This window comes from Caulobacter sp. FWC2 (genome assembly GCF_002742625.1).
Lineage (GTDB): Bacteria > Pseudomonadota > Alphaproteobacteria > Caulobacterales > Caulobacteraceae > Caulobacter.
Window position 1 is genome coordinate 224,237 of sequence record NZ_PEBF01000001.1, and the last position, 55,167, is coordinate 279,403.

General features: G+C 67.9%; 57 protein-coding genes (2 of these 57 only partly in view). 32 read left to right on the plus strand and 25 right to left on the minus strand.

The genetic code is table 11. The features are described 5' to 3' along the window. Window positions 1-230: the final stretch of a TMEM175 family protein gene (locus CSW62_RS01120; RefSeq protein WP_099575389.1), read on the plus strand. 397 nt of this gene lie to the left of the window's left edge; the window shows 230 of its 627 coding nt (coding positions 398-627); the start codon falls outside the window, past its left edge; its stop codon occupies window positions 228-230. Next, window positions 230-793 (plus strand): 16S rRNA (guanine(966)-N(2))-methyltransferase RsmD, encoded by a 564-nt coding sequence (gene rsmD / locus CSW62_RS01125; RefSeq protein WP_099575390.1) that lies wholly within the window; start codon window positions 230-232, stop codon window positions 791-793. Before CSW62_RS01120 ends, rsmD begins: the two co-directional genes overlap by 1 nt. Before the next feature lies 1 nt (window position 794). On the opposite strand, the gene CSW62_RS01130 is transcribed toward rsmD, so the two are convergent. The 4 genes from CSW62_RS01130 to CSW62_RS01145 form a co-directional block, all read right to left on the minus strand. Next, the gene (locus CSW62_RS01130; RefSeq protein ID WP_099582123.1) at window positions 795-1,070 is read right to left on the minus strand and encodes a YjhX family toxin; all 276 of its coding nucleotides are present in this window, start codon (window positions 1,068-1,070) and stop codon (window positions 795-797) included. A 278-nt stretch (window positions 1,071-1,348) separates the two neighbouring features. Further along, a complete protein-coding gene (locus CSW62_RS01135) occupies window positions 1,349-3,430 on the minus strand; it encodes an AsmA family protein (protein ID WP_233206586.1) in 2,082 nt (693 codons plus the stop codon). A gap of 74 nt (window positions 3,431-3,504) precedes the next feature. Then, complete coding sequence (locus CSW62_RS26725; RefSeq protein WP_099575391.1) at window positions 3,505-3,609, minus strand: hypothetical protein; 105 nt, start codon at window positions 3,607-3,609, stop codon at window positions 3,505-3,507. Between the two features lie 76 nt (window positions 3,610-3,685). Then, window positions 3,686-4,267, minus strand: a complete 582-nt coding sequence (locus CSW62_RS01145; protein ID WP_199170486.1) for a hypothetical protein — start codon at window positions 4,265-4,267, stop codon at window positions 3,686-3,688. Window positions 4,268-4,409: 142 nt separating this feature from the next. Here CSW62_RS01145 and CSW62_RS01150 point away from each other — a divergent pair, with 142 nt between their 5' ends. The 3 genes from CSW62_RS01150 (at window position 4,410) to CSW62_RS01165 (ending at window position 6,345) form a co-directional block, all read left to right on the plus strand. Further along, entirely contained in the window at window positions 4,410-5,051 is a 642-nt protein-coding gene (locus CSW62_RS01150) for an HAD-IA family hydrolase (protein WP_099575392.1), read from the plus strand. A gap of 27 nt (window positions 5,052-5,078) precedes the next feature. Further along, window positions 5,079-5,363 carry a 4a-hydroxytetrahydrobiopterin dehydratase gene (locus CSW62_RS01155; protein ID WP_099575393.1) on the plus strand — a complete coding sequence of 95 codons (285 nt, stop codon included), beginning with the start codon at window positions 5,079-5,081 and terminating at the stop codon, window positions 5,361-5,363. Between the two features lie 196 nt (window positions 5,364-5,559). Further along, on the plus strand, window positions 5,560-6,345 hold the full coding sequence (locus tag CSW62_RS01165) for an SDR family oxidoreductase (RefSeq protein ID WP_099575394.1): 786 nt from the start codon (window positions 5,560-5,562) through the stop codon (window positions 6,343-6,345). 49 nt (window positions 6,346-6,394) lie between these two features. On the opposite strand, the gene spdR is transcribed toward CSW62_RS01165, so the two are convergent. Further along, window positions 6,395-6,952 carry a stationary phase response regulator transcription factor SpdR gene (spdR, locus tag CSW62_RS01170; RefSeq protein ID WP_099575395.1) on the minus strand — a complete coding sequence of 186 codons (558 nt, stop codon included), beginning with the start codon at window positions 6,950-6,952 and terminating at the stop codon, window positions 6,395-6,397. Between the two features lie 76 nt (window positions 6,953-7,028). Then, window positions 7,029-8,429, minus strand: a complete 1,401-nt coding sequence (locus tag CSW62_RS01175; protein WP_099575396.1) for an ActS/PrrB/RegB family redox-sensitive histidine kinase — start codon at window positions 8,427-8,429, stop codon at window positions 7,029-7,031. Between the two features lie 74 nt (window positions 8,430-8,503). Here CSW62_RS01175 and CSW62_RS01180 point away from each other — a divergent pair, with 74 nt between their 5' ends. The 4 genes from CSW62_RS01180 (at window position 8,504) to CSW62_RS01195 (ending at window position 11,633) form a co-directional block, all read left to right on the plus strand. Then, a complete protein-coding gene (locus tag CSW62_RS01180) occupies window positions 8,504-9,094 on the plus strand; it encodes an SCO family protein (protein ID WP_099575397.1) in 591 nt (196 codons plus the stop codon). A 72-nt stretch (window positions 9,095-9,166) separates the two neighbouring features. After that, window positions 9,167-9,469, plus strand: coding sequence for a hypothetical protein (locus CSW62_RS01185; RefSeq protein WP_099575398.1), 303 nt, complete (start codon window positions 9,167-9,169; stop codon window positions 9,467-9,469). Between the two features lie 132 nt (window positions 9,470-9,601). Then, complete coding sequence (locus CSW62_RS01190; RefSeq protein ID WP_099575399.1) at window positions 9,602-10,864, plus strand: polyhydroxyalkanoate depolymerase; 1,263 nt, start codon at window positions 9,602-9,604, stop codon at window positions 10,862-10,864. Window positions 10,865-10,913: 49 nt separating this feature from the next. Then, window positions 10,914-11,633, plus strand: a complete 720-nt coding sequence (locus CSW62_RS01195) for a M48 family metallopeptidase (protein ID WP_099575400.1) — start codon at window positions 10,914-10,916, stop codon at window positions 11,631-11,633. A gap of 10 nt (window positions 11,634-11,643) precedes the next feature. Here CSW62_RS01195 and CSW62_RS01200 read toward each other — a convergent pair whose 3' ends face one another. Beyond that, window positions 11,644-13,605, minus strand: coding sequence for a transglycosylase domain-containing protein (locus CSW62_RS01200; RefSeq protein WP_099575401.1), 1,962 nt, complete (start codon window positions 13,603-13,605; stop codon window positions 11,644-11,646). Window positions 13,606-13,810: 205 nt separating this feature from the next. Here CSW62_RS01200 and recQ point away from each other — a divergent pair, with 205 nt between their 5' ends. Further along, complete coding sequence (recQ, locus tag CSW62_RS01205; protein ID WP_099575402.1) at window positions 13,811-15,652, plus strand: DNA helicase RecQ; 1,842 nt, start codon at window positions 13,811-13,813, stop codon at window positions 15,650-15,652. Between the two features lie 47 nt (window positions 15,653-15,699). Beyond that, window positions 15,700-16,029 carry a hypothetical protein gene (locus CSW62_RS01210; RefSeq protein WP_099575403.1) on the plus strand — a complete coding sequence of 110 codons (330 nt, stop codon included), beginning with the start codon at window positions 15,700-15,702 and terminating at the stop codon, window positions 16,027-16,029. A 12-nt stretch (window positions 16,030-16,041) separates the two neighbouring features. On the opposite strand, the gene mmcB is transcribed toward CSW62_RS01210, so the two are convergent. Continuing rightward, window positions 16,042-16,500, minus strand: coding sequence for a DNA repair putative endonuclease MmcB (gene mmcB / locus CSW62_RS01215; protein WP_099575404.1), 459 nt, complete (start codon window positions 16,498-16,500; stop codon window positions 16,042-16,044). Window positions 16,501-16,663: 163 nt separating this feature from the next. On the opposite strand from mmcB, the gene CSW62_RS01220 reads away from it, so the two are divergent. Continuing rightward, entirely contained in the window at window positions 16,664-18,619 is a 1,956-nt protein-coding gene (locus CSW62_RS01220; protein ID WP_099575405.1) for a serine hydrolase, read from the plus strand. Between the two features lie 6 nt (window positions 18,620-18,625). Here the strand turns inward: CSW62_RS01220 and CSW62_RS01225 are convergent, their stop codons facing one another. The 3 genes from CSW62_RS01225 to CSW62_RS01235 form a co-directional block, all read right to left on the minus strand. Next, window positions 18,626-19,159, minus strand: a complete 534-nt coding sequence (locus tag CSW62_RS01225) for a lipocalin family protein (protein WP_099575406.1) — start codon at window positions 19,157-19,159, stop codon at window positions 18,626-18,628. A gap of 133 nt (window positions 19,160-19,292) precedes the next feature. After that, window positions 19,293-20,435 carry a ferritin-like domain-containing protein gene (locus CSW62_RS01230; RefSeq protein WP_099575407.1) on the minus strand — a complete coding sequence of 381 codons (1,143 nt, stop codon included), beginning with the start codon at window positions 20,433-20,435 and terminating at the stop codon, window positions 19,293-19,295. 142 nt (window positions 20,436-20,577) lie between these two features. After that, window positions 20,578-21,201: a class I SAM-dependent methyltransferase gene (locus tag CSW62_RS01235; RefSeq protein ID WP_099575408.1), complete on the minus strand. Its 624-nt coding sequence runs from the start codon at window positions 21,199-21,201 to the stop codon at window positions 20,578-20,580. A gap of 125 nt (window positions 21,202-21,326) precedes the next feature. Between CSW62_RS01235 and CSW62_RS01240 the strand changes: the two genes are divergently transcribed. Continuing rightward, window positions 21,327-21,812, plus strand: a complete 486-nt coding sequence (locus CSW62_RS01240; RefSeq protein ID WP_099575409.1) for a GFA family protein — start codon at window positions 21,327-21,329, stop codon at window positions 21,810-21,812. An 11-nt stretch (window positions 21,813-21,823) separates the two neighbouring features. Here CSW62_RS01240 and CSW62_RS01245 read toward each other — a convergent pair whose 3' ends face one another. Both CSW62_RS01245 and CSW62_RS01250 read right to left on the minus strand, forming a co-directional pair. Continuing rightward, window positions 21,824-22,246, minus strand: coding sequence for an SWIM zinc finger domain-containing protein (locus CSW62_RS01245; RefSeq protein ID WP_099575410.1), 423 nt, complete (start codon window positions 22,244-22,246; stop codon window positions 21,824-21,826). Beyond that, window positions 22,243-22,644 (minus strand): metallopeptidase family protein, encoded by a 402-nt coding sequence (locus CSW62_RS01250; RefSeq protein ID WP_099575411.1) that lies wholly within the window; start codon window positions 22,642-22,644, stop codon window positions 22,243-22,245. The genes CSW62_RS01245 and CSW62_RS01250 overlap by 4 nt, the downstream gene beginning before the upstream one ends. A gap of 152 nt (window positions 22,645-22,796) precedes the next feature. Here CSW62_RS01250 and CSW62_RS01255 point away from each other — a divergent pair, with 152 nt between their 5' ends. The 5 genes from CSW62_RS01255 (at window position 22,797) to CSW62_RS01275 (ending at window position 29,544) form a co-directional block, all read left to right on the plus strand. Beyond that, window positions 22,797-25,109 carry an ATP-binding protein gene (locus tag CSW62_RS01255; protein WP_099575412.1) on the plus strand — a complete coding sequence of 771 codons (2,313 nt, stop codon included), beginning with the start codon at window positions 22,797-22,799 and terminating at the stop codon, window positions 25,107-25,109. Window positions 25,110-25,217: 108 nt separating this feature from the next. Further along, window positions 25,218-26,609 (plus strand): adenosylhomocysteinase, encoded by a 1,392-nt coding sequence (ahcY, locus tag CSW62_RS01260; protein ID WP_099575413.1) that lies wholly within the window; start codon window positions 25,218-25,220, stop codon window positions 26,607-26,609. 146 nt (window positions 26,610-26,755) lie between these two features. After that, window positions 26,756-27,607 (plus strand): bifunctional hydroxymethylpyrimidine kinase/phosphomethylpyrimidine kinase, encoded by an 852-nt coding sequence (locus CSW62_RS01265; protein WP_099575414.1) that lies wholly within the window; start codon window positions 26,756-26,758, stop codon window positions 27,605-27,607. Window position 27,608: 1 nt separating this feature from the next. Beyond that, complete coding sequence (locus tag CSW62_RS01270; RefSeq protein ID WP_099575415.1) at window positions 27,609-28,736, plus strand: serine hydrolase domain-containing protein; 1,128 nt, start codon at window positions 27,609-27,611, stop codon at window positions 28,734-28,736. Between the two features lie 16 nt (window positions 28,737-28,752). Continuing rightward, window positions 28,753-29,544, plus strand: a complete 792-nt coding sequence (locus CSW62_RS01275) for a transporter (RefSeq protein WP_099575416.1) — start codon at window positions 28,753-28,755, stop codon at window positions 29,542-29,544. Here the strand turns inward: CSW62_RS01275 and CSW62_RS01280 are convergent. From CSW62_RS01280 to CSW62_RS01295, 4 genes are all read right to left on the minus strand, one after another. Further along, the gene (locus CSW62_RS01280) at window positions 29,489-30,898 is read right to left on the minus strand and encodes a DHA2 family efflux MFS transporter permease subunit (RefSeq protein WP_099582125.1); all 1,410 of its coding nucleotides are present in this window, start codon (window positions 30,896-30,898) and stop codon (window positions 29,489-29,491) included. The genes CSW62_RS01275 and CSW62_RS01280 overlap by 56 nt on opposite strands. A 22-nt stretch (window positions 30,899-30,920) precedes the next feature. Next, complete coding sequence (gene rarD, locus CSW62_RS01285; protein ID WP_099575417.1) at window positions 30,921-31,847, minus strand: EamA family transporter RarD; 927 nt, start codon at window positions 31,845-31,847, stop codon at window positions 30,921-30,923. Window positions 31,848-31,939: 92 nt separating this feature from the next. After that, a complete protein-coding gene (locus tag CSW62_RS01290; protein WP_099575418.1) occupies window positions 31,940-32,968 on the minus strand; it encodes an aspartate-semialdehyde dehydrogenase in 1,029 nt (342 codons plus the stop codon). Window positions 32,969-33,080: 112 nt separating this feature from the next. Beyond that, the gene (locus CSW62_RS01295; protein ID WP_099575419.1) at window positions 33,081-34,463 is read right to left on the minus strand and encodes a TonB family protein; all 1,383 of its coding nucleotides are present in this window, start codon (window positions 34,461-34,463) and stop codon (window positions 33,081-33,083) included. Window positions 34,464-34,589: 126 nt separating this feature from the next. Between CSW62_RS01295 and polA the strand changes: the two genes are divergently transcribed. Both polA and CSW62_RS01305 read left to right on the plus strand, forming a co-directional pair. Further along, entirely contained in the window at window positions 34,590-37,496 is a 2,907-nt protein-coding gene (gene polA / locus CSW62_RS01300) for a DNA polymerase I (RefSeq protein WP_199170488.1), read from the plus strand. A gap of 175 nt (window positions 37,497-37,671) precedes the next feature. Beyond that, complete coding sequence (locus CSW62_RS01305; RefSeq protein ID WP_099575421.1) at window positions 37,672-39,648, plus strand: methyl-accepting chemotaxis protein; 1,977 nt, start codon at window positions 37,672-37,674, stop codon at window positions 39,646-39,648. Window positions 39,649-39,732: 84 nt separating this feature from the next. On the opposite strand, the gene CSW62_RS26495 is transcribed toward CSW62_RS01305, so the two are convergent. The 7 genes from CSW62_RS26495 to CSW62_RS01335 all read right to left on the minus strand — a co-directional run bounded on the left by CSW62_RS26495 (window position 39,733) and on the right by CSW62_RS01335 (window position 45,654). Continuing rightward, window positions 39,733-39,870 carry a hypothetical protein gene (locus CSW62_RS26495; protein ID WP_199170489.1) on the minus strand — a complete coding sequence of 46 codons (138 nt, stop codon included), beginning with the start codon at window positions 39,868-39,870 and terminating at the stop codon, window positions 39,733-39,735. Between the two features lie 194 nt (window positions 39,871-40,064). Beyond that, window positions 40,065-41,252, minus strand: coding sequence for an acetyl-CoA C-acyltransferase (locus CSW62_RS01310; RefSeq protein ID WP_099575422.1), 1,188 nt, complete (start codon window positions 41,250-41,252; stop codon window positions 40,065-40,067). A gap of 207 nt (window positions 41,253-41,459) precedes the next feature. After that, window positions 41,460-41,891 (minus strand): DUF1330 domain-containing protein, encoded by a 432-nt coding sequence (locus tag CSW62_RS01315; RefSeq protein ID WP_099575423.1) that lies wholly within the window; start codon window positions 41,889-41,891, stop codon window positions 41,460-41,462. 129 nt (window positions 41,892-42,020) lie between these two features. Continuing rightward, window positions 42,021-42,722 (minus strand): TPM domain-containing protein, encoded by a 702-nt coding sequence (locus CSW62_RS01320; protein WP_199170490.1) that lies wholly within the window; start codon window positions 42,720-42,722, stop codon window positions 42,021-42,023. A 1-nt stretch (window position 42,723) separates the two neighbouring features. Further along, the gene (locus tag CSW62_RS01325; RefSeq protein ID WP_233206587.1) at window positions 42,724-43,500 is read right to left on the minus strand and encodes a YgcG family protein; all 777 of its coding nucleotides are present in this window, start codon (window positions 43,498-43,500) and stop codon (window positions 42,724-42,726) included. 109 nt (window positions 43,501-43,609) lie between these two features. Beyond that, window positions 43,610-44,260, minus strand: a complete 651-nt coding sequence (locus tag CSW62_RS01330; protein WP_099575425.1) for a LemA family protein — start codon at window positions 44,258-44,260, stop codon at window positions 43,610-43,612. An 80-nt stretch (window positions 44,261-44,340) separates the two neighbouring features. Beyond that, complete coding sequence (locus tag CSW62_RS01335; protein ID WP_199170491.1) at window positions 44,341-45,654, minus strand: acyl-CoA dehydrogenase family protein; 1,314 nt, start codon at window positions 45,652-45,654, stop codon at window positions 44,341-44,343. 166 nt (window positions 45,655-45,820) lie between these two features. Here CSW62_RS01335 and CSW62_RS01340 point away from each other — a divergent pair, with 166 nt between their 5' ends. The 12 genes from CSW62_RS01340 (at window position 45,821) to sugE (ending at window position 54,700) form a co-directional block, all read left to right on the plus strand. Then, window positions 45,821-46,237 (plus strand): hypothetical protein, encoded by a 417-nt coding sequence (locus CSW62_RS01340; protein ID WP_099582127.1) that lies wholly within the window; start codon window positions 45,821-45,823, stop codon window positions 46,235-46,237. Window positions 46,238-46,506: 269 nt separating this feature from the next. Further along, window positions 46,507-46,845: a hypothetical protein gene (locus CSW62_RS01345; protein ID WP_099575427.1), complete on the plus strand. Its 339-nt coding sequence runs from the start codon at window positions 46,507-46,509 to the stop codon at window positions 46,843-46,845. Window positions 46,846-46,999: 154 nt separating this feature from the next. Beyond that, window positions 47,000-47,239 carry a hypothetical protein gene (locus tag CSW62_RS01350; RefSeq protein WP_099575428.1) on the plus strand — a complete coding sequence of 80 codons (240 nt, stop codon included), beginning with the start codon at window positions 47,000-47,002 and terminating at the stop codon, window positions 47,237-47,239. Between the two features lie 192 nt (window positions 47,240-47,431). Beyond that, window positions 47,432-47,986 (plus strand): F0F1 ATP synthase subunit delta, encoded by a 555-nt coding sequence (locus CSW62_RS01355; protein ID WP_099575429.1) that lies wholly within the window; start codon window positions 47,432-47,434, stop codon window positions 47,984-47,986. Window positions 47,987-48,036: 50 nt separating this feature from the next. Next, window positions 48,037-49,569 (plus strand): F0F1 ATP synthase subunit alpha, encoded by a 1,533-nt coding sequence (gene atpA / locus CSW62_RS01360; protein WP_099575430.1) that lies wholly within the window; start codon window positions 48,037-48,039, stop codon window positions 49,567-49,569. A 10-nt stretch (window positions 49,570-49,579) separates the two neighbouring features. Further along, entirely contained in the window at window positions 49,580-50,209 is a 630-nt protein-coding gene (locus CSW62_RS01365; protein ID WP_099575431.1) for a pseudaminic acid biosynthesis-associated methylase, read from the plus strand. Window positions 50,210-50,216: 7 nt separating this feature from the next. After that, window positions 50,217-51,095: a F0F1 ATP synthase subunit gamma gene (locus CSW62_RS01370; RefSeq protein WP_099575432.1), complete on the plus strand. Its 879-nt coding sequence runs from the start codon at window positions 50,217-50,219 to the stop codon at window positions 51,093-51,095. Window positions 51,096-51,142: 47 nt separating this feature from the next. Next, on the plus strand, window positions 51,143-52,783 hold the full coding sequence (gene atpD / locus CSW62_RS01375; RefSeq protein WP_099575433.1) for a F0F1 ATP synthase subunit beta: 1,641 nt from the start codon (window positions 51,143-51,145) through the stop codon (window positions 52,781-52,783). After that, window positions 52,783-53,034, plus strand: a complete 252-nt coding sequence (locus CSW62_RS01380; RefSeq protein WP_099575434.1) for a hypothetical protein — start codon at window positions 52,783-52,785, stop codon at window positions 53,032-53,034. The genes atpD and CSW62_RS01380 overlap by 1 nt, the downstream gene beginning before the upstream one ends. Next, complete coding sequence (locus tag CSW62_RS01385) at window positions 53,034-53,294, plus strand: ATP synthase F1 subunit epsilon (protein ID WP_066686484.1); 261 nt, start codon at window positions 53,034-53,036, stop codon at window positions 53,292-53,294. Before CSW62_RS01380 ends, CSW62_RS01385 begins: the two co-directional genes overlap by 1 nt. Window positions 53,295-53,519: 225 nt before the next feature. Next, window positions 53,520-54,263, plus strand: coding sequence for a hypothetical protein (locus CSW62_RS01390; RefSeq protein ID WP_099575435.1), 744 nt, complete (start codon window positions 53,520-53,522; stop codon window positions 54,261-54,263). Window positions 54,264-54,376: 113 nt separating this feature from the next. Continuing rightward, window positions 54,377-54,700, plus strand: coding sequence for a quaternary ammonium compound efflux SMR transporter SugE (sugE, locus tag CSW62_RS01395; protein WP_099575436.1), 324 nt, complete (start codon window positions 54,377-54,379; stop codon window positions 54,698-54,700). Here sugE and CSW62_RS01400 read toward each other — a convergent pair. Further along, window positions 54,697-55,167: the 3' portion of an alpha/beta fold hydrolase gene (locus CSW62_RS01400; protein WP_099575437.1), read on the minus strand. Its footprint extends 279 nt past the window's final position; only the last 471 of its 750 coding nucleotides appear in the window; its start codon lies off the right edge, out of view; its stop codon occupies window positions 54,697-54,699. The genes sugE and CSW62_RS01400 overlap by 4 nt on opposite strands.

Here is a 55,167-nt window from a genome sequence, read left to right on the forward strand (position 1 = left end):
TGGGCGTGGTCTGGGGCTACGCCGCCTTCATCGGCAAGCTGACCGAGCCCATGCCGGCGGCCGAGGCCTGGTTCGTATGGCTGCGCGTGACCACCCTGCCCGGACTGATGTGCGGCCTGACGATGTACAGCATCATCTATCCCTGGGGCTGGGCGCTGATGGCCGTGCTGGTGTTCGGGTTCTCCTGGCTCGGCCGCCGGATCGTTTCGTCGCCGAAGAAGGCCGCCTGATGCGCATCGTCTCTGGCCAATATCGCGGCAAGGCCATCGTCGCCCCGCCGGGCGAGGCCACCCGCCCGACCTCCGACCGCGCCCGCCAGGCGGTGTTCAACATCCTGGAGCACGCCGCCTGGGCGCCCGAACTGAACGGCGCGAGGGTCATCGACGTCTTCGCCGGCTCGGGCGCGCTGGGGCTGGAGGCCCTGTCGCGCGGGGCTGGCTTCTGCCTGTTCGTCGAGACCGACGACGCCGCGCGCGGCGCGATCCGTGAGAACATCGACGCCATGCACCTGTTCGGCGTCACCCGCGTGCACCGCCGCGACGCCACCGATCTGGGCCCCCGCCCGGCCAGCGCCGGGACGCCGTTCGACATCGCCTTCCTCGACCCCCCCTATGCCAAGGGGCTGGGCGAGAAGGCCGTCGCCGAGCTTCGCGCGCACGGCTGGCTGGCCCCCGGCGCGATCTTGATGTTCGAGCGGGGACGGGGCGAGATCGACCCCGTTCTGGAAGGCTTCGAGCAGATCGACGCGCGCGACTACGGCGCCGCGCGCGTGCTGTTCTACAAGTTGCTCTAGCTCACCACGCCTTCGCCCCCACCCGGTTGTCCAGCTGCGCCCGCAGATGGCCCAGCCCCAGCCGGGTGATCCGGTAGGGGCCGCCGTCCTGGCTGGCGATCAGCCGCTTGCGTTTCAGCGATTGGAACACGCCGACCGAACAGTCGGTCAGCGCCCAGCCGTCGCGGGTGATGCAGTCGGCCGCGATGATCTTGCCGTTGTCGTCGCGTTCGAGTTCGATCCGGCCGCCCTGGGCCAGCGCGTGCAGCGTCCTTTGCTGCGGTTTGGAGATGTTCAAGGGATTGTCCGAGAGATCGAGGCATACGATCGCGCTGCCGGCCACCTGGGGTCTCTTCGAGACCCCGCTCTTCCTGAGATTGGGCGTGACTTGTCACGCCCGGGCGGAGCGCGGGCGGAGCGGGCCTAGCGACTTTCGAACCGAGGTTCGGAGCCTGTTAGGCCCGGACCTCGCGCACAATCTCGGACATGAACCACACAAGAGAGGTTGGTGACGGGAGGATGGGGGAAAGTTCGGCGAAGCTCAAGGTCGGTTCTCGGCGGTGGATCGAGCGACCGCTACTTCTTCGCCTTCGCCGCCGTCGTCTGCGCCACCTTCACCGGCGCGCCCTGCTGACGGGCCTCGCTGACCAGGCCGGCGCAGTCAGCGTCCTTGGCCTCGCCGGCGGTGACGAAGGGCAGGAGGGCCGCCAGCGGGTTGATCAGCGAGCCCAGAGCCGTGGCGATGCCGCCCTGGCCCAGGGTCTTGCTGACGTCGAGACCGGGCTTGGGGGCCATGATCGGACCCTTGATGGTGATCGGGATGAACAGGCGCAGCAGGCGCGGCTTCTTGCTGTCGCCCTCGATGCGGAAGTCCATGCGCTCGGTGGCGAGGTTCACCGTGCCCCGGCCCTTGGCCAGCACCACGCCGGTGTCGGCGACCAGGGTGGTCGTGGTCATGACGCCGTTCCGGACGTCGAAGTCGGCGACGGCGCAGCGGACGGGCGTCTCCTTATCGCTCTTGGACAGCAGCAGGAGCAGGCCCTTGGAGGCGTTGACTCCGAGCAGCTCGGCGAAGGCCTGGCGCATCTGGCCGCGCGGGGCGACCAGGGTCACCGAGCCGTCGGCGGTGGAGGCGGCGCGGTGGACGCTGTTGCCCGTGCCGGTCAGCTTGGCGCGGGCCATCACCGCGCCCTCGATGGCCGGCTTGCCCTCGCTCTTGATCGGGATGAAGTCCTCGATGCGGCCGTTCAGCAGGCGCACGTCGATATCGGTCTTCGGCACGGCCGGGCGGGCGTCGAGGCGCACTGTGCCCTTCAGGTCGCCGCGCGAGAAGGTCACGGCCAGCGGGTCGACGGTCAGCACGCCCTTGTCCAGGACCACCTCGGCGCTGACCTTGCGCAGCGGCAGGTTGGGGGCGTTCACGGTGTCGGCGCGATAGCTGACCTTGGCGTCCATGGCCCGGATGCGCTCGACTTGGAGAGTGGCGTCCGGCAGCAGGCGCTGGGTGGCGTCCCGTTGCGCGGCCTCGACCTTCTGGCCGGCCGAGGCGGTCTCGCCGCGACCGGTGGCCGGGGCGGCGCCGAACAGGCTGCCCAGATCGTCGAAATCCAGCCGGCGCGAGCGCAGGTCGGCTTCCAGATAGGGCCGTTCGCGACCGGTCAGCACGAAGAGGTCGCCGGAGAGATCGCTATCGCCGACCCGGCCCGACAGCTTTTCGAAGTCATAGCGGTCGCCCTTGCGGACCAGATGGCCCTCGACCTTGTAGGGCGGCGTGTTGGGCAGGGTCAGGCCGGTCAGGTCGTGCAGGCGGTTCAGGTCCGCGCCGGAGACGGTGAGATGGGTCTCGAACCGGCCCAGATCGAACGGCTTGATGACCTTGCCTTCGGCCGTGATGCGGGTCGAGCCGGCGCGGATATCGGCGTCGAACGGGTAGGGGCGGCTGGGCGAGATGTTCAGCAGCGGGCCGCCGGTGACCTGGGCGACGAAGGCGGACCGGTTCAGGCTGCCCTTGCCCTCCAGCACGAAGCGACCGCCCTTGGCGCCGGCGCGTTCCTGGGCGTTGACCGTGCCGACGAACAGGGCGCCGCGCTGGCGGTCGTCGAACCGTAGCTGGCCCTCGTTGATCACCAGGCGCTGGACGGCCGGCAGCTTCATCGGCTTGTCGCGCTTGCTCGCGCCGAAAGTCCAGTTGGCTCGGCCGTTCTTGTCGCGCAGCAGGCGCACGTCGGCCTTGTCGATGGCCAGGAACGGCAGGATGACCTGGCCGCGCAGCAGCGGCAGGATCTTGATCTGGACGGCGATTCGCTGGACCTGGGCCATCTGGCCGGCCTGGGGATCGACCGACTTGGCCCAGGCCGGTTGGCCGATCCGCACGCCAAAGGCTTCAGCCTTGGGCGAGCACGACCACGGGTGGACGCGCAGGTCGCCGGTGATCGCCACCTCGCGCTGCAGTTGGGCCGAGGCGTACCGGCTGATCGGGCCACGCAGCCAGTTCCAGTCGAAGATCACCAGGAAGATGACGATCGCCGCGACCAGCGTCAGGGCCGCGCCTATGCCGATCCGCGCGCGCCGAGACAGGCCTCGGAACGGGTTCCGGGGCGGCTTGGGCGCGGGCGTGACGTCGAGCGTGGACAGGATCGTGGCTCCGATTGAACCCACACAACGCGTGAGCCGGGCGATCCTGTTCCAATTTGAAGCGAAACGACCTTCTGGCCTGTTCCGGGATCAGCGCGTCAGTAGACGAGGCCTATCCTGGAGACGACTACCCCCGCGATGATGAAGACCGCGATGGCCACGAGTTCATAGGCCTTGAAAAACGGCCGGCTTGGCGTGCGCATGATAAATAGTTCCCCCGTCCCATTTTGGTGCAACTCGACGCTTCCGGCGCAAGGGCGGCGCCACCCGCTTTGGGGTTTAGGGCGTCTTTCCGGGCCAGATCAGGTAACCGGCTTCGTCGCGCCCGGCCGCAACGTAACCGTAGCCATACGGCGGCGGATAGTTCACGCCCGGGCCCCCACGGCCCTGGGCGTAACCGCCGCTGTATGCACTGCTCTCGTACTCATATTGTGACTGTGAAGACCGGCTGTCATAGCGGCGCTCGCCGTAGCGATCGCCGGCATAACCGCCGCCATAGGCATAGCCGCCTGGATAACCGCCGCAGCGGTCGCAGGCGTTCGCGTAACCGCCCTGATAGCCGTAGCCGTAGCCATAACCGGGCGCAGGCTGCGTCTCGACGTCCAGGCGACCGCCGCCATAGCCGTGACCGTAGCCACCGCCATAGGCGCCGTCGCACTCGATGCGATCCCAGCGATAGGCGCCGCCCGGACCGGTGACCCGGCGCGAGAAGCACTGACCAGCCGCGGCGTTGGGCGGCAGGACTTCCGGACCCGGAGGACCGCCGACGCCGCCATGGCTCGAGCCGGCCAGCGCCGGCGCGGCCGTCAGGACGGCGGACGTGGCGAGGGCGATCGTGGTCAGGCGGCGAAAGGTGATCATGGGCGACTCCGGACGGGGTTAACAAAACATTTCCGGTGCGGGCGCGACTGTCCTTTCACCCGTCGCGCGAGCGTAGCCGTGGAGGCTTCCCCTGGCGCCGTCAGACGGGTAGCGTTGCGTCAAACATCTGTTTGAGGCGACCATGGCGATCGAGGCGGTGATCTGGGATTTCGGCGGGGTTTTCACGACCTCGCCGTTCGAGGCCTTCCGCCGCTACGAGACCGAACGCGGCCTGCCCGACAACTTCATCCGCACGGTCAACGCCACCGATCCCGACGCGAACGCCTGGGCGCGCTTCGAGCGGGCCGAGATCGACGCGACGGCCTTCGACGGCCTCTTCCTGGAGGAGGCGACGCGCCTGGGCCATCCGGTCCGGGGCGCCGAGGTGCTGCCGCTGCTGTATGGCGACCTGCGGCCTGCCGTGCTGGGCGCGCTGAAGGCCTGCAAGGCGCGGTTCAAGGTCGGCTGCATCACCAACAACGTCCCCACCGGCCATGGGCCCGGCATGGCACAGAGCCCCGAAAAGGCCCTGGCGGTGGCTGAGATAATGACCCTGTTCGACGCGGTGATCGAAAGCTCCAAGGCCGGGGTGCGCAAGCCCGACCCGCGCATCTACCAGATGATGTGCGAGCGGCTGGGCGTCGCGCCGGAGGCCTGCATCTATCTCGACGACCTGGGCGTCAACTGCAAGCCGGCGGCCGCCCTAGGGATGAAGGCCATCAAGGTCTCGACGGAGGCGCAGTTGCTGAGCGATCTTGCCGAGGCGACCGGATTGGCGTTCTGAGGGGGCGAAGCTTTCTCGGAGAAGTCCATGTCCCGTCCCAAGATCGGCGCCGAAGCCGCGATCGCCCAGCTCGACGGCTGGAGCGCCGCCGCCGGCAAGGACGCGATCACCAAGACGTATCGGTTCGCCGACTTCAACGAGGCTTTCGGCTTCATGACCCGTGTGGCGCTGATGGCCGACAAGCTCGACCATCACCCCGAGTGGTTCAACGTCTACAACCGCGTCGAGGTGTTGCTGACCACGCATGACGCGGATGGGGTGACGGAGTTGGACGTGACGCTGGCGAAGTTTATGGACAGCGCCGCTAGGTAGCTGCTCCCCCGTGATACGGGGGAGCTGTCGCGGAGCGACTGAGGGGGCAACTCATGCTTCGGCAAAGCTCGCCCCCTCCGGTCCTTTGGGCCACCTCCCCCGCAGCGCGGGGGAGGATCATGTCCGATCAAACCCCTTCCCTCGCGCCTCATCCCGGTTCAAACTACCGTTTGAATTATAATCGGGAGGACGCCGCATGGCGCAGAGCACGGGCCGGGTCGCCGGCAAGAAGGCCTTCATCACCGGCGGGGCCCAGGGCCTGGGGGCGGCGGCCGGGCGGATGCTGGCCAAGGAAGGCGCCAAGGTCGCCCTGGCCGATCTGAACCTGGCCGGCGCCCAAGCCGTTGCCGACGAGATCAACGCCGCCCACGGCGTGGGCACGGCCTTCGCCTACCATCTCGACGTCACCCAGGAAGACCAGTGGATCGAGGTGCTGGAAAAGGCGACCCAGGACATGGGCGGCCTGTCGGTGCTGGTCAACAACGCCGGCATCGGCGGCGACGGCCCGATCGAGAGCCTGGATTTCGACCTCTGGAAGAAGGTGATGTCGGTCAATGTCGATAGCGTCTTCCTGGGCGCCAAGCACGCCCTGACCCACATGCGCGCCCACCAGCCCGGCTCGATCATCAATCTGAGCTCGATCGCCGGCCTGATCGCCAACGGCAACTCGCCAGCCTACAACGCCTCCAAGGCGGCGGTCTGGCTGCTGAGCAAGAACATCGCGCTGTACTGCGCCAAGATGAAGCTCGACATCCGCTCGAACTCCATCCACCCGACCTTCATCGACACCCCGATCCTGGAGGGCTTCACCTCGCGGTTCGGCAAGGAAGAGGCCTTCGCCAAGCTGGCCCGTCAGGTGCCGCTGGGCCGCATCGGCGAGCCGAACGACATCGCCAACGCGGTGCTCTACCTGGCCAGCGACGAGAGCAAGTTCATGACCGGCGCCGAGATCAAGGTCGACGGCGGCATTTCGGCGATGTGATCGGACAGATGCTCCCCCGCGTTGCGGGGGAGCATCTGTCTCGCGTCACCTACCGCGGCGCGCGCTTGGCCAGGATGCGCTGCAGGGTCCGGCGGTGCATGTTCAGCCGGCGGGCCGTTTCCGACACGTTGTGGCCGCACATCTCGTAGACCCGCTGGATATGCTCCCACCGCACGCGGTCGGCGCTCATCGGGTTTTCCGGCGGGGTCGGTGCCGCGTCCTTGGCGGCCAGCAGGGCGCGGGCCACGTCGTCGGCGTCGGCGGGCTTGGAGAGGTAGTCGACCACCCCCGCCTTCACCGCCGCCACCGCCGTGGCGATGTTGCCATAGCCGGTCAGCATGATGACCTTGGCGTCGGCGCGGGCGTCGCGCACCGCCTCGACCACCTTCAGGCCAGAGCCGTCCTCGAGACGCATGTCCAGCACCGCGTGGGCCGGGGCATGGCTGCGCAGGATGGTCAGGGCCTCCGCCACGGAGGCGGCCAGCGTCACCTCGAACCCACGCTGCTCCAGCGCTCGACCCAGCCGCGTCCGCAACGGAGCGTCATCGTCCAGCAACAGGAGCGTCTTGTCCGGCAGCGCCGAAACCAGCTCACCGATATCCGCCATAGAAGTCCGCGCCTCCCCAGCGCCAATACTCAACAGGCCAAATAATAACCCATACTTTCGTGCTTCCGTCTCGTACTCAAGCCCCCGTAAAGCCGGGAGCTTCCAAAGCCGGTCGAGGCCAGCGCGCCGAAACGACCGCCCCACCCCGGCGACCATTACGAAAATCAACGGTAGCGCCGGTTCGTTCCAGCAAGGTCTTGGCGATAAAGAAGCCCAGACCCATGCCGATATGCCCCGTTCGCGACCCTTCCGCGCCCGGACGCGTGGTGACATAGGGCTCGCCCAGCTTGGCCAGCACCTCGGGCGAGAAGCCCGGACCGTCGTCACGCGCCTCGATGACGATGTAGCGGGCGTCGAAACGCGCGATGACGATGACCTCGCCGCGCGCGAAATCGACCGCGTTCTCGACGATGGAGGTCATGGCGTGGATGATTTCGGGCCGCCGCCAGATGTCCGGAGCGGTCTCGCCGGAAGGCCCATTGACGACCGCTTCCACGCGGACGCCATGCACCAGGTGGGGCTCGATCACGTCCTGGACCAGTTGCACCAGGCTCATGCGCTCATGCACCGCGTCCTGGGCCTCGGGCATTTCGGTCAGGCGCTGCAGGATCTCCCGGCAGCGGGCCGCCTGGCCGATCATCAACTCGGCGTCCTCGCGGGTCTGCTCGTCGGGCGCGTTGCGGGCCATTTCACGGGCCACCACCGAGATGGTCGCCAGCGGCGTGCCCAGTTCGTGGGCGGCGGCGGCGGCCAGGGCGCCCAGCGCCGACAGGCGCTGCTCGCGGGCCAGCACGGTTTCGGTGACGTTGAGGGCCAGCTCCATCCGTGCGGACTCGCTGGCCGCCTGCCAGGCATAGGCCCCTGTCAGGATGATGCCGACGATCCGGGCCGAGACGATGGTCCACAGCATCAGCGGGTTGGGCTCGAACGGCCACGGTCGGCCGTTGATGGTCGGCAGCGGCATGTGGAAGAGCGCCAGCAGCACCGAGGCGGCTATAGCGAGGAACCCCAGGCCGATGGCGTAGCGGGCCGGCAGGGTCGCCGCCGCCAGGGTCACGGGCGCGATCAGCAGCAGGGAAAAGGGATTGTGCGCGCCGCCGGTCAGATAGACCAGGCCCGACAGCTGCAGGATGTCGAAGGCGATCTGGGCCGTGGCCTCGCCGTCGCGGGCCAGGCGCTGGCCGCTGGAGGCCAGGCCCAGCAGCACGTTCAGCCAGGCCGACAGGGCGATCAGGGTGAAGCACAGCGCCCAAGGCACCTGCAGCTTCAGGACAAGGCCGCTGATCAGCAGGACGGCGGTCTGGCCGACCACCCATAGCCAGCGTTGCGCCAGAAGGGTGCGCACCCTTAAGCGTCCACGACGCAGGCCTGGAGCTGTCCAGGACCAGGCGTCGTCTTGCGCCGGTTCGTCGCCCGGCTTATCGAGCCCTTTGTGACGTTTATCGTCGGGCGCTGTCGCGAACGATACGTCAGACATGGCCGCAGAATTGTCCAGAATTGCCCGCGTTGCGAGAGCAAAAGGACAGGCGGCAAGAAAAGGATGAAACGCACATGCCTCGTCACCGCCTTTTCCTGATCCTGGCCTGCGTCGTGGGCCTCGCGGTGACCGCCGGGCTGGCGTGGCGCGCTGGGGTGTTCAAGTCCGAAGGGGCCGTCGCGGTCGGCGGGCCGTTCCAGCTGGTGAACCAGAACGGCGTCCCGACCACCGAGAAGGCGCTGAAGGGCAAATGGAGCGCGGTGTTCTTCGGCTTCACCTACTGCCCCGATGTCTGTCCGGGCACCCTTCAGGGGCTGGCGGCGGCGACCGACCAACTGGGCCCCAAGGCCAAGGACCTGCAGATCGTCTTCATCTCGATCGACCCGGCGCGCGACACGCCCGAGCAGATGAAGACGTATCTGTCGGCCGACTATGTGCCGAAGACGACGATCGGCCTGACCGGGACGCAGGAGCAGGTCCAGGCGGCCGCCAAGGCCTACAAGGTCTACTACGCCAAGGTCGGCGACGGCCCCGGCTACACCATGGACCACTCGACGGCGATCTACCTGATGGACGAGAAGGGCCGCTTCAAGACGGTGATCCCCTACAACCTGCCCCCGGCGGACATCGCCCGGCGGATTTCGGATGCGATGCGCGAGGGCTGAGAGCCGCCGGTCTTTCGGAGATCGCGCGCCGAAGCTAGGCTGGGGGTTGTCCGTCGGACAGCGAGACTGGTTTTGCCGATCCTCATCCTCATACCCTTCGCGGCGTTCTTCGGATGCGTGCTGGGTCAGTTTTATTTGGTGCGGCAAGTAAGACAGGCGCTGGTCGCCCGGCACCCCGAGGTCTGGCGCGAGTTTTCCGAAAAAGCATGGTTCATAGACAATGCGATCTTCAGCTTCGTCCGGAAGAAGCGAGATCTGGCGCTCAATGATCCTTCCCTGACCGCGATCGCGGACCGCATGCGAAAGCTGCAGATCGTCGCCATCGTGGCCTGGGCGGCCTATGGGGTCAGCATTTTCGCTGTCGGCGCCCACTGAGAGAAGCGCGAAGCGGGTGACCGCTACCCCCTCACCGCGAAGCGGCCCATGACGCGGCGCAAATCGCTGTGGAAAGGTAGACTCTCTTAGGCTTTGGCGTGTTATGCTGCGTTGCAACATCGCGGATGCGCCATGCTCTACGCTCTTCACGAAGCGGCCTACTACGCCTCCACCCCGATGCGCCAGATGGCGCTGGCGGCCCGGGACTTCTGGGGATCGCCGCTGAATCCGGCGGCCGACACGTCCGTCGGCCGGCGCATGCACGCCGGGGCGGACCTGTTCGCCAACATCACGCGCCGCTACGGCAAGCCGAAGTGGGGTATAGACTCGATCAAGGTCGGTCAGGTCGACGTCCGCGTCCGTGAGACCGTGGTCTGGCAAAGCCCCTGGGCGCGCGTGATCCAGTTCGACCGCGACATGGCCGACATGCGCCGGGCCGGCAAGTTCAGCCTCGATCCCGCCGTGCTGATCGTCGCGCCCCTGTCAGGTCACTACGCCACCCTGTTGCGCGGCACGGTCGAGGCGTTCCTGCCCGACCACGCGGTGTTCATCGTCGACTGGGTCAACGCCCGCAACGTGTCGGTGCTGGAAGGCCGCTTCGACTTCCACGACTATATCGACCACATCATCCAGATGCTGGCCGTGCTGGGGCCGCGCCCCAATGTCGTGGCCGTCTGCCAGCCGGGTCCGCCCGTCCTGGCCGCCGCCGCCCTGATGGCCGAGCAGAACCACCCCTCGCGTCCGGCCAGCATGACCTTCATGGGCTCGCCGATCGACGCGCGCCTGTCGCCGACCGTGACCAACCAGCTGGCCGAGGACAAGCCGTTCACCTGGTTCCAGTCGAACATGATCTACACCGTGCCGCCGCCCTATCCGGGCGCGGGCCGGCGCGTCTATCCGGGCTTCGTCCAGCTGGCCAGCTTCATGAGCATGAACGCCGAGCGCCACCAGGAGGCCCACCGCCGCTACTTCCAGGACCTGGTGAAGGGCGACGGCGACAGCGCCGACAAGCACCTGGAATTCTACGACGAATATCTGTCCGTCCTGGACCTGACCGAGGAGTTCTATCTCCAGACCATCGACATCGTCTTCCAGCAGCACCTGCTGCCCAAGGGCGAGCTGATGCATCGCGGGACGCGGGTGAAGCCCGAATCGATCACCGACATCGGCCTGATGACGGTCGAGGGCGAGAACGACGACATCTCCGGCATCGGCCAGACCCAGGCCGCCCACGGCCTGTGCTCGAACATTCCCGCCGACCTGAAGCTGGACTACGTCCAGCCGAACGTCGGCCACTACGGCGTGTTCAACGGCCGCCGCTTCCGCGAGGAGATCTATCCGCGCGTTCGCAAGTTCATCCGCAAGTGCGACCCGCACTTCGAGGAAGAGGCGTAACGCCACGTCCATCTTGCGGCGCGGCCCTGGTCACGCGATCTAAGGGCGGATGTTCGCGCTCAAGGCCCAACGTTTTTCCGACGGTGATCGACTGGAGATCGGCGGCTGGCCGGTTCGCCTGCGGGTGGACGGCCGGGCGCGGCGGATCTCGCTGCGCGTCGACCGCGCCAAGTCCGAGATCGTCGCCCTGGCTCCCAATCTCAAGCGCCTGAACGAGGCCGTGGCCTTCGCCCAGGAAAAGTCCGGCTGGATCGCCAAGCAGTTGGCGGCCTTGCCCGAGCGGATGAACCTGGCGCCCGGCGGCGTCCTGCGCCTCAACGGTCAGGCCTATCGGCTGGAGGTCGGCCCTGGTCGGGCGAAGATCGACGGGGATCGCATCGTCGCGCCCGACGACGCCAACTGGGGGCTGAAGATCATCCGCCTGGCCAAGCGCGAGGCGCTGGCCGTGCTGACCGAACGCACCGCTGTCCACGCTGCCGCGCTGGGCCGGCCGATGCCGTCAGTGGCCGTGGCCGATCCGAAGGCCCGCTGGGGCTCCTGCCGTCCGGCCACGTCTCGCGCCCCGGCGGCGATCCGCTACAGCTGGCGTCTGATCCTGGCTCCGGCGGTGGTGGCCGACTATGTCGCCGCCCACGAGTGCGCCCACCTGATCGAGGCCAACCACGGGCCGCGTTTCTGGGCGCTGTGCGAGCAACTGGCCGGCGATCCCGCGCCCCACCGCGCGTGGCTGCGAGCCCACGCGGCGGAGCTTCACGCGGTCGGGGCCTAGCCCCAAGCCCCTAGTAAGGCAGCTGATCCGCCGGCGGCGCGGCCCCGGCCGGGGTTTCGGCCGCCGGACCTTCCGGAGCGGGCGGGGCGTTCATCAAATCCCCGATCGGGTCGGTGTTCTCGATCGGCGGCGGCTCGACGACGCCGCCCGGGATCGGGGTGGACTTCAGGCGGGGCAGGGCGGCGGCCATGAAGGTGCGCCAGATCTCGGCCGGAGCGCCGCCGCCGGTCACCCGCTTCATCGGGGTGGCGTCATCCTTGCCGGTCCAGACGGCGGTGACGAAGCCGCCGGTGTAGCCGACGAACCAGGCGTCCTTGTAGTCGCTGGTCGTGCCGGTCTTGCCGGCGATGTCGTAGCCGACGACCTTGGCGCGCGTACCGGTGCCCGAGGCGACGACCTGGCGCATCATCTGGTTCATGTACTGCAGGGCCGGCGAGCCGATCACGGCCGAGCGGGCCTGGCGGTCGACGCTGTGGTCGTACAGCACCTTGCCGCTGGCGGTGCGGATCCGCTCGATGCCGTAGCCCTTGGCCAGGAAGCCGCCGTTCGAGAACGGGGCGTAGGCCTGGGCCATCTCCATCGGCGAGACCTCGACCGCGCCCAGGGCCATCGACGGGTCCAGCTGGATCTTGCTGGTGATGCCCAGGCGGCGGGCGGTGGCGGCGACGTTGCTGGTGCCGACCTCGTTGGCCAGCCGCGCGGCCACCGTGTTGATCGACTGGGCCAGGGCCGTCTGCAGGGTGATCGGACCCAGATACTTGTTGGTGTAGTTCTTCGGCTCCCAATTGCCGATCTTGACCGGCTCGTCGACGACCATCACGGCGGGCGTGCGGCCCTGCTCCATGGCGGTCAGATAGACGAACGGCTTGAAGGCCGAGCCGGCCTGGCGGCGGGCGGTGGTGGCGCGGTCGAACTGGGTCTCGGCATAGTCGGCGCCGCCGACATAGGCGCGGATGCGGCCTTCGCCGTCCATGGCGACCAGCGCCGCCTGCTGCACGCCCTGACCCTCGTGGCCGTCGACGCCCAGCTTCACGGCGCGCTCGGCCGAGACCTGGATCGGCAGGTCCAGCGTGGTCTCGACGACGAGGTCCTCGGTCGGCTCGCCGACCAGCGAGCGGACCTGGGCGTCGATATAGTCGGTGAAGTACTGGGCGCGCTGGTTGGCCAGGGTGGCCGAGACCTGCACCGGGGTCTTGAAGGCCTCGTCGCGCTGCTCGGCCGTGATGGCCTTGATGCGCACCATCTCGTCCAGGACGATCGTGGCGCGGCGGGCGGCGCGTTCCTTGGCCGAGACGGGCGAATAGCGGGCGGGGCCCTTCATCATGCCGGCCAGCAGGGCGGACTCGCCGATGGTCAGGTCCTTGGCGGGCTTGTTGAAGTAGCGCTGGGAGGCGGCCTCGATGCCGTAGGCGCCGGCGCCGAAATAGACCCGGTTCATGTAGAGGGCCAGGATCTGCTTCTTGCTGAACTTCATCTCCAGCCAGACGGCCAGGATCAGCTCCTGGGCCTTGCGGCGATAGTTCTGGGCCGGGCTCAGGAACAGGTTGCGGGCCAGCTGCTGGGTGATGGTCGAGCCGCCGCGCTGGGGGCCGTCGTGCGTGGCGTTCCACGCCAGCGACCGCATGATGCCCCAGGGGTTGAAGCCGAAGTGGTGGTAGAACTGGCGGTCCTCGATCGCCACGAAGGCGGCCGGCACGTATTCCGGCAGGGCGTCGATATCGACCGGCGGCGCGTACTGGCTGCCGCGCACGGCCAGCAGGGCGCCCGAGCGGTCCAGATAGTTGATCGAGGGCTGGCGCTTGACGTCGTAGAGCTTGGATGTGTCCGGCAGGTCGCTGGCGAACACCGCGAAGAAGGCGACGACGAAGATCAGGCCCCAGACGCCCAGGACCGTGCCCCAGTAGACGAGGGCCTGGAGCGGGGTGCGTTGCGGCTTCGCCGGCCTGTTCCCGCCGAAGGGTCCATTCGCCATGGTCGTTTCGTTCCTAAGCGCGCAGAGGTCTCATCGCGCCCCCTCAGACGTACCGGTGGGGCGCGCGTTCCGTTTAACCGAAGGCCACAGAACGCGCGACAAGATTGACGAGATATGAACGGGGCCGATTTCGGGCGGATCCAGAAACCACCGTGACTTCGATCCCGCCTTGGCGCGGGGGCGACGGATCGCCATAACAACGCCCGTGTACGTTCCTCCCGAATCCCCAGAACTCGACCACGCCCGCGACGTCCTGCGGCGCACCTTCGGCCATGCCGATTTCCGAGGCATGCAGGCGGGCGTGATCAACGAGATCCTGGCCGGGCGCAGCGCCATGGCCGTGCTGCCGACCGGCGGCGGCAAGAGCCTGTGCTACCAGATCCCCTCGCTGATCCGGCCAGGCCTGGGCCTGGTGATCTCGCCGCTGATCGCCCTGATGGCCGACCAGGTCCAGGGCCTGCGCCAGGCTGGCGTTGCGGCCGAGCGGCTGGACAGCAATGTCTCGATGGATGAGCGCAGCGACATCTGGCGGCGCATCGACGCCGGCGAGGTCGACATGCTGTACCTCTCGCCCGAGGGCCTGATGCAGCCGTGGATGCTGGATCGCCTGGGCCGCACGCCGCTGGCCCTGGTCGCCGTCGACGAAGCCCACTGCGTCAGCCAGTGGGGTCACGACTTCCGGCCCGAATACCGGATGATGGGGCGGCTGGCCGAGCTGTTCCCCAACGTGCCGCGCCTGGCGGTCACCGCCACCGCCGACGCCCGGACCCGCGACGACATCCGCGCCGAGCTGCGCCTGCAGGGCGCGGCCGAGTTCGTCGACAGCTTCGCGCGGCCCGAACTGGCGCTCTCCGCCGAGCGCAAGCGCGGCAAGGGCCACGATCGCGTGGTCGAGCTCGTCCTGGAGCGCCCCGGCCGCGCCGGCGTCGTCTATGCCGGCAGCCGCGACTCCACCGAAAAGCTGGCCGAAAAACTGAACGCCGAGGGCATCCCGGCCCTGGCTTATCATGCGGGGCTCGACAAGGCCGTCCGCGCCAAGCGGCTGGAGGACTTCCTGGAGGCCGACGCCGCGGTGATGGTGGCGACCATCGCGTTCGGCATGGGCGTCGACAAGCCCGACGTCCGGTTCGTGATCCACGCCGATCCGCCGGCCGCCATCGAGGCCTACTGGCAGGAGGTCGGCCGGGCCGGCCGCGACGGCCAACCGGCCGAGGGCATCACCCTCTATGGCTCGGCCGACATGGCCTGGGCCGGCCGCCGGATCGACACCAAGGACGCCCCGGACGAGGTCAAGCAGGCGCAATCGCGGAAGCTTCGCCAGTTCTATTCCATGCTGGAAGGCGTCACCTGCCGCGCCGCCGCCGTCCGCCGCTATTTCGGCGAGGAAGGCGTGGCCCGCTGCGGCGTCTGCGACATCTGCGTCTCGCCGCCGACCGGCATAGACGCCACCGAGGCGGCCCAGAAGGCCCTGTCGGCCGTCCACCGCATGGGCGGCCGCTTCGGGCGCGGACGCTTGATCGAGCACCTGATGGGCAAGACCAAGGACGTCACGCCGCAGGAGGCCCAGCTGCCGACCTTCGGCATCGGCCGCGAGTTCAGCCAGCCGGTCTGGCGCGACCTGTTCGACACCCTGATCTTCGAGGGCCTGCTGCGCGAGGATCCCAATGACGGCCGGCCGCTGATCGGCCTGGGCGACGTCGAGGGCGTGCGCCAAGTCTATCGCAGCGAGCGCCGGGTCGCTCTACGCCAGATGGCCGAGGCTCCGGAAACCGGCCGCGCGACGGGCGCGCGCAAGCGCCGCGAGGGCAAGGCCCTGACCATCCCGCTCGAGAACCAGGTGCTGTTCGAAGCCCTGCGCGCCTGGCGCAAGGAGCAGGCGCAAGCCCAGCACGTGCCGCCCTACGTCATCTTCCACGACGCCACCCTGGCCGAGATCGCCGCCGCCCGCCCGGCTACCTTGGCAGCGCTCGGCAAGTCCGGCGGCGTCGGTCAAGGAAAGCTGGATCGTTACGGCGAGGCGGTTTTGAAGGTCGTGCGGGAGAACTAGCCGGCTCCCCGCGCGTTAGCTCCCCGTCAAGCCGAGGAGCCTCCCCCATGACCGACGTCAGCAGCTTTACCCCGAACGACGCCTCGTCCGCCGCCGCTGCGGCCGTGGACGACGCCAAGAAGACGGCCTCAGAAAAGACCAAGCGCGCCAAGGAAGCGGTGAGCAAGGCCGTCAAGTCGGCCCGCGAGACCGCCAGCGAAGTGGCCCACCAGACCCGCACCTTCGCCGAGGAAAAGGCCAAGGTCGGCGCGGCCTGGACCCGCGACAAGGCCCAGGTGGCGCATCACACGGCCGAGGAGCACCCTATGGGCGTCGCCCTGGGCGCTTTCGCCATCGGTCTGGGCGTGGGTTTCCTGATCGCGCGCAACTTCGACTAACGGCAGACCCCTCTAGAGGTTCAGGCGCTCGGCGTTGACGCCCGCGGCCCGCAGGGCCGCGAGGCGGGCGAACGCCAGCGTCAGGGCCTTGCGCCGCGCCGGCGCCAAGGGCGTGAGCGGCGACTCCCGCACGACCGCACCGCCGAAGCTGTCGGCGACGACCAAGCCGTGCTCATCCGGCAGCACGCCTTCGGGAAAGTGCGGCGCGACGGCGAAATAGAACGCGTCGCAATAGGGCGCGTACTCGCCCCATTTCCGGTCGACCCGGAAGTCCTCCAGCCCCGACTTCACCTCGACGATCAGCACGTCGCCCTTGGGGCCCAGCGCCATCAGGTCGGCGCGACGTCCGTTGGGCAGGGTCACTTCAGCCAACGGCGCGTAGCCCAGATCCACAAGCAGCCGCGCGGCGCCGCGCGTCACCACGGTGGTGGTTTCCGGCCGCGAAGGCCTCATGTCGATGATCACGTCCACCCCGCGATCATGTTCCAGCTTTGTTCGCCTGGCAAGCGGTCGGACGTCTACGCCGGCGGCGTTGGGTGAGACTCATTGCGAGGCTCAGGCCTGCCCCCCGACGATCAAGACTTTCGAATAACGACGTTCTTCTCTAGCGTGGGCGCTTCACCTGGAGACCGCGATGCGACGCTTGGCCTCGGCGCTTGCCGCTCTTTGCATTCTGGCCGCCGCGCCAGCCGCGATGGCCCAGTCCCGTCCGGCCGGCGCCGCCTCGGTGACGTTCCAGGTCCCCGACGGATGGATGGCCGAAACAGCGCCTGGACGCGTCAGGATCAGCGCGCCGGAGGGCGACCTCAGCCTCTGGGCGGTCGAAGCGCCCGATGCGCCCGACGCCGCGACCGCGATCCTGAAAGCCTGGGCGGTGGTGCAGCCGGGTTTCGATCGTAAGGTCCGCCTGTCCTCCCAACGGGCGGGGCGCGATGGCTGGGACGAGATCTGGGCTACCGACTATGAGGTTTCGCCCGACGAGAAGTTGCTCCTGCTGGCCAACGCCTATCGACGGGGCAAGGCCTGGGTGGTGCTGTTGGGCCGAGGCTCCGCCGCGACGGCCGACAAGCGCCTGGGTCAGGCGCGGGTCATCCTCGACACCTTCCGGCCGGCGGGCGTGGCGGTCGAGAACTTCGCCGGCAAACCCGCAGCGCCCTTCGACGCCGCCAAGCGAGCGGCCGTGAAACAGTTCTGGCGCGAGACCATGCCGGCGTTCGGCGTTCCCGGCATGGCCTACGCTTTCTTCGACCGGAACGGCATTGTCGAGGAGGGCGGCATCGGTGTGCGCACCCTGGGCAAGCCGGCCCCGGTCGACGCCCACACCCGCTTCATGATCGCCTCGAACACCAAGGGCATGACCACCCTGTTGCTGGCGCGCCTGGTCGACCAGGGCAAGCTGAGCTGGGACGAGCGGGTGGTCGACGCGGACAAGACCTTCAAGATGGGCGATCCTACGGTGCAGGACACGATCAAGATCCGGCATCTGGTCTGCGCCTGCACCGGCATGCCGCGCCAGGACCTCGAATGGATCATGACGGGGGACCTCAAGACGCCCGCCGATCGCGCCTTCGCCCTGCTGGCGCCGATGAAGCCGACCAGCAAGTTCGGCGAGGTCTATCAGTACAGCAACCTGCTGGCCTCGGCGGCCGGCTATGTCGCCGGCCACGTGATCTATCCCGGCGTGGAGACCGGCGCGGCCTACGACAAGGCCATGCAGGGTTACATCTTCGATCCGCTGGGCATGAAGGACACCACCTTCAGCAAGGCCGTCGCCGAACGGGGCGATCACGCCGACCCGCACGGTCTGGACGCCGACGGCAAGCCCGCGGTCGGGACGATCGACAAGAGCGACAGCATCTATTTCGCGCGTCCGGCCGGCGGCGCCTGGTCCAGCGCCCATGACCTGGCGCTATACGCCCTGAACGAACTGCGCGAGGGCGTGCTGCCGAACGGCCAGCGCCTGGTCAGCGCCGAGGCCCTTCTGGCGCGCCGCAAACAGGGCATGGTCACGGGCGAGGCCAAATATTACGGCATGGGCGTGGAGACGAGTTCTCGCTGGGGCGTGACCATGGTCCGCCATGGCGGGGCGATGCCAGGTTACAAGACCGACTGGATCATTCTGCCGGACGCCGGCGTCGGTCTGGTCATGCTGTTCAACAGCGAGGAATCCACGCCTCTGCTGAACTTCACGAGCCGGCGGCTGGTCGAACTGCTGTACGGCGCGCGCGCAGAGGCGGTGGCCTCGGCAAAGGCCAGCGCCGTCGCTCTCAAGGCCGACTTCGCCAAGGAGCGGACGCTGCTGGCGATCCCGCCCGATCCGGCGGTAATCGCGAAACTGGGCGCGCGCTACGAAAGCCCCGAACTGGGTTTCATCGACGTGAAGCGCCAGTCCGACGGCGGCGTCGTGTTCGACTTCGGCAGCTTCTCCAGTCGGATGGGGACGCGGAAGAACGAGGACGGATCGACCAACCTCGTCATGCTGGACCCGACCACGGTGGGCTGGAGCCTCAGCACGCGTCCGGCTGGCGACCGCTTCGCCTTGGTCATGCAAGACGCCCAGCACGAGTACGTCTACCAGCCCGTGCGGTAGCGGTGGTCAGGGCAGCGGCTGCTTCGTCGGGCGCAGCATGTTGGTGTCATACCCCAACGCCTTGGCCCGCGCCGTCAGCGCAGCCCGGTCGGCGTCGGTCGGCAGCTTACGCGACAGCAGCCACAGGTACTTGCCCGAGCCCTCGCCGACGATCGACCAGCTGTAGTCGTCGGCGTGGTCCATGACCCAGTAGTCGCCGAAGAACGGGCCGAAGAAGCTGACCTTCAGCTTGGCGTTGGTCGCCGTATCGACGACCTTGGCCTTGCCCTCGCTGGTCTTCAAGGGGCCGTCCACCGCGCCCTGGCGGCAGGTGTTGAGCACCCGGATCAGGCCGTCGGGGCGCTTGGAATATTCGGCGGTGACGCCTTCGCAGCCCTTCTCGAAGCGCATGTCGTAGCGGGCGACCTCGTACCACTTGCCGAGGTAGCGATCGAGCACCACGGGTTTGGCCGGCTGCGGCGGGTTGGGATTGCCGCTGGGACCCGACACGCAGGCGCCGAGGCCGAGGACGAGGGACAGGGCGAGCAAGGGCGTGCGCATGGGAACTCCGGACGGTTGCCGACAGGATACGATCCCAAGCGTTCGACGGACGCCCGCGGGAAGCCCAGAAACGACGACCGCCCCGCCGGGGTTCCGGCGGGGCGGCGCGCGCGTGGACAAGAGGGGTGGGATCCTACTCGGCGGCGATGCTGACCGCCGATACCGGGCGGTCCTTGAAGTTGATGGCCTGCAGGTGGCGGATGCCTTCCTCGGCGATGTCGTCGCCGACCATCCGGTCGCCTTCGCTCTTCAGTTCGTCGATGTCGACATACATGGCGTAGAACGCCTTGGTGCGGTCGGTGATGATGCCGGCGTTGAGCAGCGTCTTGACCAGCACCCGGAAGATGTTGGTCTGCTCCTTCATGGCCTCCCGACGCACGTCGTCGGTCATGATCTTCCCGTACTCCTCGACCACCTTGTCCGGATCCAGGCCGAACGCGGCATAGAGATCCAGCTGCTGGTGCGGCGAGACGAGGTTGAACAGCAGGGTCTGGAAGCAGTGCGCCGCCCAGTCCTCGATGATGGCGTGTTCCTCGGGGGTCAGCTTGGGCACGGTGCGGTCGGCCCAGATCTTCCCGAACTTGTGGTGGAAGGCCTCGTCGGTCATCACCAGCTGCAGCAGGCGCTTGCCGACCGGGTCATTGATCTGGTTGTAGAAGGTGGCGAAGGCGCCCATGGCCAGGCCTTCCACCAGCATCTGCATGCCGATGATCTTCTTGTAGACCTCGGGCGCGCCGATGATCTCGACCAGCAGGGTCTTCAGGGCCGGGCCGCACTCGACCGGCTTGCCCCAGCGGGCCTTGATATATTTGGCGAAGGCCGTGACGTGGCGGGCTTCCTCGCGGGTCTGGTTGGCGGCGTACTCCTGCGCGCCCTGGTCTTTGAGCACGTGGCACAGGCTGGCCGAGAGGTTCAGCGCGCCCTGCTCGCCGTGCAGGATCGACGAGAAGCTGCGCAGCACCGACTGGTTGATGAAGCGGATGCGCGTCTTCGGGTCGGACAGGTGGTTTGAGACGTAGTCGGTCGACAGGGCGATCACGAGATCCTCGGGCACCAGGGCCTGGTTCTCCATGTCGAACGGCTCGTCGAAGTCGATATAGGCCTTGTCCAGCGGATCCCAGAAGTGGTCGTGGGTCGCGGAAATGATCTTGTCGAAGGCGCTGGAGCGGTTGCCGTAGCGGTCGAGTTCGAGCATCGACTCGAAGTCGTCCGGCGCCACCGCGTCGTACATGGCGTCCTTGGTGATGTTCCGGTCTTTGGAGATTGGGTCGGTCATGTCGGCGCTCCCTAACGGACGTGCGATGTCCAGTGGGCAGGGTCCGTCTTGCGCGGATCTTGGCCCATCTAAACACTGTCAACTCAGTTGAGCGGACGGGTCAAACGAAAAATGACGGAGGCGTCAGGTTTGCGACCAGCCTCTAGGCGAGGCTGGCCACGCCCTGCTCGCACCAGCCCAGCGCACGCGGCGTCTTGTCGAGATAGAAGCGGTGATTGTCGTCGAGGCGGAAGCCTGCCGCCTGGACCGCCGCCGAGACCGGCCGCGTCAGGTGACAGCCGCCCGCCAGGCGCTTCCACAGCGGCTCAATCCGCCGCTGCCAGCGCGCCGCGCCGGCGTCGGGCGAGAGGCCATGCTCGCAGAACAGGAAGCGACCGCCGGGCTTCAGGACCCGACGGGCTTCGGACAGCACGGCGGCGGGCGAACGGACCGAGCACAGGGTGAAAGTGCACAGCACGGTGTCGAAAAGAGCGTCGGGGAACGGCAGGCGTTCGCCCTCGCCCGCGACGATCTCGACCGCCAGGCCCTCAGGGCGCGGGGCGGCCTCGGCGATGGCGCGCAGTTCGGCCGAAGGGTCGACGCCGGTGACGCCGGTCACCGTGGCCGGGTCGTAGAAGGCGAGATTCAAGCCGCCGCCGACGCCCAGCTCCAGCACCTGGCCGCGGGCCTGCGGCACGATCCTGGTCCGCTGCTCGCGAAACGCCGGCGCGCCGCAGGCGCAGCACAGCAGCTTGGGCAGGATGTAGCGCTCATACAGCGTCGCCATGGCGTGTTCCCCCTTTGAGGCAGCAGCAGAGCGGCGCGGGGCGGGCTGGGTCAAGCCGGCCTGCTGTCAGATCTGGCAGCAGTGCGCTTTAATCGGAAACGACCATCCGCCTTGGAGGCCGTCCCATGCCCAAGCCGCTCAAGTCGCCCGCCGAGGAAGCCGAGGGGGCGTGCGCCTGCGGGGCGGTGCGCGTCGCCATCGGCGTGCCGGCGCGGTGGGCGTTCCACGACCACTCCGCCGCCAGCCGCCGCGCTCAGGGCTGCGCCTATGTCACCTACACGGCCAGCTACCGCAGCCGCTTCCGCTGGCTGGAGGGCGAGGACCTCGTCACCCGCCACGAGCACGAGGGAACGACCCGGGGCTTCTGCTCGCGCTGCGGGACGCCGGTCTTCATGGAGCGCAAGCGCGCCCCGACCATGATCAACCTGCCGCGCGCCCTGTTCGACACCCGCACCGGCCGCGAGCCGCGCTACCACACCGCGCTCGACCAGGCCCCGGACTGGGCCTATGACGGCGGCAAGCTGGTCCCGCTGAAGGGTTATCCCGGCGTGATGTGGGAGCGGCCGAAGCCGAAGGCCAAGCGCAAGGCGCCGATCGACGACTTTCTCTAGCGCCCTTCCCCCTAACGGCCTTCGAGGGCCGCCAGCACCGCCGGCTGCACGCGGGCCAGTTCAGCGAGGCGTTCGATCAGGGCGTCCTTGCTGTCGAGGGCCAGGCCATCGCGCAGCTTGGCCATCCGCTCGCGGACTTTCCCCAGATCAGCGGCGTTGGCGGCGGTCACCACGGCCGCCTGGTGCTTGCAGGCCCCGAACTTCTCGAAGCCGGGGCAGGTGCACAGGCCTTCGCCGGCCGGCGCCCACAGCTGCACGACATAGAGATCGCCGACGCTGCCGGTGACGTGGGCGGTGACCTTCTCGTCCTCGATCGAGACCAGGTCGACGGCGCCGGCCTCGGCCATGGCGACTCCGGTGTCGAACCAGCGCTCGTCCATGCGCTCGCGCCAGGCGTCCCCATCAAAAAGGGGGGCGTCAAACAGCGGGTTCATGCCTCGTCCTCGATGCGGTGGATGTCGTCGTCCGACAGGCCGAAATGGTGGCCGATCTCGTGGACCAGCACGTGGGCGATCAGGTCGCCGAGGCTGACGTCGCCGCGCTCGGCCCACTCGTCCAGGATCGGGCGGCGGTAGAGAAACACCCGCGATGGCTCGGTCCCGAAGTCCAGCACCGAGCGGCGGCCCAGGTCCACGCCCTGATAGAGGCCGGTCAGCTCGAAGGCGTCTTCGATGCCCAGGCTGTCCAGCACCTCCTCGCTCGCGAAGTCGTCGACCCGGATCACCACCTCGCCGGAGAGCTTCCGGAATTCGTCGGGCAGGGCGTCAAAGGCCTGTCGGGCCAGGGCGGCGAAGTCGTCGAGCGACGGGGCGAGGCGGTCGGACCAGGTCATGGTCTCCAAATAGAGCGATTGGAGCGTTAAGCCAGCGGGGTCCCGACGAAATCGCGACAGACAGTCACGCTCTCCCCTGATCGCGCTCTGGTCACGGCCCGACTAATCTGGGATTCTGATTCGACGACCCGCTGGGGTAAGCAACGCGCCTGATGACTTCGTACGACCTGATCCTCGCGGCCGTGGCCGGCGCGGTTTGTCTCGCCATTTGCGTCACCCTGTGGTCGCTGGGGCAGCGCCGCGGCTATGAGGCCCGTATCGCCGCCCTGAAGGGACGCCTCGGCCTGCAAGGCGGAGACGGCCTGGACGCGCCCGCCTGGGTCGAAGCCTTCGACACCGCCGTGATCGCCGTCGAGGGCGGTCGCGCCGATCTGGCCGCCGGGGCCGAGGGGCTTTCGGCCTGCGCCCAGGTGCTGGGCGTGGAGGCGCGGGTCGACGCGGTGATCGCCGCGCTGGGCGGGGCCGATCCCGACCATGCCCATAAGCTGACGGCGCTGTTCGAACGCGGCGAAGCCTGTGTCTTCGAAGCGCGCGGGGCCACGGGCTGGGTCTCGGTCGAGGGCCGCGCGGTCGGAGCGCTGGCCTGGCTGCGCCTGATGCCCGGCAGCGGCGGGGCTTCCGGCCTGCCGTCGGCGACCCGCTTCGCCGCCTTCGTCGACAGCGTGGCCGAGCCGGCCTGGGTCGCGGGCGCCGACGGCCAGGCCGTCTGGGGCAACGCCGCCTTCGTCCGCGCCGTCGGCGCCGCCGCCGCCTCAACGGACGCCCTGGCTGGCAAGAGCTTCGACCGCTCCGCTGACGCCCTGGTGGTCGAGGCCGTCGAGAAGGGGGAGCGCCGCGAGGCCGTGCGCTGGATCAACCTGGAAGGCCGCCGCCGTGCGTTCCGCCTTTCGGCCCAGCCCCTGGAAGGCGGCGGGGTGGGCGTGTTCTGCGCCGACGTCACCGAGATCGAGGACGTCCGCGACGCCTTCAAGAAGCACGTCGAAGCCCACGACGAGACCCTGAACCACATCGCCGAGGCCGTGGCGATCTTCAGCGCCACGCGGCGGCTGTCGTTCCACAATACCGCCTTCGCCGAACTGTGGGGCCTGGAGCCGGCCTGGCTGGCCGACCGTCCGACCCACGGCGAGATCCTGGATCGTCTGCGCCAGCGCCGCCGCCTGCCCGAAACCATCGACTACGCCGTCTGGAAGGCCGCCGAACTGGCCCGCTACGAGGACGTCGGACCTCAAGCCGACGACCTATGGCACCTGCCCGACGGCCGCACGCTGAAGGTGGTGCGCCAGCCCCACCCGCTGGGGGGCATGCTGCTGATCTATTCCGACATCACCGGCGAGCTGCGCCTGAAGGCCCAGTACAACGCCCTGATCCAGGTGCAGCAGGCCACGCTGGACAAGCTGAACGACGCCGTCGCGGTGTTCGGCTCGGATGGCCGCCTGCGCCTGCACAACGAGGCCTTCGAGACCTTCTGGAACGTCAGCGCCTTCGCTCTGGAGGCGGCTGGCGACTTCGAGGGCGTGGTCGAGCTGTGCGTGCCGCGCCTGCACGACCTGGCCTTCTGGCGCGAACTGAAGGGCCGGGTGGCCGATCCTGATCCGCAGATGCGCGCCCCGACCTCGGGCGAGGTCCGCACCTCGGACGACCGCATCGTCGTCTATCAGAGCCGGCCGCTGCCGGACGGCGCGACCCTGATCGCCTTCGCCGACGTCACCGACACCCGCGACCTGCAGTCGGCCCTGGCCGACCGCTCCGCCGCCCTGGCCGAGGCCGAGCGGCTGAAGCGCGACTTCGTCGGCAACGTGTCGTACGAGCTGCGCACGCCGCTGACGACGATCATCGGCTATTCCGAGCTGCTGGAGCGCGCCGACGGCATTTCGGAGCGCGGCCGCAACCACGTGGCCGCCGTTCGCGCCGCCGCCACCCAGCTGGCCCGCTCGATCGACGACGTGCTGGACATGGCCCAGATCGACGCCGGCGAAATGGCGCTGGAGATCGAGGACATCCGCGTCTCCGACCTGCTGCTCAACGCCCAGGAACACGCCCTGAAGGACGCCCAGCTGGGCGCCGTGACCCTGGCGGTCGAGTGCGACGAGGAAGTCGGGCTGATCCGCGGCGACGGCAAGCGCCTGGCCCAGACCCTGGACCATCTGGTCGAGAACGCCCTGCGCCAGACCCCGCCGGGCGGCCGCGTCACCCTGTCGGCCCGCCGGGCCCTGGGCGAGGTGCGCCTCGACGTCTCCGACACGGGTCGGGGCGTACCGTTCCACGTCCAGGCCCACATCTTTGACCGTTTCGTCGGCCGAGATCGCGGCGGTCCGGGCCTGGGCCTGGCCCTGGTCAAGGCGCTGGTCGAGCTGCATGGCGGCTGGGTGGCGCTGGAGAGCGAGCCGGGCGCCGGCTCGACCTTCACCTGCCACCTGCCCGAAACCCAGCAGCCCGGCGCGATGCAACCCGAACTGAGCTTCTGAACGGCGCGCTCCGTCGGACATAAAGATATCTTTATGCGTTAATTGCTAGGAAGGGTCCGGCGCGCTATAAGCCCGCCCAAGATCCCATCCGACCGCAGGAGCCCGACCGTGGCCGACTATATCGTCAAGGACATCTCGCTCGCCGATTTCGGCCGCAAGGAACTGGCTATCGCCGAGACCGAAATGCCGGGCCTGATGGCCACGCGCGCCGAGTACGGTCCGCAGCAGATCCTGAAGGGCGCCCGCATCGCCGGCAGCCTGCACATGACCATCCAGACCGGCGTGCTGATCGAGACGCTGACGGCTCTGGGCGCCGAAGTCCGCTGGGCCTCGTGCAACATCTTCTCGACCCAGGACCACGCCGCGGCGGCCATCGCCGCCTCGGGCGTGCCGGTGTTCGCCTTCAAGGGTGAGAACCTGGTCGAGTACTGGGAATACGCCCACAAGATCTTCGAGTGGCACGACGGCGGCTACCCGAACCTGATCCTGGACGACGGCGGCGACGCCACCCTGCTCTGCGTGCTGGGCCCGAAGGCCGAGAAGGATCCGTCGATCCTGAACAACCCGCAGAACGAGGAAGAAGAAGCCCTCTACGCCGTGATGAAGAAGTACCTGGCCGAAAAGCCGGGCTTCTACTCGGCCATCCGCGCGGCCATCGGCGGCGTGTCGGAAGAAACCACCACGGGCGTGCACCGCCTGTACCAGATGGCCGCCAAGGGCGACCTGCCGTTCCCGGCCATCAACGTCAACGACAGCGTCACGAAGTCGAAGTTCGACAACCTGTACGGCTGCCGTGAATCGCTGGTCGACGCCATCCGTCGCGGCACCGACGTCATGCTGTCGGGCAAGGTCGCCGTGGTCTGCGGCTACGGCGACGTGGGCAAGGGCTCGGCCGCCTCGCTGCGCCAAGGCGGCGCCCGCGTGATCGTCACCGAAATCGACCCGATCTGCGCCCTGCAGGCGGCGATGGAAGGCTATGAGGTCCAGACCCTGGACGACGTGGCCGGCCGCGCCGACATCTTCGTCACCGCCACGGGCAACAAGGACGTCATCACCGTCGATCACATGCGGCAGATGCGCAACAACGCCATCGTCTGCAACATCGGCCACTTCGACTCGGAAATTCAGGTCGCCGGCCTGAAGAACTTCAAGTGGGACGAGATCAAGCCGCAGGTCCACCACGTGGAATTCCCGGACGGCAAGAAGATCATCCTGCTGTCGGAAGGCCGCCTGGTGAACCTGGGCAACGCCACGGGCCACCCCTCGTTCGTGATGTCGGCCTCGTTCACCAACCAGACGCTGGCCCAGATCGAACTGTGGACCAACAAGTCCAAGTACGAGAACCAAGTCTACACCCTGCCCAAGCACCTGGACGAGAAGGTCGCCTTCCTCCACCTGGAGAAGCTGGGCGCCAAGCTTTCGACCCTGCGCAAGGACCAGGCCGACTACATCGGCGTGCCGGAAGCAGGGCCCTTCAAGCCGGACCACTATCGCTACTAATAGCGACACCCGCCGCGCCAGTTTCCGCTGCGGAAATCGTTTGAAACCAAGAGGAAAGGCCCGCCGGAGACGGTGGGCCTTTTCTTTTTCGACCACAGGCCGGGACGCCCTATTCAAGTCCGCATTGCTCGGCTAATCGCTTTGCCATGCCGTTAGCCTTGATCATCTCCAGCCACGTCGCCGGCAGCCAGGTGGGCGCGACGGCGCAAGCCACCGCCCTGGCGCAGTTTCGCATCGACTCGATGGTCGTGCCGACCGTGCTGTACGGCCGCCATCCCGGCTGGGGCATCCCCGGCGGGGCGCCGGTGCCGATCGAGGTGTTCGAGGGCATGATGGACGGCATCGAGGCCAACGGGCTGTTCGGTCTCGTCGACCTGGTCATCACCGGCTACTTCGCCACCGCCGCCCAGGTGCGGGCCGCCGCCAGGGTCGTGGACGCCGTGCGCGAGTCGCCCCGTCCGAACGGCGCGGCGACCCGTCGGCCGACCGTGATCGTCGATCCCACCATGGGCGACGCCGGCAAGGGTCTCTACATCCCGACCGAGACCGCCGACGCCATCATCGCCGACCTGATCCCGCGCGCGGATGTCGTGGCCTGCAATAGCTGGGAGCTGCAGAAGCTGACTGGGACCGACGCCCGCGATCCGCAGAGCGCCATGCGCGCCGCCCGGCTGCTGGGCAAGATCACGCTGGTTTCGTCCGTGCAGCGCGGAGCCGAGATCGGCGCCGTGCTGGCCGACAAGAAGGAGGCCTGGCTGGCCGCGCACGCCAAGTCCGAGCGTTCGCCCAACGGCACCGGCGACCTTCTGACCGCTCTCTACGCCGCCTCGATCCTGGAGGGGCAGACCTTCTCGTACGGCCTGGCGCGCGCCGTGGGCGGGGTGGCCGAGACGGTCACCGCAGCCAATATCTGGAACGCGCCGGAGCTGCCGATCGTGGCCATGGGCGCGCGGATCAAGCAGACCTCGCCGACCGTCCGTATCGAGCGGCTGGCTTAGGATGGTCGGCGACATCACCGGCCTCTGCCCCGACCGTTTCGCCCGGGTGCGCGAGGCGTTCGAAGCCAATTTCGCCGATGGCGGCGAGCTTGGCGCGCGCTTTTCGTTCGCCGTCGACGGCGAGATCGTCGTCGACCTGATGGGCGGCTTCGCCGACCGCAAGCGCGAGGTCGCTTTCGGTCCCGACACCCTGACGGCCCTGTTCTCGACCACCAAGGCCGTGGCGGCCTTGATGATCGCGCGCCTCGTCGACGAAGGCCGCCTGGCCTATGACCAGCCGGTCGCCGATGTCTGGCCGGAATTCGCCCAGGCCGGCAAGGGCCAGGTCACGGTCGAACAGGCCCTGTCGCATCAGGCGGGCCTGTCGGGCTTCCCGGACCAGACCGACCCGGCCCTCTGGTTCGACTGGGACGCGACCTGCGCCAAGCTGGCGGCCATGGCCCCGCTGTTCCCGATCGGCTCGGCCAGCGGCTATCACCCCGTCACCTACGGCTACCTCGCCGGCGAGATCTTCCGCCGCGTCGACGGTCGGACGATGGGGACGGCGCTGCGCGAGGACATCTGCGACCCGCTGGGCCTGGACCTTTGGATCGGCCTGCCCGACAGCGAGCATGGCCGCGTCGCCGACCTGATGCGCCCGACGGCCCTGCCGAAGTTCGGCGAGCTGAACGCCGCGGTGCAGGCCGCCTTCCTCAAGCCCTGGTCCTCGCCGGGCGGGCGCAGCGCGGCCGAGTGGCGGCGGATCGAGATCCCCTCGGCCAATGGTCACGCCACGGCCGAAGCCCTGGCGCGACTGATGGGCGCCCTGGCCACCGACGGGACCCTGGGCGGTCGCTCGATCATCACTCCGGCCGGCGTCAAGGCCGCCAGCGCCCAGCGCATCATCGGCCAGGACCTGGTGCTGCCCTTCGTGATCAGCTGGGGCGCGGGCTTCATGCGCAACGAGCCCAACATGTTCTACGGCCCGACGCCCGAGGCCTTTGGCCACTCGGGCTGGGGCGGCTCGTGCGCCTTCGCCGACCCGACGCGCGGCGTGTCGGGGGCCTATGTGATGAACAAGCAGGGCGCCGCCCTGATCGGCGATCCGCGCGCCGTGCGCCTGATCGAGGCGGCCTACGCTTCGCTCTGAAAGCGGGAGGGATGGCATGAAGACGTTCGCGGGTTTCATCGTTGTCCTTGCCCTCTCCGGCGCGGCCCACGCCGAAGACCGCGACTTCTGCGCGGACCGGCCGGGCAAGGGCTCGCCGCCCTGCGTGCTGGACAAGGGGCGCTTCCAGGCCGAGCTGGGCGGGGTCGACGCCGCTTTCAGCCGGGGCGGCGGGGTCTCGGTCGACGACGTTTCGTACGGCGGGCTGGAGCTGCGGCTGGGCCTGACCTCGACCGTGGAAGGCCAGCTGAGCTGGACCGCCCACGAGCGGATCAGGACCAAGGACCAGGGCGTCGTCTCGACCGTTTCGGGCGCCGGCGACCTGGGCCTTGGCCTGCGGTGGTCGTTGAAGAACCCCGGCGGCGATGGCCTTTCGGCGGCGATCCAGCCCTATGTCACCGCCCCGACCGGCGCGAACGGCATCGGGAGCGATCTCTGGCAGGGCGGGGTGATCGTCCCGCTCTCGGTCCCGCTCAATGCCGACTGGTCGCTGAGCCTGTCGCCTCAGGTCGAAGCGCGGGAGAACGCCAGCGGTTCGGGCCGCCACGCCGGCTACGCCCTGGCCGGCGGCGTCGGCCGCGCGGTCGGTCCGGTGAACCTGGGCGCGGAACTATGGGTCGATCGCGACGACGACCCGTCCGGCCACGTCACCCAGGCCAGTTTCGACCTCACGGCGGCCTGGACGTCCAAGGCCCTGCACGACGTCCAGCTGGACGCCTCGGCCTATGTCGGACTCAACCGCCAGACCCCGGACCTGGAGCTGGTGGTCGGCCTGGCGCATCGCTTCTAGGGCCTCTGATCGTCGCCGCGCCGACTAGGCCGGCCACGATCGCCGCCACGGCGCTGATCCCCATCACCCACGGATAGCCGCCGCCTCCGGGGGCGAAATAGACCAGGCCCAGCACGGCCACGGCCAGCAGGCCGGCGATGCGGGCGACGGCGTTGTTGATGCCTGAAGCGACACCAGAGTGGCTGGAGGGCACGGCAGCCATCACCGTGCTGGTCAGCGGCGCGACGCTGATGGTCATCCCCAGGGCCAGGATCAGTAGGGCGGGCAGGACGCCCGTCCAGAAGCCGCTTCCGATCCACGGTCCGGCCAGCAGGCCAAAGCCGATCCCCGCTGTGATCGGGCCGACCGTCAGCATGGCCCGCGCGCCGACCTTGTTGGCGACCTTGCCCGCCACGCCCGACAGGGTTCCCATGACCAGCGACAGCGGCAGCAGGGTGGCCCCGGCCTCGGCGGCCTTGTAGCCGTGCCGGGCGATCAGTTCGTAGGGCAGGAAGAACAGCGCCCCGGTCAGGCCGAAATAGAGCGCCAGGGTCAAGAGGTTGGCGCCGCTGAAGGTGGTCGAGCGATAGAGCGACAGCGGCATCATTGGATGCGCCTCGCGACCTTGCAGCACGATGAAGCCGACCAGGATCGCGACGCCGGCGACAAGGGCGCTCCAGACCTCGAGGCTGGCCCAGCCCCGCGCGCCGGCGGCGGTGAGGCCCCAGGTCAAGGCGCCCAGGCCCGAGGCCGCCAGCACCGCCCCGCGCCAGTCCAGATGCTGGACATCCGGATCGCGGCTCTCGGGCACGGCCTTCAGGGTCAGCCCCACGGTGGCGGCGGCGATCGGCAGGTTGATCAGGAAGATGGCCCGCCACGACACCGCGTCGACCAGCCAGCCGCCCAGCACCGGTCCGATGGCGGCGGTGACGGCGCCAAAGCCCGCCCACGCGCCGATCATCGGCCCGCGCGCCTTCTCGTCGAAGGCCGCGCCCAGGATGGCCAGGCTGGCCGGCACGACGAAGGCGGCGGCGATCCCCTGCACGGCGCGGGCGGCGATCAGCAGGGCGACGTTCGGGGCCGCCGCGCAGGCCAGGGACGCCAGGGCGAACAGGGCCACCCCGATCACGAACACCTTGCGCCGGCCGTAGCGGTCGCCGGCCGAGCCGCCGATCAGGACGAGCGAGCCGAGCAGCAGCAGATAGGCGTTGACGATCCACTGGATCTGCGCGGGATCGGCCTTCAGCGCTGTCCGGATCGTGGGCAAGGCGACATTGACTACCGAGCCGTCGATGAAGGCCAGGCTGGAGCCCAGCACGGTCGCGGCCAGGATCAGCCGGCCGCGACTTTTCGAGATCGTCTGATCGTCCGCCATGGCCCCGACCATGGCGCGGTCTTCAGTCTTTGGCCAGTTGGGCCGGCGCCAGGATCTTGGTCTTCTTCCAGGCTCCGTAGGCGAAGGTCGCCACGCCTAGCCAGATGAACACGAACGACAGCGCCCGCAGCGGCGTGAACGCCTCGCCGAACGCCACGCCCAGCAGGAACTGGATCGTGGGGGCGATGAATTGCAGGAAACCGACGGCGCTCAGCGGCAGGCGGCGGGCCGACCAGGCGAACAGGGCCAGCGGCACGACCGTGGCCGGACCGGCCAGGGCCAGCAGGCCGGTGACCGCGCCGCCGTGGCCGAAGTGGCCCTGACCGCTCGCCTGCAGGTGCAGCACATAGGCCAGCCCCGGCAGGGCCAGATAGGCGCACTCGACGAACAGGCCGGTCTGGGCGTCGGCCTTCACCTGTTTGCGCAGGATGGCGTAGGCGCAGAAGGTGGCGGCCAGGCCCAGCGACACGATCGGCAGATGGCCCAGGGCGAGGGTCTGGATGGCGACGCCGATCGCCGCGAAGCCGATGGCGACCTTGCCTTCGGTGGTCATGCGCTCGCGGAACAGCAGGGCCCCGGCGGCCATGTTCATCAGCGGGTTGATGTAATAGCCCAGGCTGGCCTCGATCACGTGGCCGGCGTTCACGGCGAAGACGTAGATCGTCCAGTTGCTGAAGATCGCCGCCGTCGACAGCAGCAGCATCCCCAGCGTACGGGGCTGGCGCAGCACCTGGGCCACCTGGCCGCCCTGCCGGGCGATCAGGACGAGGCCGCCGGCCCACAGCACCGACCACAGCGAGCGGTGGGCGATCATCTCCCAGGACGTCGCGCCCAGGTTCGACAGCAGATGGAAATAGAGGGGCAGGAAGCCCCAAAGCAGGTAGCAGCCGACGCCGGCGGCATAGGCGGAGCGGCCTTCGGCCTGGGTCTGGTTCACGCTCGCCGACATGGCGTCGTCCTTCTGGTTCGGAAATGAAAAAGGGCTCCCGGGGGTCTGCCCCGGGAGCCCTGATTTCCACCCGCTTGTTGCGGATCGGGATCTTAGGCCGGGGTCTTCTGCTTGATCAGGCCCTTGTCGTGCAGGAGCTGGGCGATCTGCACGGCGTTCAGCGCCGCGCCCTTGCGCAGGTTGTCGGCGACGCACCACAGGACGATGCCGTTCTCGACGGTCGGGTCGGTGCGGATGCGCGAGACATAGACCGGGAATTCGCCGGCGCTTTCCTTCGGCGTCATGTAGCCGCCGTCCTCGCGCTTATCGATGACTTCCACGCCTTCGGCGTCGCGCAGGATCTCGCGGACGTCGTCCTCGTCCAGCGGGGTCTCGAACTCGATGTTCACGGCTTCGGCGTGGCCCACCATGACCGGCACACGGACGCAGGTGGCGGTCAGCTTGATCGACGGATCCAAGATCTTCTTGGTCTCCATCATCATCTTCCACTCTTCCTTGGTGTAGCCGTCCTCCATGAAGACGTCGATGTGGGGGATGACGTTGAAGGCGATCTGCTTGGTGAACTTCTTGGGCGGCGGCGCGCCGAGGACGAACACGCCCTTGGTCTGGTCCCACAGCTCGTCCATGCCTTCCTTGCCCGCGCCGGACACGGACTGGTAGGTCGAGACGACCACGCGCTTGATCTTGGCTTCGGCGTGCAGCGGGGCCAGCACCACCACCAGCTGCGCGGTCGAGCAGTTGGGGTTGGCGATGATGTTCTTCGGCAGGGTGTTCACCGCCTCGGGGTTCACTTCCGGCACGACCAGCGGCACGTCCGGATCCATCCGGAAGTGGCTGGAGTTGTCGATGACGATCGGGCCGGCCCGGCCGATCTTCTCGCCCCATTCCTTGGAGATGGCGCCGCCGGCGCTCATCAGCACGATGTCGACCGTCGAGAAGTCGAACTTCTCCAGGTCCTGGCAGTGCAGGATCTGGCTGCCGAACGAGACTTCCACGCCGATGGATTTGCGGCTGGCGATGGCGTGCATCTTGTCCACGGGGAATTTGACTTCCTCGAGGATGTTGAACATCTCGCGGCCCACATTGCCCGTGGCGCCGACCACGGCGACCCGGTAACCCATCGCGCTCTCCTGAAACTGTGCCCGCGTACCGCGCGGAGCGTGGTTCCCGTACGCCTCATGCCCCCATTGCGCAAGGCGAGTGGGCGCAAGGCGAGGAAAGCTGGCGCGCGGATCAGCCAGGCTTGCCCGTCGGAGCGGCGACCGCGTCCTCGGCCTTGACGTCCAGGCTGAACTGAACCGGGATGGTGACGGTCAGGCCGTCGACCGTGTCGCCCTCCAGCGTCCAGGGGTTCATGCGCATGGCCTTGACCGCCTCGACCGCGGCCGCGCCGAAGCCCAGGCCAGCCGGGCTTTCGCGCGCGGGCTTGCAGCCGGTCAGTTCGCCCGTGGCGGTGATCGTGCAGGTCGCCGCGCCGACGCCCGAGGTGACCCCCGCCTTCGCGGCCGCCTGCGGATAGACCTCCGCCATGCCCTCGGCCGACAGGGTGCGGATCCAGCGCGGCTTGGTCAGCTTACGAGCCTCCGGCGCGGCGGGATCGCGGAAGCGGAAGGGCACATCCACCTTGTAGTCCTTGAAGGTCTTGGCGTCGGCCGGGCCGATATTGACCAGGAACAGCTTCGACAGGTCCTGGGCGGCCTTGCCGAAGCCCTTGCCGCGCGGATTTTCGGAGATCACGTCGCAGCTGCGAAGTTGGCCGGTCTTCATGAGGACGCAGCGCAGGGCGGCCTGGCCGAACGGTACGCCGGTCGCGGCCTTGGGCCAGGCGGCGCTCAGCTCGGCCAGGGTCGGCACGCGGTTCCAGGGCGGGTCCAGCACGATGGCGGTGGTGTTGATCGGCGCCGAGCCGCGCGGCTCCTCCCAGGTGATCGGAATGGTGACGTCGCCGCCCGGCACGGCGCGGCCGCCGCGGATCTTGGGCGACATTCGAAATTGCGGAGCCAGCTGCAAGCCGGCGCCGCCGAAGTTCATGCCCGCGGGCGTTTCCGAGAGGACCCGGCAGGCTTCGAGGAAGCCCTCGACGGTGGCCTTGCAGCGGATCACGGCCTTGCCGCCGACGCGCTTGTCCAGCGCCATCTTGGGGAACACATTGGCGATCTCGGCGCCGTTGGGCTTGCGGACCCAGTCTGGATTGGCGTCGCCGGGCGCGAGGAATTCGAAGCTCGTGCGGACCGGTCGGCCCTCGACCGGCGCGCCCTGGGCGTCCTTCGTCGCGATCCGCTCATAGCCGACCACCGACAGAGCCGCCTCGCCGAAGCCCCGGCCGACGGGATCCTCGCGCAGCACCTTGCAGTCGACCAGGCGACCGCCCTTGTCGGCGATGCAGCCCAGCTGAGCCTTGCCGGTGACGGTCGCGCCCTTCGGGAAGGCGGCCTTCATCTTGGCCTCGGGCACGCGCGTGACGAAGTTCGGCCGCCAGCCCGAGGGCCGGGCGTCGTCTTCGGCCTGGGCCAAGGGGGTCTGGGCCGAGGCGGCCGTGGCCAAGGCGACCGTGGAAAGGGCGGTGGTGGAGAGGCTGGCCGTGAGCAGGGCCAGCAGGACGCGACGCGACAGCACGGGAAACCCCAGGAATGGGCCGGCGCACGACCCTTTCGCGGCTCGACCTTGGGTAGAGCCTAAGCGATCCATTTGCGCGCCGCCAGAGGGTTCCCGACACACCTTCCGCCCCCTATGTTGCCGGCCATGACCGACGCCGCCGCGCCCCCGCTTCCGAACGCTTCCGAACTGACCCAGGACGGCCCGACCGTCCGGCTCTTTCTCGTGGACGGCTCGGCCTATCTGTTCCGCGCCTATCACGCCCTGCCGCCCCTGACCCGCAAGAGCGACGGCCTGCCGGTGGGCGCCGTGCAGGGCTTCTGCAACATGCTGTGGAAGCTGTTGCGCGACATGCAGGGCGACACGCCGACCCACCTGGCGGTGATCTGGGACCACTCGGAAAAGACGTTCCGCAACAGCCTCTACGACAAGTACAAGGCCCACCGCCCGCCGCCGCCCGAGGATCTGATCCCGCAGTTCCCGCTGGTGCGCGAGGCGACCCTGGCCTTTGGCGTTCCGGCCATCGAGCTGCCGGGCTACGAGGCCGACGACCTGATCGCCGCCTATGCCTGCAAGGCCCGCGAGATCGGCGGCGAGGCGGTGATCGTCTCGTCCGACAAGGACCTGATGCAGCTGGTCGGCGACGGCGTCTCGATGTTCGACCCGATGAAGGGCCTGCGCATCGAGCGCGAGCAGGTGTTCGAGAAGTTCGGCGTCTATCCGGACAAGGTCGTCGACGTTCAGGCCCTGTGCGGCGACAGCGTCGACAACGTGCCGGGCGCCCCGGGTATCGGCATCAAGACCGCCGCCCAGCTGATCAACGAATATGGCGACCTCGACACGCTGCTGGCCCGGGCCAGCGAGATCAAGCAGCCCAAGCGCCGCGAGACCCTGATCGAATATGCCGACCAGATCCGCCTGTCGCGGGCCCTGGTGAAGCTGGACTGCGATACGCCGTTGCCGCAGCCGCTGGATGAGCTGACCGTGCGCGAGCCCGACAAGGAGGTCCTGGCCGCCTTCCTCGAGCAGATGGAGTTCCGCACCCTGGCCCGCCGGGTCGGCGACGGCTCGGCCGCCGCGACGTCGGGGACGCTGGAGCGCGCCCCCGGTCTTGGAGCGGGCAGCACGCCGAAGGCCCCGGTCAGCACCGTCTCCTATATGGGCGCGGCCGCGCGCGCCGCCGCCAGCGCGGTGGCCGAGCCGGTCAGCATCGACCACGCCGCCTATGTCCGCATCCAGGACCTCGACACCCTTAAGGCCTGGGTCGCCAAGGCCACGGCCAAGGGCGTGGTGGCCTTCGACACCGAGACCGACGCCCTGTCGTCGGCCACGGCCGGTCTGTGCGGCGTGTCGCTGGCCATCAACGCCGGCGAGGCCTGCTACATCCCGGTCGGCCACTGCGAGAAGGACGGCCTGGCGCTGGAAGCCGCCGCCGACCTGGTGCAGATCCCGCTGGACGAGGTCATCGCCACCCTGAAGCCGCTGCTGGAAGATCCGGCGGTGCTGAAGGTGGCCCAGAACGCCAAGTACGACATCGCCGTCCTGGCCCGCCACGGCATCCAGGTCGCGCCGATCGACGACACCATGCTGATCTCCTACGTGCTGGAGGCGGGCCTGCACGGCCACGGCATGGACGAGCTGTCGGAGCTGCACCTCGGCCACAAGCCGATCCCGTTCAAGCAGGTGGCGGGCACGGGCAAGGCCCAGATCAGCTTCAAGCATGTGGGCCTGAACGAGGCGACGGCCTATGCGGCCGAGGACGCCGACGTCACCCTGCGCCTGTGGGAAGTGCTCAAGCCGCGCCTGGCGCGGGAGGGCCTGGCGACGGTCTATGAGACGCTGGAACGTCCTCTGCCGGCCGTACTGGCGATGATGGAGAACAACGGGGTTCGGGTCGATCCCGAGGCGCTTCGTCTGCTGTCCAACGAGTTCTCACTGCGCATGGCCAAGTTCGAGGCGCGCGCCCAGGAGCTCGTCGGCCGCCCGTTCAACCTGGGCAGCCCCAAGCAGATCGGCGACGTGCTGTTCGGCGAGATGAGCATGAAGGGCGGCAAGAAGACCGCCACCGGTCAGTGGTCGACCGACAGCGACGTGCTGGAGAGCCTGGCCCTGGAGCACGAGCTGCCACGCGTCCTGCTCGACTGGCGTCAGCTTTCCAAGCTCAAGGGCACCTACACCGAGAACCTGGTCGCCGCGATCGCGCAAAGCACGGGCCGGGTCCACACCTCCTACGCCCTGGCCGCCACGACGACGGGGCGCCTGTCCTCGTCCGACCCGAACCTGCAGAACATCCCGGTCCGCACCGAGGAAGGCCGCAAGATCCGCAAGGCGTTCATCGCGCCGCCGGGCAAGGTGCTGATCAGCGCCGACTACAGCCAGATCGAGCTGCGCCTGCTGGCCCATATCGGCGACATCCCGCAGCTGAAGAAGGCGTTCCAGCAAGGCCTGGACATCCACGCCATGACGGCCTCGGAGATGTTCGACACGCCGATCGAGGGCATGGATCCGATGATCCGCCGCCGGGCCAAGGCGATCAATTTCGGTATCGTCTACGGTATCAGCGCCTTCGGTCTGGCCAACCAGCTGGGCATCGGCCAGGGCGAGGCGGGGGCCTATATCAAGACCTATTTCGAGCGCTTCCCGGGCATCCAGGCCTATATGGATGCGACCAAGGCCTTTGTGCGCGAGCATGGCTATGTCTCGACCGTCTTCGGCCGCAAGATCAACATCCCCGAGATCCAGTCCAAGTCCGTGGGGCAGCGCCAGTTCGCCGAGCGGGCGGCGATCAACGCCCCGATCCAAGGCGCGGCCGCCGACGTCATGCGCCGGGCCATGATCCGCATGCCCGCCGCCCTCGAGGCGGCTGGCCTGGAAGCGCGGATGCTGCTGCAGGTGCACGACGAACTGGTCTTCGAAGCGCCGGAAGGCGAGGCCGATCGCGCCTGCGCCGTGATCAGCCAGGTCATGGAAAAGGCGGCCGAGCCGGCGGTGGCCTTGTCCGTTCCGCTCACGGTAGAGGCCCGCGCCGCGCTCAACTGGGATGAGGCTCACTGACTAGAAAAGTGGCGGAATGATCGTTTGTGCGACATTCCGCCGCGTCACGGTTAATGCCCCGGCAATTGTTGGGAGCCCACTGTGCCTGTGACGCCCGCGAACCATAGTGTAGTTTCAAAGAGTAGTGTTATCTGAGGTTTAGCGGTCGCCGCCCCATTTCGAGGAGCTCCGGCCGGTGTCTTTTGGCGATCTGAAAATTCCGCACAAGCTGATGGCGGTGTTCGCTGTCATGCTTACGACCATCGTTGTGATGGGCGTGTCCCTCTATGCCAACAAGGTCGGCCTCGGCCATTCGGTTGAACGCACCGAGCGCGCCTATGAGATGCTGCGCCAGGCGGATACGGCCGCCTTCCGCCTGACCCGCCAGGAGAACTCGCTGCGCGGCTTCCTGCTGTCGGGCGACAACTACTACGTCAAGCGTCTGGAAGAGGCCCACAAGCCTAAGTTCCTGAAGGCTCTGGACGAGCTGCGCACCCTCGCGGCGGGTGACGAGCAGGACCTGGCGCGCATCGCCGCGGTCGACGCCGCCTATGCCGAGTATCGCAAACAGGCCATCGAGCCGGGTGAAAGCCTCGGGGCAGATCCGGCCACTCGTCCGCAGGCCGTCGAACTGGTGAAGCACGACGGCGTCGCCGACAAGGCCGTCGAGCCGGTCGAAAACGCTATCGAAGCCATCACCAAGAACGCGGAGGCTGAGCTGGCGACGGAAGCCGCCGCCCAGAAGAAGGCCTCCCTGGAATCGACCCTGGCCCTGGCCGTGGGCATCCTGATCACGGCGGGTATCGCCATCGGCGGCGGGCTGCTGCTGACCGGCGCCATCGCCAAGCCGGTCTCCGCCATGACCAACGCCATGCGCCGCCTGGCCTCGGGCGACAACACTGTCGAGGTGCCGGCCCAGGGCCGCAAGGACGAGATCGGCCAGATGGCCGCCGCCGTCGCCTACTTCAAGGATTCCGAAGCCGAGAAGGTCCGTATCGAGGCCGCCGCCGCCGAACAGCGCCGGGTCGCCGACGACGAACGCGCCGCCAACGAAGCCGAGAAGGCCGAGGCCGCCCGCAACGACGCGGTGATCATATCCGCCCTCAACGAGGCCCTTGACCACCTGGCGGGTGGCGATCTGACCCACCGGATCGACACGCCGTTCGGCGCCAAGTCTGAAAGCCTGCGCACCAACTTCAATGCCGCCGCCGATCGGATGCAGCAGGCGATCCAGGCGATCGGGGCCGCGTCCAGCGGCGTCAACAGCGGCTCGGACGAGATCGCCGAGGCGTCCGACAACCTGTCGCGACGCACCGAGCAACAGGCCGCCAGCCTGGAGCAAACCGCCGCCGCCCTCGATGAGATCACCGCGACGGTCCGCAAGACCGCGTCGGGCGCCAAGGAGGCCTCTCAGGTCGTGGCCGTTGCGCGCGCCGACGCCGAGAAGTCTGGCCGCATCGTCAGCCAGGCCGTCTCGGCCATGACCGAGATCGAGACCTCCTCGACCCAGGTCGGCAACATCATCGGCGTCATCGACGAGATCGCTTTCCAGACCAACCTGCTAGCGCTGAACGCTGGCGTTGAAGCCGCCCGCGCCGGTGAAGCCGGCCGTGGCTTCGCGGTCGTCGCCCAGGAAGTCCGGGCGCTGGCCCAGCGCTCGGCCGACGCCGCCAAGGAGATCAAGACCCTGATCTCGACCTCGACCCAGCAGGTCGAGGCGGGCGTGGATCTGGTCGGCCAGACCGGCGAGGCGCTGAACCGCATCGTCGAACAGGTCGCCTCGATCGACGCCCTCGTGAAGGAAATCTCGGCTTCGGCCAACGAGCAGGCCACCGGCCTGAACGAGGTCAACACGGCCGTGAACCAGATGGACCAGGTCGTCCAGCAGAACGCCGCCATGGTTGAAGAGGCCACAGCGGCGGCCCACTCGCTGAAGAACGAAGCCAAGTCGCTGGCGGAAATGGTCTCGCGCTTCCGCGTGGGCGAAGTGGCCGCTACGGCGGCGCGACCGTCACGCACGACCTACCGTCCGCCGGCCGCCTCTGCGCCGTCGGCCCCCGCGCGACCGCCCGTTTCGGCCCGTCCGCCGGCTTCGGCCTGGCCAACGGCCTCGGCCCGTCCGGGACGTGGTTCCGCCGCCGTCGCGGTCCAGGAGGACTGGGAAGAGTTCTGATCGTTCAATTCTGATCGGCTGGACGATCAGCAGTTTCAGGAAGGCTCTCCGGGCGACCGGGGAGCCTTTACCTTGTCGCGTGGACTATCCGCGGTGCAGGGCGATCGTCTCGAACGACGACTTGGTGGTCTGCGGCCCATGGCTGGCGTTCGGCGTCGGCAGGGCCAGGCCGATGGCGGCGGCGATCAGCAGAGCGACGGTGAAGAAGGCTTTGGCAGCCATGGTCCTATCTCGGGTCTGGCGTCTTGAAGCGACAATTCGCGGGCGCCGACGAGAGCCTAGATGGCCCCGCGTCGGGCGGGTTCAAGGCCCGGGTTCCTGGGGTCCCGAAGCGTCCTGATCCAACAGGAAAGGCCGGAAACCCGCTTGCGGGTTCCCGGCCTTTTTAGGATCGATCACTCGGAACTTTTGAGGGCCTAGAAGATCTCGAACAGGCCGGCGGCCCCCATGCCGCCGCCGATGCACATGGTCACCACGCCCAGCTTGGCGCCGCGACGCTTGCCTTCCATCAGCAGGTGGCCGGCGCAGCGGGCGCCGGTCATGCCGAAGGGGTGGCCGATGGCGATCGAGCCGCCGTTGACGTTGTACTTCTCAGGATCGATGCCCAGGCGGTCGCGGCTGTAGAGGCACTGGCTGGCGAAAGCCTCATTCAGTTCCCACAGGTCGATGTCGTCGATCTTCAGGCCATGGCGTTCCAGCAGGCGCGGCACGGCGAAGACCGGGCCGATGCCCATTTCGTCAGGCTCGCAGCCGGCGACGGCGAAGCCGCGGAAGGCGCCCAGCGGGGTCAGGCCGCGCTTTTCGGCTTCCTTGGCTTCCATCACCACCACGGCGGCGGCGCCGTCCGACAGCTGGCTGGCGTTGCCGGCGGTGACGAACTTGCCCTCGCCCATGACGGGCTTCAGGCTGGCGAGGCCTTCCAGGGTGGTGTCGGCGCGGTTGCACTCGTCCTTGTCGACCACGTAGTCGACGAAGCTCTCTTCCTTGGTTTCCTTGTTGACCACCTTCATCTTGGTGGCCATGGGCACGATCTCGTCCTTGAACAGGCCGGCGGCCTGGGCGGCGGCGATGCGCTGCTGGCTGCGCAGGGCGTATTCGTCCTGGTATTCGCGGCTGATGTTGTAGCGCTTGGCGACGATGTCGGCGGTGTCGATCATCGCCATCCACAGGGCCGGATGGGTGCCCATCAGCTTTTCTTCGGTGATGTGGAAGCGGTTCATGTGACCGCCGCCCTGCACCAGCGAGATCGACTCGACGCCGCCGCCGATGGCGACATTGGCGCCGTCGTTGCGCACATAGTTGGCCGCCGTGGCGATGGCTTGCAGGCCCGACGAGCAGAACCGGTTGATGGTCTGGCCCGAGGTGGTGACCGGCAGGCCGGCCCACATGGCGGCGTTGCGGGCCACGTTCATGCCGGTGGCGCCTTCGGGACCGCCGCAGCCCAGGGCCACGTCTTCCACTTCGGCCCCTTCGAGGCCGGCGCGCGACACGGCGTGCTGGATGGCGTGGCCGGCCATGGCCGCGCCATGGGTGTTGTTGAAGCCGCCCCGATTGGACTTGGCCAGGCCCGTGCGGGCGTAAGAGACGATAACCGCTTCGCGCATAGAGGCGCACTCCCCGTTAAACGTTAGTTTGAATTGAGCTCACCCTAGACCGGCTTTCCGCGCGGCGAAAGATGACGCTGGAGCGTGGCAGCCGAAAGTGTGAGCGGTTTCGGCGCCTGCCACGCTCTAAGTGTTTGAAGTAGAGCCTGTTTATCCGTTTCTGATGGTTCCATCAGAAACGGACAGGCTCTAGCGTCAACGGCAGGTCTATTCCCCGAACCCCTGGCCCGGCGCCATCGGCGCCAGGCGGATCAGCCGAGAGTCCTCGACCGCCGCCGTGCGGTGCTTGACGAACTCGCGGTAGTCGGGGTTCGTGACCATGGCCAGGAAGGCGCCGGCGTTCGGATATTCGGCGATGAAGGCCAGGTCCCAGCGCTCGTCTGCGGGGCCGGTGACCACGCCCTCTGGGCGTCCCGCCCAGACCTGCCGCCCGCCCAGGCTGGCGAACAGCGTCGCGGTCGTGCGGCCATACTCGCGATAGGCCTCGAGCCCGGTCAGGCACTTGCCATGGTTAGGATGCCCCTGCGGATAGTCAGCGACGGGCTTCAGTCGGACCAGGTTGAGCATCTGGATCGGCGTGTCGCGCGGCAGGGCCTTGAAGGCGTCGAACTGCTCGCGGGTTGGATCGATGCTGGCCATGTTTCCTCCGGTCTCGGCGCCTCAGCGCTCTTGTTCGGAGCGCATGGAAGGCCAGAACCGGAACAACGCCAAGCTCAATATCGCGAGGCCGACGGCTTCCTCCGGCCGTGTCAGCCTATCTCCCGCTCCTCACCGCTTCGTCAGGACGGTCAGGCCGTCGGGCAGTTCGTTGCGGTCGTCGGGGCGCGGGGGGATGTGGGTGGCCAGGATCGTTCCGGTGCGGGCCACGGCGGCGACGAAGCCGTCGGCGATCTTGCCGCGCTTGAGGCCGCCGACCAGGTCGGAGACGACCTCGTTCCAGACCGTGTTGGGCGCGGCGGCGTAGATGCCTTCGTCGGCGATGACCTCGACCCGGTGCTCGGCCAGGGCGGCGAAGATCAGCACGCCGGTGCGGTCGCGGGTGACGTGCAGGCCGTGGCTGAGGAACTGCTCCATGGCCGCGCGCTTGACCCGGGCGGTCTTGAGCGAGCCCGGGGTGAGGGCGCGGCGGACGGGCGGAATGGACACCACCAGCGCCACGAGGACGAAAATCGCCAGCTGCAGGGCGATATAGGTCGACAACGCCGACAGGATGGCCCCGTCCAGGGCCGCTTGATGGCCAATGCTCCAGCCGCCGAACAGCCGGGTCAGCATCTCCGGTCGGAAGCCGGCGAACAGGGCGCCGGCCGGGAGCACCAGGGACGCGGTCGCCGCCCAGGCCAGCGGCGTCTCGCGATAGTCCGACACCTCGGGCGCCAGGACGCAGAAGATCTCGCCGGCGGTGGTCTTCTCGGCCTGCGCGACCGCGCTGGCGATGCGGTCGAGATCCTGCGGGGTCATGCCTTGCGCCATCTCACCAACTCCCCGAACTGCCGCCGCCGCCGAACGATCCGCCGCCGCCGGAGAAGCCGCCGCCGCCACCGCCACCGCCACCGCCGCTCCAGCCGCCACCGCCTCGGCCGCTGTTGTTCAGCGCGCCCAGGATGATCCACGGCAGGGCCGAGGAGAGGCCGCCGCGTCGACGGCCCCGGAACAGGCTGGAGAAGACGAAAATGACAAAGAGGAAGATCAGGAAGCCGATGATCGGCGAGCCGCTGGCCTTCTGTCGCGCGGGCTGGCTGGCCTCGACGATCCGGGCCTTGGCCTGGTCGGCGGGCAGGCTGAGCTGCTCGACCAGGGCGTTGGTCCCTGCGACGACGCCGCCTTCCATGTCGCCATCGCGGAACTTCGGCAGGATGGCGCTCTGGATGATGACGCTGGACAGGGCGTCGGTCAGGACCGGCTCCAGGCCGTAGCCGACCTCGATCCGCACCTTCCGGTCGTTGGGCGCGACCAGCAGGATCACGCCAGTGTTCTTGCCTTTCTCGCCGATGCCCCAGGTCCGGCCCAGCTGATAGCCGTAGTCCTCGATCGGATAGCCGTCGAGGCTGGGCACCGTGGCCACGACCAGCTGGCGGCCGGTCGTGGTCTCGAGGTTTTCCAGTTTGGTCGTCAGGTCCTGCTGGACTTGCGGCGACAGGATCTGGGCGTTGTCGACCACCCGCCCCGTCAGGGCCGGGAACTTCGGCTCGGCGAAGGCGGGGAGGGCGACCGTCAGGGCCAGCGCCAACGCCACCAAGAACCCGCTCATTCCCGCGAAAGCGGGAACCCAAGCGGACTTGGCCACGGCGACGCCGCGCATAGCCGTCAGGCTCGGCTTGGGTCCCCGCTTTCGCGGGGATGAGCGGAATTGAACCAAGTTACTGCACCTTCGGCGGGGTCGCGGTCGGCGGGCTGGAGAAGTCCACCGTCGGGGCGGTCTGCGCCGAAGCCGAGGCCTGGAACAGCTGGGCCGGCTTCTGACCGCTGTACATGGTCTTGGCCCAGAACACGCTGGGGAAGGTCCGCAGGGTGGTGTTGTAGGTCTGTGCGGTCTGGTTGTAGTCGCGGCGCGCGATGGTGATGCGGTTCTCGGTGCCTTCCAGCTGGCTCTGCAGGGCCAGGAAGTTCTGGTTCGACTTCAGGTCCGGATACTGCTCCTGGATCATCATCAGCCGGCCCAGCACGCCCGACAGTTTGTCCTGGGCGGCGGCGTACTGCTGGAACTGGGCCGGATCGGTGATGGTCGAGGCGTCGACCTTGACCTGGGTGGCGCTGGCGCGGGCCTGCGTCACCTCGACCAGCACGCTCTTCTCCTGAGCGGCGTAGCCCTTCACCGTGGCGACCAGGTTCGGCACCAGGTCGGCGCGGCGCTGGTACTGGTTCTGCACCTCGGCCCAGGCAGCCTTGGTGGCCTCGTCCTGGGTGGGGATGGTGTTGATGCCGCAGCCAGCCAGCGTCGCGGGGATGGCGACGATCAGGGCGGCGCGCGCGGCGTTACGGCCAAGACGAGCGAGGACGAGACGGTTCATGGGGCCTCCATCGCGAACATGTATGCTCGCGTACCGATGTTAGATAGCGCGTCCATTGATACACGTCAGGTCGCGACGGATTAAACCTTATCCATGTCCGCCCGTTCCTGGGCGAAGGCCTGTTTTCGCGGGCCCATGTAGCCGAACAGCCAGGCCGCCACCTTGCGCATCTGGATCTCCTCGCTGCCCTCGGTGATCCGGTAGCGGCGATGGTGGCGGTAGATGTGCTCGAACGGCTTGTGGCGGGAGTAGCCGATGCCGCCGTGGATCTGCATGGCCCGATCGGCGGCCTCGCAGCACAGGCGGTTGGCCCAGTAGTTACACATCGAGACCTTGTCGGAGAGCCGCTTCTCGACCTCGGGCTTGGTCATCTGATCCATGTCCCAGGCGGTCTTGCGGATCAGCAGGCGCAGCATCTCGGCCTGGGTGGCCAGCTCGACGATCGGGAACTGGATGGCCTGGTTCTCGGCCAGGGCCTTGCCGAACGGTTTGCGGGCGCGCGCGTACTTGATGCTTTCTTCTATGCAGTAGGTCGCCGCGCCCAGGCTGGAGGCCGCCTGGCGGATACGGTTCTCGTGCACGAAGTGCTGGGCCAGGGCCAGGCCGCCTCCCTCGGGTCCGAACATCGCCGACTCCGGGACCCAGACATTCGTGAAGCTGACCCTTGGATGATCGGTCGGCATGTTGAAGGTCCAGAGGTACTCCTCGATCTTCACGCCGGGCGCGTGGGCGGGGACCAGGAAGGCGGTGATCCCCCGGGCGTCGCCGTCCTCGCCCGAAGTGCGGGCGAACAGGCAGCAGTGGGTGGCCGCGTGCATGCCCGTGGTCCACATCTTCTCGCCGTTGATCCGCCAGCCGGCCTCGCCCTTGTGGTCCTCGCGCACCGCGCGGGTCTCCATGAAGGTGGCGTCCGAACCGTGCTCGGGCTCGGTCAGGCCGAAGGTCGGGCGGAAGGCGCCCTTGTCTAGCATGTCAGTGATCAGGGGTTGCTGGTCGGGCCGGCCGAAGTCGCGGATCATCAGCACGAACGGATTGTTGCCGACGATCGAGTGCTCGTTCTGCAGGTCGTTGAAGAGGCCCAGGCCCTTGGCGGCCAGGTGCTCGCGGATCACGGCCATCCAGAGGTTGGAGCCGTCCTGGCCGCCATAGGCCTTGGGCAGAGCGAAGCGGTAGTGGCCTGCCTGGTCGGCCAGCTTGCGGGCCTCCCCCAGCAGCGCCTCCCACTCGTGCTTGGGCAGGCCGCCGCCGTCCCAGTCGGTGCGGGCCCATTCGCGGCGGTGGTCGAAGAAGCGATCGTTGTCGTCACGCGCCTGCAGGGGCGCGATCTCGCGATCAATGAAGGCGTCGAGCTCGGCCAGATAGGCGGTCAGCTCAGGCGGCAAGTGGAAGTCCATGGCAAAGCCTCCCTCAAGCGCGTTTTGGGCGCACATCTTATGGTTATGGCGAGAGACTAAGCGCGGTGAGCGGTCGGGGCCAATCGTGCCCCTTGGGAATGAAGCGCGGAACGGGCCTTAACCGGTCCTTGACCAGGCTGTGTGTAGGGTGCCCGCCATGATCACCATGGCCGCCTTCGCGATCATCGGGGCCGCGCTCGGACTGTTCGTCCGGCCGCGCTGGTTGGGTGTTCTGCTGCCGATCGTCCTGGCTGTGCTCGTCGAGGGCGGTGTCTACTGGGCCATCGGCATCATGGACCGCCAGCCGAACCGCGAGGTTCTGATCATCCGCCTGCACGCGATCTTCGGCGAGGGCTGGGTCGGCATGATCGGCCCGGTCGCCGCCGCCGTGATCGGCGCCGTCATGGCGGCCCTGCTGGGCGCCTTCACCGAACCGAAGACGGTCGCCCCGGTGCTCACCGCCGAGGGCATCCAGCGTCGCGCCGGCAAGAACGGCCGCTACGCCCGCGCCGAGGGTATGGTCGAGGAGCGCGCCATCCACGCCAAGGCCGAAAGCCGGATCGACCAGATCCTGGGGCTGTAGGCTCGCCGTTTCCGGCCGCCGTTCGCCGCAATTGGCTCGAAATCCCCGTTTTCTGAAAATGCGAGGCGCGTGCGAAATTCCGCTTGCGCAATTTCTTATCACTGATATCTAAGCGATGCTTAGTTCGGATCCGAAGCACCGGTGGGGATACCGGTGTGGTCGCCTCAGGTGGGGTGGCCCCAAGGGATTGGTAGGGTCCGGGCGGCCAGTACCGCTTTTCACCGATCAACGATCTGACCGCAATTTCCCCCACACCGGAGGGCTTTCTGATGAAGCTCCGCACCCTGTCGGCTGTCGCCGCCATCTCCTTCTCCATGTTCGCGGGTAGCGCCCTGGCCGACGGCCGCATCGCCGCCGCGCTGGACACCCCCGTGGCCGCCAAGACCAAGGTCGTCGCCGGCGGCGCCGTCTTCGTCTGCGAAGGCGCCGAGTGCGTCTCGGCCCAAGCCCCTTCGCGGGCCCTCACCGCGGCCGCCTGCAAGGCGCTCGCCAAGGAAGTGGGTCGCGTCGCGGCCTTCGGCGGCGAAGCCAAGTCGCTGGACGCCGATGACCTGACCCGCTGCAACGCCTCGGCCAAGGACGTTTCGTCCCTGGCTTCGGCTAAGTAGGAACACGTACCGCGCTTTATCTGAGTACCAGACGCGTTGTGGGTCGTCGTTTCTCCGACCCGGTCTGGCTGTTTCCTCGAGCATTCGCCTTCAAGGGCGGCGGAAACCTTCCGCCGCCCCTTTTCTTTTCCGGACCAGTGATTAGTTGACGCTGATGGACACGAGCTTGGCCGCACAGCTGGAAACCGTTCTGCGCAAGGCCGCAGGCGAAGGAACGGCCCTGGCCTCCATGGCCGTGGACTATGCCGGGGAGGCCGGCGACGGCGCCCTGGAACCCAAGGCCTGGGTTGAGCGAGCCACCCGAAGTCTCGTCTTCGCTCAGGGCGAGCTGCGCCGCCCGGACGGCGCTTTGGCGGCCTCTGCCTCGGCCGTGTTCCGTCGCGCGGCGGACTGAACACTCAAGCCGGGCTCGCCCCTTTGGTTGCGACTGCGAAAGGCCCGTGTTATCAGGCGCGCGGCTTCGGACAGGGCGGCGCGGCAGCGCCGGCCGTCCATGCGCTTTTTACAAGCGCGCTCAAGCCTTTAAGCCGCGACAGGGGTTAATCTTCTTGTCCGCGGCCATTGCAACGCACCGGGCGGATACCAAGTGGCGGACGAAACCAAGGCGACGGATGCGGGTCAGCGCTATGCGCAGTCCCTCTTCGAACTGACGATCGAGAACGGCTCCCTGCAGAAGGTCGAGGCCGACCTGAAGAGCCTGAAGGCCATGGTGGCCGACAGCGCCGACCTGCGCCGTCTGATCGCCTCGCCGGCCTTCACCGCCGAGGACAAGGGCAAGGGGCTGGCCGCCGTCGCCAAGAAGGCCGGCTTCCAGCCGCTGACCACCAAGTTCCTGGGCCTCGTCGCCGCCAACGGTCGCGCCGGCGACCTGCTGGGCGCGATCACCGCCTTCTCCGATCTGTCGGCCAAGCACCGCGGCGTCGTCACCGCCGAGGTCGTCTCGGCCGCCGCCCTGTCGCCCGCTCAGCTGAAGGGCGTGCAAGCCGCTCTCGCCGAAGCGCTCGGCAAGACCCCCGAAGTTTCCACGCGCGTCGATCCGTCCCTGTTGGGCGGTCTGAAGGTGCGCGTCGGTTCGCGTCTCTTCGACGCTTCGCTCCGTTCGAAGCTCGATTCCCTGAAATTCGCCCTGAAGCGCGCTTAAGCCTTTAAGTAAGCGCCAGAAAAATTAGATCGCAGAGAGCCCAGAAGACCATGGACATCCGCGCCGCCGAGATTTCGGCCATCCTCAAGTCGCAGATCGCCAACTTCGGCGAAGAGGCCGCCGTCTCGGACGTCGGCCAGGTGCTGTCCGTCGGTGACGGCATCGCCCGCATCTACGGCCTGGACAACGTCCAAGCCGGTGAAATGCTGGAATTCCCGAAGGCCGGCGTGAAGGGCATGGCCCTGAACCTCGAGCGCGACAATGTCGGCGCCGTGATCTTCGGCCAGGACCAGGCCATCAAGGAAGGCGACGAAGTCCGTCGCCTCGGCGAAATCGTCGACGTTCCGGTCGGCCGTGGCCTGCTGGGCCGCGTCGTCAACCCGCTGGGCGAACCGATCGACGGCAAGGGCCCGATCGAGTTCACCGAGCGTCGCCGCGTCGACGTCAAGGCGCCGGGCATCATCCCGCGCAAGTCAGTGCACGAGCCCGTGCAGACCGGCCTGAAGTCGATCGACACCCTGATCCCGGTCGGCCGCGGCCAGCGCGAGCTGATCATCGGTGACCGTCAGACCGGCAAGACCGCTGTCGCCATCGACACCATCCTGAACCAGAAGGCCGTGAACGCCGGCAAGGACGAGAGCGCCAAGCTCTACTGTGTCTATGTCGCCATCGGCCAGAAGCGCTCGACCGTCGCCCAGATCGTCAAGACCCTGGAAGAGCACGGCGCCCTGGAATACACGATCGTCGTCGTCGCCTCGGCCTCGGAGCCGGCCCCGCTGCAATACCTGGCCCCGTTCTCGGGCTGCGCCATGGGCGAGTGGTTCCGCGACAACGGCCTGCACGGCCTGATCATCTATGACGATCTGTCCAAGCAAGCCGTCGCCTACCGCCAGATGTCGCTGCTGCTGCGCCGCCCGCCGGGCCGTGAAGCCTATCCGGGCGACGTGTTCTACCTGCACTCGCGCCTGCTGGAACGCGCCGCCAAGCTGAACGAAGACAACGGTTCGGGCTCGCTGACGGCTCTGCCGATCATCGAAACCCAGGCCAATGACGTGTCGGCCTACATCCCGACCAACGTGATCTCGATCACCGACGGCCAGATCTTCCTGGAAACCGACCTGTTCTACCAGGGCATCCGCCCGGCCGTGAACGTCGGCATCTCGGTGTCGCGCGTCGGCTCGTCGGCCCAGATCAAGGCGATGAAGCAAGTCGCCGGTCCGATTAAGGGCGAACTGGCCCAGTATCGTGAAATGGCCGCCTTCGCGAAGTTCGGCTCGGACCTCGACGCCTCGACCCAGAAGATGCTGGCTCGCGGCGAGCGCCTGACCGAGCTGCTGAAGCAGCCCCAGTACGCCCCGCAGTCGGTCGAAGAGCAGGTCTGCGTGATTTACGCCGGCACGCGCGGTTATCTGGACAAGATCCCGACCTCGTCGGTCCGTCGCTTCGAGACCGAGCTGCTGGCTCGCCTCCACAGCGCCCACAAGGACCTGCTGGACGGCATCCGCACCAAGAAGGCCCTCGACAAGGACCTGGAGAACACGCTGAAGAGCGCGCTCGACAGCTTCTCGGCGACCTTCGCCTAAGGCGAGGCAGATGGCTGACGCCCCCAAGACCCTGGACGCCTGGTCCGGCGATTTCGGCGACCGCTATACCGAGCGGAACGCCGTGACCGTCGACGCCGTGCGCGGCCGGACGAAGGCTTGGGGGCAGGTGCTGCCGCGTCTGGTCGGCGATCCGCCCAAGAGCATCCTGGAAGTCGGTCCGAACGTCGGACTTAACCTTCGGGGTCTCCAGGCGATCACCGACGCCGAGCTGTGGGCCATCGAGCCTAACAGCACGGCCCGCAAGCAGATCCTCGATGACGGCGTCCTGCCGCCCGAGCGTCTGTTCGAGGGCTTTGGGCACAGCATTCCGCTGGCGGATGGCGCGGTCGACCTGGCGTTCACCTCGGGCGTTCTGATCCACGTGGATCCGACGCAGCTCGAGGCGACGATGCGCGAGATTCACCGCGTGTCCGCCAAGTACGTCCTCTGCGCCGAGTATTTTTCGCCGAAGGCGGAAACGATTACGTACCGAGGCGAGACGGATCTTCTGTTCAAGAACGATTTCGGCTCGCTCTATTTGGATCTGTTCCCGGATCTGGTGCTGGTTGATTACGGGTTCTTCTGGAGAAGAACGACCGTGATGGACGACACCACCTGGTGGCTGTTTAGGAAGGTCTGATAGGCGGATGGCAAGCCTAAAGGAAATGCGCAATCGTATCTCGAGCGTCAAGGCGACGCAGAAGATCACGAAAGCGATGCAGATGGTCGCGGCGGCGAAGCTGCGCCGGAGCCAGGACGCGGCGGAAGCCGCCCGTCCGTACGCTCGGCGCCTGGCTTCGGTGATCGCCAATCTGGCTGCCGGCGTGTCGGGTGACGGGGCTCCGGCCCTGCTGACCGGTACGGGGCGCGACGATCGGCACCTGATCATCGTCGCCGCGGCCGATCGCGGCCTGGCCGGCGGCTTCACGTCGTCGATCGTGCGGGCCGCGCGCCAGCGGATCGACAGCCTGATCGCCGAGGGCAAGGACGTGAAGATCGTCTGCGTCGGCAAGAAGGTCAGCGCCCAGCTGAAGCGCCCCTACGGCGCCCAGGTGGTCGAGAACTTCGACCTGTCGGCCTATCGCCAGTTCACCCTGTCGGTCGCCCAGCCGATCGCCGACGTCGTCACGCGCCTCTATGAAGCCGGCGACATCGACGTGGTCACGCTGTTCTACAGCCAGTTCAAGTCGGTGGTCATCCAGACCCCGACGGCGCTGCAGCTGATCCCGGCCGTGGTCGACGGCGCCGCCGCTCCCGCGACCGGCGCTTCGGCGGTCTACGAGTATGAGCCCTCGGAAGAGGCCATTCTCGAGACCCTGCTGCCGCGCAACCTGACGGTTCAGATCCTGTCGGCCCTGCTGGATAACATGGCCGGCTTCTACGCCAGCCAGATGACCGCGATGGACAACGCCACGCGCAACGCCGGCGACATGATCAAGCGCTACACCCTCGAGTATAACCGTTCCCGCCAGGCCCAGATCACCAAGGAGCTGATCGAGATCATCTCCGGCGCCGAAGCCGTCTGATCCAAGCCTAACGACACAAGCACGCAGAGACCGAAAGACCGCAAGCCATGGCCAAGACCCCGACTAAGGCTCCCGCCACCGAAACGCCGGCCGCCGCCGCCAAGAAGCCCGCCGCCCCCAAGGCCGCCGCGGCTCCGAAGGCCGCTGTCGCGAAGGCTCCCGCCGCCGCCGCTGTTAAGGCTCCGGCCGCCAAGAAGCCGGCCGCCCCGAAGGCCGCCGCCGCCCCGGCCAACGCCGCCTTCAACCTGGACGGCGCCACCGGCCGTCTGGTGCAGATCATCGGCGCCGTCGTCGACATCGAGTTCGACGGCCCGCTGCCGGCGATCCTGAACGCCGTCGAGACCACCAACACCGCCACCGGCCAGCGCCTGGTGTTCGAAGTCGCCCAGCACCTGGGCCAGAACACCGTCCGCGCCATCGCCATGGACGCCACCGAAGGTCTGGTTCGCGGCCAGCCCGTGCGCGACACCGGCGAGTCGATCCGCGTTCCGGTCGGTCCGGGCACCCTGGGCCGCATCATGAACGTCATCGGCGAGCCGATCGACGAGCAGGGCCCGATCCGTTCGGACATCTACCGCACGATCCACCGCGACGCTCCGACCTTCGCCGAGCAGACCAACACCGCTGAAGTGCTGGTCACGGGCATCAAGGTCATCGACCTGATGTGCCCCTACACCAAGGGCGGCAAGATCGGCCTGTTCGGCGGCGCCGGCGTCGGCAAGACCGTGACGATGCAGGAACTGATCAACAACATCGCCAAGGCTTACGGCGGTTACTCGGTTCTGGCCGGCGTGGGCGAGCGCACCCGCGAAGGCAACGACCTCTATCACGAGATGATCGAGTCCAACGTCAACACCGACCCGAAGGCCAACAACGGCTCGACGGAAGGCTCGCGCTGCGCCCTGGTCTACGGCCAGATGAACGAACCCCCGGGCGCCCGCGCCCGCGTCGCCCTGACCGGCCTGTCGATCGCGGAATACTTCCGTGACGAAGAAGGCAAGGACGTGCTGCTGTTCGTCGACAACATCTTCCGCTTCACCCAAGCCGGCGCCGAAGTGTCGGCTCTGCTGGGCCGCATCCCCTCGGCCGTGGGCTATCAGCCCACCCTGGCCACCGAGATGGGCAACCTGCAGGAGCGCATCACCTCGACGAACAAGGGTTCGATCACCTCGGTCCAGGCCATCTACGTCCCGGCCGATGACTTGACCGACCCGGCGCCCGCCGCCTCGTTCGCCCACTTGGACGCCACCACCGTTCTGAGCCGCGACATCGCCGCCCAGGCCATCTTCCCCGCCGTCGATCCGCTGGACTCGACCTCGCGGATCATGGACCCGCTGGTCATCGGCGAAGAGCACTACAACGTGGCCCGCTCGGTCCAGGAAGTCCTGCAGCAGTACAAGTCGCTGAAGGACATCATCGCCATCCTGGGCATGGACGAGCTGTCGGAAGACGACAAGCTGGTCGTGTCGCGCGCCCGCAAGATCTCGCGCTTCCTGTCGCAGCCCTTCCACGTCGCCGAGCAGTTCACCAACACGCCGGGCGCCTTCGTCCAGCTGAAGGACACGATCCGCTCGTTCAAGGGCATCGTGGACGGCGAATACGACCACCTGCCGGAAGGCGCCTTCTACATGGTCGGCGCGATTGAGGAAGCCGTGGCCAAGGCCGAAAAGATGGCGGCGGAAGCCTAATGACCGAAGACACGGAACTGGCCGGCTTCTGCTGCGAGGAACTGGCGGAAGCGGTGTCCCCGGACACGACCGCCAGCCTCATCGAGCATGACAGCGGTCTGATCCTGCTGAACCTCGGCGAGCGGGAAGAAGAGGGCGAGACCGGCTTGATGCTGGCCACGATCCACTTCTGCCCGTTCTGCGGGACCGAAATCCAGACCGACGAAGACATCGAAGCCGCGCTCGGCGCCGTCGAGGAGACCTTCAACTGATGGCCAAGTTGCACTTCTCTCTGGTCGCCCCCGAACGCGAACTGTTCTCGGGCGACGTGGACATGGTCCAGGCCCCGGGCGCGGAAGGCGACTTCGGCGTCCTGGCCAACCACGCTCCGTTCATGACCACCCTGCGCGAAGGCAAGGTGACCGTGAAGGACGGCGCGACGACCAAGGTGTTCGACATCCAGGGCGGCTTCGCCGACGTCGGTCCGGAAGGCCTGACGATCCTGGCAGAGCACGCCGTCGAAGCGGCCTGACGCCAAGCGCGATAGCCGAAAGTGGACACCGGTTTCGGCGACCATCGCGCGGCAAAAAGGGTTTTGCCTACGCGCTTTGAAACGCCCTCGGTCCCCCGGATCGGGGGCGGTTTCGCGTGCGGAGCGACCATCTATCGCGCCATGAGTGAGAAAATTACACTTGTGGCCTAATCTTGGTCTTAATCCGTAGCCATAAGGGTTGCGAGGGACCGTCCGTCGGTTTTAATGCCGACCTCTCGTCTTGTTGGGGATATCCAGCCTATGCGCCTTGCGCTCGCCAGCCTGATCGCCCTCGGTGCGGTCTCCACCGCCGTCGCCCAGGAACAAACCGCCGCTCCGGCTCCCGCCGCCGCGCCCGCTCAGGCTCCCGCCGCTGCTCCGGCGCCCGCCGGTCAGACCGCGCCGGCCTCGACCGACCAGGCCGCTCCGGCCGTCGCCGCGCCGGCCGCTGGCGCTGCTCCGGCCGAGACCTATACCGCTCCGGTTCGCGGTCCGCGCACCACCGACCCACTGGCGGTCCGCCTGATGGACGTGCTGGACAAGGTCTGCAAGCCGTCGGTCGCCGGCGGTGACTTCGCTCAGCTGGTCAAGGACTATGGCTTCAAGAAGAAGAAGGAGCAGTGGGTCTTCGATCTGGGCAAGCCCTACAACATCACCCTGGATAACCCGGGCTCGAACAAGAACGTCTGCACGATCACCATCGACTACGCGCAGACCCCCGAGCAGGCCCAGGAACTGGCCAACGCCCTGCACGACTACGCCACCTGGGAAAACAGCCCGCAGCTGCGCCTGATCCGCAACGACCAGACGGTCGGCAGCGACTTCCGCCGCTTCACCGTGTCGTGGGATGACGCCTGGGCCGCCGGCCACGCCGGCCTGGTGTTCATGCGCCTGAAGAAGACCGACGAGACCTCGGTCGGCAAGAACTTCGAGCGCGCCCAGGTCCTGTACAGCACCACCAGCCGCTAAGGCCTAGCTTGCCCCAGACCGGGGCCGGTTCTATCTAACGAAGGCGCGGGGACGACCCCGCGCCTTTTTTGTTGTCCGGGGACGACCCCACCTTTTCAGAAAAGGGGCTCGTCGTGGCCTGGATCATTCTCTTCATCGCCGGTCTGTTCGAAATCGGCTGGGCCGTGGGCCTGAAGTTCACCGAGGGCTTCACCAAGCCGATCCCGGTCGCGCTGACCGCCGTCAGCCTTGTGCTGTCCATGGGTCTGCTGGGCTGGGCCGTGAAGACCCTGCCGCTGGGCACGGCCTACGCTGTCTGGACAGGCGTCGGCGCCGTCGGCACGGCCATTGTCGGCATCGTGCTGTTCAAGGAGCCGGCGACGGCGGCACGGCTGGTCTGCCTGGGCCTGATCGTGGCCGGAATCCTGGGGCTGAAGGTGTTCTCGCCGTCGGCTTAGGCCGCCGCGCGGCCTTCGTCTGCGATGAAGGTCAGGCAGCGCTCGGCGACCGCCTCCCACCCGGGCTCGCCGGGCAGCCAGTGGCTCATCTCGGGGAACACCTCGACGCTGCCCCCCAGCCGGGCGGCCGTCTGGCGGACCGTGGCGGGCGGATGGATGACGTCCTGACCGCCGGCGACGGCCAGCACGGGGCAGCCCGGCGCCGAGACCGAGGTGGTCATGAACGGATCCAGCCACCAGTTCAGCGTCTCCCACAGCGCCCGGCCGCTCTCGGCCGTCATGCGGGCGAAGATCGCCTTGCGCTCGGGGCGCTGTAGGCGGTCGACGCTGTAGCGGCGCACGACGCCGTAGTCCGGCGCGATGGCCTGCAGCCAGTAGGGGCCGAGGCTGTAGAGGCTGACGGCCGAGACCGCCTCCTCCAGGCTCGCGCCCGAGACGCCCCAGGGCGCGGAGGGGGCCAGCAGGAT

Excerpts from the sequence above, each read along its gene's own strand:
- rsmD (WP_099575390.1), top strand. The coding sequence starts at position 230 with ATGCGCATCGTCTCTGGCCAATATCGCGGCAAGGCCATCGTCGCCCCG.
- CSW62_RS26725 (WP_099575391.1), bottom strand. The coding sequence starts at position 3,609 with ATGCGCACGCCAAGCCGGCCGTTTTTCAAGGCCTATGAACTCGTGGCC.
- CSW62_RS01145 (WP_199170486.1), bottom strand. The coding sequence starts at position 4,267 with ATGATCACCTTTCGCCGCCTGACCACGATCGCCCTCGCCACGTCCGCC.
- CSW62_RS01150 (WP_099575392.1), top strand. The coding sequence starts at position 4,410 with ATGGCGATCGAGGCGGTGATCTGGGATTTCGGCGGGGTTTTCACGACC.
- CSW62_RS01155 (WP_099575393.1), top strand. The coding sequence starts at position 5,079 with ATGTCCCGTCCCAAGATCGGCGCCGAAGCCGCGATCGCCCAGCTCGAC.
- CSW62_RS01165 (WP_099575394.1), top strand. The coding sequence starts at position 5,560 with ATGGCGCAGAGCACGGGCCGGGTCGCCGGCAAGAAGGCCTTCATCACC.
- spdR (WP_099575395.1), bottom strand. The coding sequence starts at position 6,952 with ATGGCGGATATCGGTGAGCTGGTTTCGGCGCTGCCGGACAAGACGCTC.
- CSW62_RS01175 (WP_099575396.1), bottom strand. The coding sequence starts at position 8,429 with ATGTCTGACGTATCGTTCGCGACAGCGCCCGACGATAAACGTCACAAA.
- CSW62_RS01180 (WP_099575397.1), top strand. The coding sequence starts at position 8,504 with ATGCCTCGTCACCGCCTTTTCCTGATCCTGGCCTGCGTCGTGGGCCTC.
- CSW62_RS01190 (WP_099575399.1), top strand. The coding sequence starts at position 9,602 with ATGCTCTACGCTCTTCACGAAGCGGCCTACTACGCCTCCACCCCGATG.
- CSW62_RS01195 (WP_099575400.1), top strand. The coding sequence starts at position 10,914 with ATGTTCGCGCTCAAGGCCCAACGTTTTTCCGACGGTGATCGACTGGAG.
- CSW62_RS01200 (WP_099575401.1), bottom strand. The coding sequence starts at position 13,605 with ATGGCGAATGGACCCTTCGGCGGGAACAGGCCGGCGAAGCCGCAACGC.
- CSW62_RS01210 (WP_099575403.1), top strand. The coding sequence starts at position 15,700 with ATGACCGACGTCAGCAGCTTTACCCCGAACGACGCCTCGTCCGCCGCC.
- CSW62_RS01220 (WP_099575405.1), top strand. The coding sequence starts at position 16,664 with ATGCGACGCTTGGCCTCGGCGCTTGCCGCTCTTTGCATTCTGGCCGCC.
- CSW62_RS01225 (WP_099575406.1), bottom strand. The coding sequence starts at position 19,159 with ATGCGCACGCCCTTGCTCGCCCTGTCCCTCGTCCTCGGCCTCGGCGCC.
- CSW62_RS01230 (WP_099575407.1), bottom strand. The coding sequence starts at position 20,435 with ATGACCGACCCAATCTCCAAAGACCGGAACATCACCAAGGACGCCATG.
- CSW62_RS01235 (WP_099575408.1), bottom strand. The coding sequence starts at position 21,201 with ATGGCGACGCTGTATGAGCGCTACATCCTGCCCAAGCTGCTGTGCTGC.
- CSW62_RS01240 (WP_099575409.1), top strand. The coding sequence starts at position 21,327 with ATGCCCAAGCCGCTCAAGTCGCCCGCCGAGGAAGCCGAGGGGGCGTGC.
- CSW62_RS01245 (WP_099575410.1), bottom strand. The coding sequence starts at position 22,246 with ATGAACCCGCTGTTTGACGCCCCCCTTTTTGATGGGGACGCCTGGCGC.
- CSW62_RS01250 (WP_099575411.1), bottom strand. The coding sequence starts at position 22,644 with ATGACCTGGTCCGACCGCCTCGCCCCGTCGCTCGACGACTTCGCCGCC.
- CSW62_RS01255 (WP_099575412.1), top strand. The coding sequence starts at position 22,797 with ATGACTTCGTACGACCTGATCCTCGCGGCCGTGGCCGGCGCGGTTTGT.
- CSW62_RS01265 (WP_099575414.1), top strand. The coding sequence starts at position 26,756 with ATGCCGTTAGCCTTGATCATCTCCAGCCACGTCGCCGGCAGCCAGGTG.
- CSW62_RS01270 (WP_099575415.1), top strand. The coding sequence starts at position 27,609 with ATGGTCGGCGACATCACCGGCCTCTGCCCCGACCGTTTCGCCCGGGTG.
- CSW62_RS01275 (WP_099575416.1), top strand. The coding sequence starts at position 28,753 with ATGAAGACGTTCGCGGGTTTCATCGTTGTCCTTGCCCTCTCCGGCGCG.
- CSW62_RS01280 (WP_099582125.1), bottom strand. The coding sequence starts at position 30,898 with ATGGCGGACGATCAGACGATCTCGAAAAGTCGCGGCCGGCTGATCCTG.
- rarD (WP_099575417.1), bottom strand. The coding sequence starts at position 31,847 with ATGTCGGCGAGCGTGAACCAGACCCAGGCCGAAGGCCGCTCCGCCTAT.
- CSW62_RS01290 (WP_099575418.1), bottom strand. The coding sequence starts at position 32,968 with ATGGGTTACCGGGTCGCCGTGGTCGGCGCCACGGGCAATGTGGGCCGC.
- polA (WP_199170488.1), top strand. The coding sequence starts at position 34,590 with ATGACCGACGCCGCCGCGCCCCCGCTTCCGAACGCTTCCGAACTGACC.
- CSW62_RS26495 (WP_199170489.1), bottom strand. The coding sequence starts at position 39,870 with ATGGCTGCCAAAGCCTTCTTCACCGTCGCTCTGCTGATCGCCGCCGCC.
- CSW62_RS01310 (WP_099575422.1), bottom strand. The coding sequence starts at position 41,252 with ATGCGCGAAGCGGTTATCGTCTCTTACGCCCGCACGGGCCTGGCCAAG.
- CSW62_RS01315 (WP_099575423.1), bottom strand. The coding sequence starts at position 41,891 with ATGGCCAGCATCGATCCAACCCGCGAGCAGTTCGACGCCTTCAAGGCC.
- CSW62_RS01320 (WP_199170490.1), bottom strand. The coding sequence starts at position 42,722 with ATGGCGCAAGGCATGACCCCGCAGGATCTCGACCGCATCGCCAGCGCG.
- CSW62_RS01325 (WP_233206587.1), bottom strand. The coding sequence starts at position 43,500 with ATGAGCGGGTTCTTGGTGGCGTTGGCGCTGGCCCTGACGGTCGCCCTC.
- CSW62_RS01330 (WP_099575425.1), bottom strand. The coding sequence starts at position 44,260 with ATGAACCGTCTCGTCCTCGCTCGTCTTGGCCGTAACGCCGCGCGCGCC.
- CSW62_RS01335 (WP_199170491.1), bottom strand. The coding sequence starts at position 45,654 with ATGGACTTCCACTTGCCGCCTGAGCTGACCGCCTATCTGGCCGAGCTC.
- CSW62_RS01340 (WP_099582127.1), top strand. The coding sequence starts at position 45,821 with ATGGCCGCCTTCGCGATCATCGGGGCCGCGCTCGGACTGTTCGTCCGG.
- CSW62_RS01345 (WP_099575427.1), top strand. The coding sequence starts at position 46,507 with ATGAAGCTCCGCACCCTGTCGGCTGTCGCCGCCATCTCCTTCTCCATG.
- CSW62_RS01350 (WP_099575428.1), top strand. The coding sequence starts at position 47,000 with ATGGACACGAGCTTGGCCGCACAGCTGGAAACCGTTCTGCGCAAGGCC.
- atpA (WP_099575430.1), top strand. The coding sequence starts at position 48,037 with ATGGACATCCGCGCCGCCGAGATTTCGGCCATCCTCAAGTCGCAGATC.
- CSW62_RS01365 (WP_099575431.1), top strand. The coding sequence starts at position 49,580 with ATGGCTGACGCCCCCAAGACCCTGGACGCCTGGTCCGGCGATTTCGGC.
- CSW62_RS01370 (WP_099575432.1), top strand. The coding sequence starts at position 50,217 with ATGGCAAGCCTAAAGGAAATGCGCAATCGTATCTCGAGCGTCAAGGCG.
- atpD (WP_099575433.1), top strand. The coding sequence starts at position 51,143 with ATGGCCAAGACCCCGACTAAGGCTCCCGCCACCGAAACGCCGGCCGCC.
- CSW62_RS01380 (WP_099575434.1), top strand. The coding sequence starts at position 52,783 with ATGACCGAAGACACGGAACTGGCCGGCTTCTGCTGCGAGGAACTGGCG.
- CSW62_RS01385 (WP_066686484.1), top strand. The coding sequence starts at position 53,034 with ATGGCCAAGTTGCACTTCTCTCTGGTCGCCCCCGAACGCGAACTGTTC.
- CSW62_RS01390 (WP_099575435.1), top strand. The coding sequence starts at position 53,520 with ATGCCGACCTCTCGTCTTGTTGGGGATATCCAGCCTATGCGCCTTGCG.